This window comes from Thermocrispum municipale DSM 44069, assembly GCF_000427825.1.
Classification (GTDB): domain Bacteria; phylum Actinomycetota; class Actinomycetes; order Mycobacteriales; family Pseudonocardiaceae; genus Thermocrispum; species Thermocrispum municipale.
This window is the reverse complement of sequence record NZ_ATYT01000007.1, coordinates 172,082-228,768: the sequence shown is the minus strand read 5'-3', so window position 1 is coordinate 228,768 and position 56,687 is coordinate 172,082. Positions and strand designations below refer to the sequence as shown.

The 56,687-nt window shown below is 68.5% G+C and carries 57 protein-coding genes (2 of these 57 running past the window's edge); 36 read left to right on the top strand and 21 right to left on the bottom strand.

What is annotated here, in order from left to right; all coding sequences use genetic code 11:
* Together YWM_RS0109515 and YWM_RS0109510 are read left to right on the top strand one after the other, a co-directional pair.
* On the top strand, positions 1-169 hold the 3' portion of the coding sequence (locus YWM_RS0109515; RefSeq protein ID WP_028850537.1) for a ferredoxin. 26 nt of this gene lie to the left of the window's left edge; the window shows 169 of its 195 coding nt (coding positions 27-195); its start codon lies beyond the left edge, outside the window; its stop codon occupies positions 167-169.
* 1 nt (position 170) lies between these two features.
* Entirely contained in the window at positions 171-1,391 is a 1,221-nt protein-coding gene (locus tag YWM_RS0109510) for an NAD(P)/FAD-dependent oxidoreductase (RefSeq protein WP_028850536.1), read from the top strand.
* A 517-nt stretch (positions 1,392-1,908) separates the two neighbouring features.
* Here YWM_RS0109510 and YWM_RS22890 read toward each other — a convergent pair.
* From YWM_RS22890 to mftR, 5 genes are all read right to left on the bottom strand, one after another.
* Positions 1,909-3,171: an alpha/beta hydrolase gene (locus YWM_RS22890; RefSeq protein WP_052344718.1), complete on the bottom strand. Its 1,263-nt coding sequence runs from the start codon at positions 3,169-3,171 to the stop codon at positions 1,909-1,911.
* 374 nt (positions 3,172-3,545) lie between these two features.
* A complete protein-coding gene (locus YWM_RS22885; protein WP_084612293.1) occupies positions 3,546-4,250 on the bottom strand; it encodes a TetR/AcrR family transcriptional regulator in 705 nt (234 codons plus the stop codon).
* 255 nt (positions 4,251-4,505) lie between these two features.
* Positions 4,506-4,691 carry a hypothetical protein gene (locus tag YWM_RS26825; RefSeq protein ID WP_245565989.1) on the bottom strand — a complete coding sequence of 62 codons (186 nt, stop codon included), beginning with the start codon at positions 4,689-4,691 and terminating at the stop codon, positions 4,506-4,508.
* Positions 4,692-5,295: 604 nt separating this feature from the next.
* Positions 5,296-5,832 carry a hypothetical protein gene (locus YWM_RS26815; protein ID WP_245565985.1) on the bottom strand — a complete coding sequence of 179 codons (537 nt, stop codon included), beginning with the start codon at positions 5,830-5,832 and terminating at the stop codon, positions 5,296-5,298.
* A 148-nt stretch (positions 5,833-5,980) separates the two neighbouring features.
* The gene (gene mftR, locus YWM_RS0109480; protein WP_043660302.1) at positions 5,981-6,589 is read right to left on the bottom strand and encodes a mycofactocin system transcriptional regulator; all 609 of its coding nucleotides are present in this window, start codon (positions 6,587-6,589) and stop codon (positions 5,981-5,983) included.
* 64 nt (positions 6,590-6,653) lie between these two features.
* Here mftR and YWM_RS0109475 point away from each other — a divergent pair, with 64 nt between their 5' ends.
* Both YWM_RS0109475 and mftE read left to right on the top strand, forming a co-directional pair.
* Complete coding sequence (locus YWM_RS0109475) at positions 6,654-7,457, top strand: mycofactocin-coupled SDR family oxidoreductase (RefSeq protein ID WP_028850533.1); 804 nt, start codon at positions 6,654-6,656, stop codon at positions 7,455-7,457.
* Positions 7,454-8,134 carry a mycofactocin biosynthesis peptidyl-dipeptidase MftE gene (gene mftE, locus YWM_RS0109470; protein ID WP_028850532.1) on the top strand — a complete coding sequence of 227 codons (681 nt, stop codon included), beginning with the start codon at positions 7,454-7,456 and terminating at the stop codon, positions 8,132-8,134. The genes YWM_RS0109475 and mftE overlap by 4 nt, the downstream gene beginning before the upstream one ends.
* On the opposite strand, the gene mftF is transcribed toward mftE, so the two are convergent.
* The 6 genes from mftF to YWM_RS0109440 form a co-directional block, all read right to left on the bottom strand.
* Positions 8,131-9,459 carry a mycofactocin biosynthesis glycosyltransferase MftF gene (gene mftF, locus YWM_RS0109465; RefSeq protein WP_052344733.1) on the bottom strand — a complete coding sequence of 443 codons (1,329 nt, stop codon included), beginning with the start codon at positions 9,457-9,459 and terminating at the stop codon, positions 8,131-8,133. The two genes, mftE and mftF, sit on opposite strands and share 4 nt — an antisense overlap.
* Positions 9,460-9,464: 5 nt before the next feature.
* Positions 9,465-10,637, bottom strand: a complete 1,173-nt coding sequence (gene mftD, locus YWM_RS0109460) for a pre-mycofactocin synthase MftD (RefSeq protein ID WP_028850530.1) — start codon at positions 10,635-10,637, stop codon at positions 9,465-9,467.
* Positions 10,637-11,854, bottom strand: coding sequence for a mycofactocin radical SAM maturase (mftC, locus tag YWM_RS0109455; protein ID WP_028850529.1), 1,218 nt, complete (start codon positions 11,852-11,854; stop codon positions 10,637-10,639). The genes mftD and mftC overlap by 1 nt, the downstream gene beginning before the upstream one ends.
* On the bottom strand, positions 11,851-12,144 hold the full coding sequence (gene mftB, locus YWM_RS0109450) for a mycofactocin biosynthesis chaperone MftB (RefSeq protein WP_028850528.1): 294 nt from the start codon (positions 12,142-12,144) through the stop codon (positions 11,851-11,853). Before mftB ends, mftC begins: the two co-directional genes overlap by 4 nt.
* Positions 12,134-12,241 carry a mycofactocin precursor MftA gene (gene mftA / locus YWM_RS25660; RefSeq protein ID WP_028850527.1) on the bottom strand — a complete coding sequence of 36 codons (108 nt, stop codon included), beginning with the start codon at positions 12,239-12,241 and terminating at the stop codon, positions 12,134-12,136. The genes mftB and mftA overlap by 11 nt, the downstream gene beginning before the upstream one ends.
* A gap of 255 nt (positions 12,242-12,496) precedes the next feature.
* Complete coding sequence (locus tag YWM_RS0109440; RefSeq protein WP_028850526.1) at positions 12,497-13,063, bottom strand: TetR/AcrR family transcriptional regulator; 567 nt, start codon at positions 13,061-13,063, stop codon at positions 12,497-12,499.
* A 53-nt stretch (positions 13,064-13,116) separates the two neighbouring features.
* Here YWM_RS0109440 and YWM_RS0109435 point away from each other — a divergent pair, with 53 nt between their 5' ends.
* Positions 13,117-13,599, top strand: a complete 483-nt coding sequence (locus tag YWM_RS0109435) for a GNAT family N-acetyltransferase (RefSeq protein ID WP_028850525.1) — start codon at positions 13,117-13,119, stop codon at positions 13,597-13,599.
* 11 nt (positions 13,600-13,610) lie between these two features.
* The gene (locus tag YWM_RS0109430; protein WP_028850524.1) at positions 13,611-14,750 is read left to right on the top strand and encodes a macrolide family glycosyltransferase; all 1,140 of its coding nucleotides are present in this window, start codon (positions 13,611-13,613) and stop codon (positions 14,748-14,750) included.
* A gap of 117 nt (positions 14,751-14,867) precedes the next feature.
* Here YWM_RS0109430 and YWM_RS22875 read toward each other — a convergent pair whose 3' ends face one another.
* On the bottom strand, positions 14,868-15,587 hold the full coding sequence (locus YWM_RS22875; RefSeq protein ID WP_084612290.1) for a TetR/AcrR family transcriptional regulator: 720 nt from the start codon (positions 15,585-15,587) through the stop codon (positions 14,868-14,870).
* 73 nt (positions 15,588-15,660) lie between these two features.
* Here YWM_RS22875 and YWM_RS26610 point away from each other — a divergent pair, with 73 nt between their 5' ends.
* Positions 15,661-17,838 carry an alpha/beta fold hydrolase gene (locus YWM_RS26610; protein WP_211232470.1) on the top strand — a complete coding sequence of 726 codons (2,178 nt, stop codon included), beginning with the start codon at positions 15,661-15,663 and terminating at the stop codon, positions 17,836-17,838.
* A gap of 3 nt (positions 17,839-17,841) precedes the next feature.
* Here the strand turns inward: YWM_RS26610 and fdxA are convergent, their stop codons facing one another.
* From fdxA to YWM_RS22865, 3 genes are read right to left on the bottom strand one after another with little or no spacing between them, the layout of a single operon-like run.
* Positions 17,842-18,165 (bottom strand): ferredoxin, encoded by a 324-nt coding sequence (gene fdxA / locus YWM_RS0109410; RefSeq protein ID WP_028850522.1) that lies wholly within the window; start codon positions 18,163-18,165, stop codon positions 17,842-17,844.
* Positions 18,162-19,256 (bottom strand): 2-oxoacid:ferredoxin oxidoreductase subunit beta, encoded by a 1,095-nt coding sequence (locus YWM_RS0109405; RefSeq protein ID WP_028850521.1) that lies wholly within the window; start codon positions 19,254-19,256, stop codon positions 18,162-18,164. The genes fdxA and YWM_RS0109405 overlap by 4 nt, the downstream gene beginning before the upstream one ends.
* The gene (locus YWM_RS22865; protein WP_043660299.1) at positions 19,253-21,187 is read right to left on the bottom strand and encodes a 2-oxoacid:acceptor oxidoreductase subunit alpha; all 1,935 of its coding nucleotides are present in this window, start codon (positions 21,185-21,187) and stop codon (positions 19,253-19,255) included. Before YWM_RS22865 ends, YWM_RS0109405 begins: the two co-directional genes overlap by 4 nt.
* Positions 21,188-21,384: 197 nt before the next feature.
* Between YWM_RS22865 and YWM_RS0109395 the strand changes: the two genes are divergently transcribed.
* From YWM_RS0109395 to YWM_RS0109385, 3 genes are read left to right on the top strand one after another with little or no spacing between them, the layout of a single operon-like run.
* A complete protein-coding gene (locus YWM_RS0109395) occupies positions 21,385-22,884 on the top strand; it encodes an aldehyde dehydrogenase family protein (RefSeq protein WP_028850520.1) in 1,500 nt (499 codons plus the stop codon).
* Between the two features lie 36 nt (positions 22,885-22,920).
* Positions 22,921-23,748 carry a mycofactocin-coupled SDR family oxidoreductase gene (locus YWM_RS0109390; protein WP_028850519.1) on the top strand — a complete coding sequence of 276 codons (828 nt, stop codon included), beginning with the start codon at positions 22,921-22,923 and terminating at the stop codon, positions 23,746-23,748.
* A gap of 58 nt (positions 23,749-23,806) precedes the next feature.
* The gene (locus YWM_RS0109385) at positions 23,807-24,850 is read left to right on the top strand and encodes an LLM class flavin-dependent oxidoreductase (RefSeq protein ID WP_028850518.1); all 1,044 of its coding nucleotides are present in this window, start codon (positions 23,807-23,809) and stop codon (positions 24,848-24,850) included.
* A 70-nt stretch (positions 24,851-24,920) separates the two neighbouring features.
* Here YWM_RS0109385 and YWM_RS0109380 read toward each other — a convergent pair whose 3' ends face one another.
* The 4 genes from YWM_RS0109380 to YWM_RS0109365 form a co-directional block, all read right to left on the bottom strand.
* The gene (locus YWM_RS0109380; protein WP_028850517.1) at positions 24,921-25,385 is read right to left on the bottom strand and encodes a MaoC family dehydratase; all 465 of its coding nucleotides are present in this window, start codon (positions 25,383-25,385) and stop codon (positions 24,921-24,923) included.
* A 61-nt stretch (positions 25,386-25,446) separates the two neighbouring features.
* The gene (locus YWM_RS0109375) at positions 25,447-26,691 is read right to left on the bottom strand and encodes an MFS transporter (RefSeq protein WP_156914718.1); all 1,245 of its coding nucleotides are present in this window, start codon (positions 26,689-26,691) and stop codon (positions 25,447-25,449) included.
* Positions 26,692-26,717: 26 nt separating this feature from the next.
* Positions 26,718-27,890: an NAD(P)/FAD-dependent oxidoreductase gene (locus YWM_RS22860; protein ID WP_211232469.1), complete on the bottom strand. Its 1,173-nt coding sequence runs from the start codon at positions 27,888-27,890 to the stop codon at positions 26,718-26,720.
* Entirely contained in the window at positions 27,887-29,161 is a 1,275-nt protein-coding gene (locus tag YWM_RS0109365) for a cytochrome P450 (RefSeq protein WP_028850515.1), read from the bottom strand. Before YWM_RS0109365 ends, YWM_RS22860 begins: the two co-directional genes overlap by 4 nt.
* 155 nt (positions 29,162-29,316) lie before the next feature.
* Between YWM_RS0109365 and YWM_RS25655 the strand changes: the two genes are divergently transcribed.
* From YWM_RS25655 to YWM_RS0109235, 26 genes are all read left to right on the top strand, one after another.
* Positions 29,317-29,514: a ferredoxin gene (locus YWM_RS25655; RefSeq protein ID WP_084612289.1), complete on the top strand. Its 198-nt coding sequence runs from the start codon at positions 29,317-29,319 to the stop codon at positions 29,512-29,514.
* A gap of 136 nt (positions 29,515-29,650) precedes the next feature.
* Positions 29,651-30,805 carry an MFS transporter gene (locus YWM_RS0109355; RefSeq protein WP_028850514.1) on the top strand — a complete coding sequence of 385 codons (1,155 nt, stop codon included), beginning with the start codon at positions 29,651-29,653 and terminating at the stop codon, positions 30,803-30,805.
* A gap of 61 nt (positions 30,806-30,866) precedes the next feature.
* Entirely contained in the window at positions 30,867-32,027 is a 1,161-nt protein-coding gene (locus YWM_RS0109350; RefSeq protein ID WP_028850513.1) for an acyl-CoA dehydrogenase family protein, read from the top strand.
* A 10-nt stretch (positions 32,028-32,037) separates the two neighbouring features.
* A complete protein-coding gene (locus tag YWM_RS22855) occupies positions 32,038-32,511 on the top strand; it encodes a nuclear transport factor 2 family protein (RefSeq protein ID WP_052344716.1) in 474 nt (157 codons plus the stop codon).
* Between the two features lie 31 nt (positions 32,512-32,542).
* Positions 32,543-33,115: a nuclear transport factor 2 family protein gene (locus YWM_RS0109340; RefSeq protein WP_028850512.1), complete on the top strand. Its 573-nt coding sequence runs from the start codon at positions 32,543-32,545 to the stop codon at positions 33,113-33,115.
* A 376-nt stretch (positions 33,116-33,491) separates the two neighbouring features.
* Positions 33,492-35,258 carry a flavin-containing monooxygenase gene (locus YWM_RS0109335; protein ID WP_211232468.1) on the top strand — a complete coding sequence of 589 codons (1,767 nt, stop codon included), beginning with the start codon at positions 33,492-33,494 and terminating at the stop codon, positions 35,256-35,258.
* Between the two features lie 2 nt (positions 35,259-35,260).
* On the top strand, positions 35,261-36,112 hold the full coding sequence (locus YWM_RS0109330) for a mycofactocin-coupled SDR family oxidoreductase (RefSeq protein WP_043660297.1): 852 nt from the start codon (positions 35,261-35,263) through the stop codon (positions 36,110-36,112).
* 105 nt (positions 36,113-36,217) lie between these two features.
* The gene (locus tag YWM_RS0109325) at positions 36,218-36,622 is read left to right on the top strand and encodes a nuclear transport factor 2 family protein (protein ID WP_028850509.1); all 405 of its coding nucleotides are present in this window, start codon (positions 36,218-36,220) and stop codon (positions 36,620-36,622) included.
* A gap of 36 nt (positions 36,623-36,658) precedes the next feature.
* The gene (locus YWM_RS0109320; protein ID WP_028850508.1) at positions 36,659-38,212 is read left to right on the top strand and encodes an AMP-binding protein; all 1,554 of its coding nucleotides are present in this window, start codon (positions 36,659-36,661) and stop codon (positions 38,210-38,212) included.
* Complete coding sequence (locus YWM_RS0109315; RefSeq protein WP_028850507.1) at positions 38,205-38,639, top strand: hypothetical protein; 435 nt, start codon at positions 38,205-38,207, stop codon at positions 38,637-38,639. The genes YWM_RS0109320 and YWM_RS0109315 overlap by 8 nt, the downstream gene beginning before the upstream one ends.
* Positions 38,636-39,076 carry a MaoC family dehydratase gene (locus YWM_RS0109310; protein WP_052344714.1) on the top strand — a complete coding sequence of 147 codons (441 nt, stop codon included), beginning with the start codon at positions 38,636-38,638 and terminating at the stop codon, positions 39,074-39,076. Before YWM_RS0109315 ends, YWM_RS0109310 begins: the two co-directional genes overlap by 4 nt.
* Before the next feature lie 2 nt (positions 39,077-39,078).
* Positions 39,079-39,525 (top strand): acyl-CoA thioesterase, encoded by a 447-nt coding sequence (locus YWM_RS0109305; RefSeq protein WP_052344713.1) that lies wholly within the window; start codon positions 39,079-39,081, stop codon positions 39,523-39,525.
* Between the two features lie 3 nt (positions 39,526-39,528).
* Entirely contained in the window at positions 39,529-40,044 is a 516-nt protein-coding gene (locus tag YWM_RS22850) for a nuclear transport factor 2 family protein (RefSeq protein WP_052344712.1), read from the top strand.
* Between the two features lie 44 nt (positions 40,045-40,088).
* Positions 40,089-41,549, top strand: a complete 1,461-nt coding sequence (locus YWM_RS0109295) for an aldehyde dehydrogenase (RefSeq protein WP_028850504.1) — start codon at positions 40,089-40,091, stop codon at positions 41,547-41,549.
* 213 nt (positions 41,550-41,762) lie between these two features.
* Positions 41,763-43,499, top strand: a complete 1,737-nt coding sequence (locus YWM_RS0109290; protein WP_084612286.1) for an FAD-dependent oxidoreductase — start codon at positions 41,763-41,765, stop codon at positions 43,497-43,499.
* A gap of 54 nt (positions 43,500-43,553) precedes the next feature.
* Entirely contained in the window at positions 43,554-44,717 is a 1,164-nt protein-coding gene (locus YWM_RS0109285; RefSeq protein ID WP_043660293.1) for an ABC transporter substrate-binding protein, read from the top strand.
* A 76-nt stretch (positions 44,718-44,793) separates the two neighbouring features.
* Entirely contained in the window at positions 44,794-45,678 is an 885-nt protein-coding gene (locus YWM_RS0109280; protein WP_028850501.1) for a branched-chain amino acid ABC transporter permease, read from the top strand.
* Complete coding sequence (locus tag YWM_RS22845; RefSeq protein ID WP_052344711.1) at positions 45,675-46,559, top strand: branched-chain amino acid ABC transporter permease; 885 nt, start codon at positions 45,675-45,677, stop codon at positions 46,557-46,559. Before YWM_RS0109280 ends, YWM_RS22845 begins: the two co-directional genes overlap by 4 nt.
* 3 nt (positions 46,560-46,562) lie before the next feature.
* Positions 46,563-47,321, top strand: coding sequence for an ABC transporter ATP-binding protein (locus YWM_RS0109270; RefSeq protein WP_028850500.1), 759 nt, complete (start codon positions 46,563-46,565; stop codon positions 47,319-47,321).
* Positions 47,314-48,033, top strand: a complete 720-nt coding sequence (locus YWM_RS0109265) for an ABC transporter ATP-binding protein (protein WP_028850499.1) — start codon at positions 47,314-47,316, stop codon at positions 48,031-48,033. Before YWM_RS0109270 ends, YWM_RS0109265 begins: the two co-directional genes overlap by 8 nt.
* Positions 48,023-48,547: a pyridoxamine 5'-phosphate oxidase family protein gene (locus YWM_RS0109260; RefSeq protein WP_043660291.1), complete on the top strand. Its 525-nt coding sequence runs from the start codon at positions 48,023-48,025 to the stop codon at positions 48,545-48,547. Before YWM_RS0109265 ends, YWM_RS0109260 begins: the two co-directional genes overlap by 11 nt.
* A gap of 23 nt (positions 48,548-48,570) precedes the next feature.
* Positions 48,571-50,181, top strand: a complete 1,611-nt coding sequence (locus tag YWM_RS0109255) for an AMP-binding protein (protein WP_028850497.1) — start codon at positions 48,571-48,573, stop codon at positions 50,179-50,181.
* Positions 50,178-50,963, top strand: a complete 786-nt coding sequence (locus tag YWM_RS22840) for an enoyl-CoA hydratase/isomerase family protein (RefSeq protein WP_156914717.1) — start codon at positions 50,178-50,180, stop codon at positions 50,961-50,963. The genes YWM_RS0109255 and YWM_RS22840 overlap by 4 nt, the downstream gene beginning before the upstream one ends.
* A 121-nt stretch (positions 50,964-51,084) precedes the next feature.
* Positions 51,085-51,876, top strand: coding sequence for an enoyl-CoA hydratase/isomerase family protein (locus YWM_RS0109245; RefSeq protein WP_052344708.1), 792 nt, complete (start codon positions 51,085-51,087; stop codon positions 51,874-51,876).
* Complete coding sequence (locus YWM_RS0109240; protein ID WP_028850495.1) at positions 51,873-53,528, top strand: AMP-binding protein; 1,656 nt, start codon at positions 51,873-51,875, stop codon at positions 53,526-53,528. Before YWM_RS0109245 ends, YWM_RS0109240 begins: the two co-directional genes overlap by 4 nt.
* Positions 53,529-53,537: 9 nt before the next feature.
* Positions 53,538-54,425: an HpcH/HpaI aldolase/citrate lyase family protein gene (locus YWM_RS0109235; protein ID WP_028850494.1), complete on the top strand. Its 888-nt coding sequence runs from the start codon at positions 53,538-53,540 to the stop codon at positions 54,423-54,425.
* 110 nt (positions 54,426-54,535) lie between these two features.
* On the opposite strand, the gene YWM_RS0109230 is transcribed toward YWM_RS0109235, so the two are convergent.
* On the bottom strand, positions 54,536-55,657 hold the full coding sequence (locus YWM_RS0109230) for an NDMA-dependent alcohol dehydrogenase (RefSeq protein WP_028850493.1): 1,122 nt from the start codon (positions 55,655-55,657) through the stop codon (positions 54,536-54,538).
* A 255-nt stretch (positions 55,658-55,912) separates the two neighbouring features.
* Positions 55,913-56,687 carry the 3' portion of an alpha/beta hydrolase gene (locus tag YWM_RS0109225; RefSeq protein ID WP_028850492.1) on the bottom strand. Its footprint extends 143 nt past the window's final position, so the window shows 775 of its 918 coding nt (coding positions 144-918); the start codon falls outside the window, past its right edge; its stop codon occupies positions 55,913-55,915.

Genomic DNA, 56,687 nt, shown 5'->3' with positions numbered 1-56,687 from the left:
GTGCACCGGGTTGGGCATCTGCGAGTCGCTGGCCCCCGACGTGTTCGAAATCGACGACGACGGCGACCTGGTGCTCAAGACCGACGAAGTTCCGCCGGGACAGCTTGCCGACATCGAAGCGGCCGTGGACGGCTGCCCGACCGAAGCGCTCCGGCTGCACCAGGACTGACATGTCACCGCAGAACCTCGTCGTGATCGGCGCATCGCTGGCCGGGCTGCGTGCCGCGGAAGCCGCTCGAAAGGCTGGTTTCTCCGGCACGATCACGATGGTCGGGGCCGAGCACCATCTGCCGTACGACCGGCCGCCGCTGTCGAAGGCCTACCTCGACGGCGTGGAGCCGAAGGCGCCGTACTTCCGTACGGAGGAGAAGCTACGCGACGACCTGGGCGTCGAGCTGCTGCTGGGAGCCTCCGCCACGGGGTTGGACACCGCGAACAAGCAGGTTCTCCTCGGCGAGAGCCGTCTCGACTACGACGCGCTGGTGATCGCGACGGGTGCCACGGCTCGACGGCTGCCCGGAGTGGCGGGGCTGGCCGGTGTCCACACTCTCCGCACCCTGGATGACGCGATGGCTGTGCGCGGGGCCCTCGACGCGGGCGCCAGAACGGTGGTCGTCGGCTGCGGGTTCATCGGCTCGGAGGTGGCGTCCGGCGCGCGCAAACGCGGACTCGAGGTGACCGTGGTCGAGGCCCAGCCGACTCCACTGGCCCGGGCGGTCGGCGACGAGATGGGGCGTGTCTGCGCAAAGCTGCACCACCGGCACGGCACCGATCTGCGCTGCGGTGTGGGCGTCGAACGGATCGAGGGGGAGGGGCGCGTCGAACGAGTCGTGCTGTCCGACGGCACGGCGATCGATGCGGACCTGGTCGTCGTGGGAATCGGTGCGGAGCCGAACACCGAGTGGCTGGCCGGTTCGGGGCTGGCTCTGGACGACGGCGTGGTCTGTGACGAATACCTGTGCGCCGGGGACGGCATCTACGCCGCAGGCGACGTCGCCCGTTGGCACAACCCGCTGTTCGATCGCGCGATGCGGTTGGAGCACTGGACCAGCGCGGCCGAACAGGCGGCGGTGGCCGCCCGCAACGCGGTACACCCGGCGGAGGCGAAGCCGTATCGGACGGTCCCGTACTTCTGGTCGGACTGGTACGACAGCCGCATTCAGTTCGTCGGCATTCCGGCGGCCGAGGAAGTGCGCATCGTCGAGGGCGATCCGGCCCGTGATCGTCGCGTCGTGGCGCTGTACCGGGAGGGCGACCGGCTGGTCGGGGCGCTGACGATCAACGGGCAGAACGTCATCATGAAGTTCCGCGGGCTGATCATGAAGGGTGCAAGCTGGGCGGACGCTGTGGCCTTCGCCGAGCAGCGGCGAGCCGTCGCGGCATCCGCCTGACCGGGACAGCGGGGACGACGACCAGCTGCCTCGTCGACCGTCCGCACGACGCGGCTCCGCGTGGCGCCGCCAGATCTGCGCAAGCGCCGCCGGTCCGCTGTCGGTCGCCGGCTGATGTCCCACGCGACGCCGGTCCGCTACCAGCCGCGCCGTTCGATCGGAGCATGCGGCGCCGGTCGCTGGTCGGCCGGGATGGCTGGTGTCCGCGCGCAGCGCCTTGGCCGCTACCAGCCGCGCCGCTTGACGTCCGCACGCGCCGACAGCCTGCTACCAGCCGTGTCGGATGACCGAGCAGGCGGGCACCAGCCCGCTACCAGTCGCGCCGGCTGACCTGAGCACGCGGGCATTAGTCCGTCATCAGCCGCGGCGTCAGTGGGCCACACATTCCGCAGCGTCCGCCGCGAGCCCACTCGCCATCACCTCGGTTCGCGTCGCGAACCCTGCTCGACCCCACACAAGGCTTCGGCGCCGGCGGCAGAGGAGCCACCGGCGCCGAAGCTTTTTCCAGGGAGCGCGGTTACGGTGCGCCAATCAACTCGGCGGGTAGGGTGCCGAGAATCTTGTGGGCGTTGTTCGCCACCGTGGCCAACAGCTTGTCCGCGCCGGGGACCGGGTTCGACGTGTCACCCAGGCCAGGCACGTTCTTCACCGCTTCCACGTAGGCGTTCGCCACCGGCAGGACCGCCTTCTCGAACGCAGTCGCCGCCACCGCCGCGACCGGCGACGGCTTGGTCGGCGGCGGGCTCGGAATCTCCGGCCGCTTGCCAGGTGCCGCGCCGGTGACACCGGTGCCATGGCCGACGTGCCGTTCGACGAAGTCGATCATGCGTGCGGCCGACTGCGGAGCCGTCTTCTCCAGCGCGGTGTTGTGCCCGGTGTTGCGGGGCACGTACGCCTCGATGGTGGCGTCCGGGCCGTACCACTCGCGCTCGTGCTCGATCAGGTTCTTCGCCGAGCTGCAGTCGACGGACGCGAGCCCGCAGAACAGCCGGTCCTTGTCTCCGGTGACCACCATGACCGGGATGTTCAGGTCACGGTCGACGTTGACCAGGTTGAAGCCCGCGCCGGTGGCGAAGTCCACCAGGCTCGCCGTGCCCTTCAGGCGTTCGTCCGCCTCGATCACCGCCGGGTCGGTGTTCGGCTCGTAGAAGAACGTGTGCCGGGTGCCGGGGATGTTGGTCATGTAGAGCGGATCCTTGACCACTCCGGCGAACTTCGGGTCGCCCATCGCGAAGTGATCCCTGCCCAACACCTCGGCGATCACGTTGACGTAGTTGATGGTGTGGACGAACCCGGTCGTGATGATGGCATCGACGTCCTTGAACTGGCCGGCTTCCTGGGCCACGGTCAGCGAGCCGAGGCTGTGGCCCACCGTGACGACCTTGTCGTACTTCTTGCCCAGCGAGCCGTCCCGCACGGCGGTGACCACCTCGTGCAGCGCCTCGGCGTTGTTGTTGAACGTGGTGAACAAGCTCGGCGGCCGCATCGACGCACCCGCACCGAGGCGGTCGATCGCCAACGTGGCGTAACCGGCCTCGTTGGCCTTACGCGCGTACGAATACGTTTCCGGCTTGACCGGCCAGTCGAAATAGTGCTGGTCGTACGTCCAGCCGTGCACAAGAATCTGAATCGTGTTCGCGCCGGGTGGGGTGCACAGCGTCCCGGCAATGGGGCCGGTTTGACCGGCAACGGTGAACGGAACTTCCACCGCGCGGCATTTCGTGGGCTCCGCCGACGCATCGGCCGGAATGGCGAAGAACACGCCTAACAGCGCGGCCACGCCGAGAAGAATGCCACCACGTCGTCGGGGTATTTTCCTCATTGGCTTCCTCGGGTCGGATGGACTTTCACTGGCAAAGAGCGCAGGCGTGCCCGCCCCTCGGGTGCGCTGTGGTCGTCGCCGTCGCTTCGCTCGCCCGCCGGCGCGGCACCTCGTCGAGGGCCTGCTGCATCCCTGCGTTGTCGGCGGAGCCTATAATATAGACTAAATTAAATTCCAGATCCTCACACGATCGAGTGATCAGCGTGTGGTGGCGCGGCCGAGGTGCCGTCGGAGGCTCGGTTCGCGTACGAAAGCCGTGGACTCGGCGTGATGGAGCGATCCAGGATGCTGGAGCTCAGGGCGCGGTCGGGCGTGTCACGCCCGGTCGCTGGTCAGCTCGCGGCCTTCGCGGACTTCTTGGCTCGGCCGCGGGATCGCTGCGTCGGGGGCTCCGGGGTGTCCGCCTCGTCCGCGGAGCTCAGGCCGGCCCGGATGAGTGACTTCGCGGTGCGAATGACCTGGTCGAGCGTGCCGCGGCGGGGGTTCCACCACTCGGCGGCCCAGTTCAGCGCGCCGAGCACGAGCATGCGGGCGGCGCGCAGGTCGAGTTCCGGACGGATGGAGCCTTCGCGCTTGGCCTCTTGGAAGAGCTTGCGCCAGATGTCGCCGTACCGGTTCGCCTCGGTGCTGAACCGGGCTCTGATGTTCTCCGGTACCTGGCCGGAGTTGCGGATCGACGCCGTGGTGTAGTCGGAAATCTCCAGCTGATAGCGCAGATGCGCCTCGACGGCGACCTCGATGCGGTCCAGCGCCGGGGTGTCGTCGGGCAGTGCGTCCAGCTGCTGCTGCACATGGTCGATCATGTGTGCGATGCCCGACCACATGACCTCTTCGATGAGGTCTTCCCTGGAGGGGAAGTAGTAGTAGATCGCAGGAGCCTGCAGCTCGGCGACCTCGGCGACGTCGGTCAGGCGCGTGCCCGCGAACCCCTTGCGGCTGAGCACGTGCGCCGCGGCATCCAGGATCCGCTGGCGGGTACGCGCGGACTTGGTGCCGGAGGTCTCGGCGTGCTCACGGCTCGGGGTTTTTCTAGGCACGAATCGATCTTAGCTGGTGAGGTTACCGTCCGTGGCGCACCGTGGGATGTTGCCCGAACAGGCACCCCTCGGTGGCCGCGGTGCCGTCGATCGCGGCTGGTTTCGATTTGCCGGTGTTCCCGTCGTGCCGGACCCGCAAAGCATTGCGGCGAAAATTAAAGTGTATTAGAAATCGAGAATAAACCGTCCGTGCGGTCAATAGCTGGGCCGGCTGGTCGGTCGGGCGTAGCGATATTGCGCACGGTTTCGCCGGGCTTATTCGTGGCCGACGAGCTCGTCGCTTTCCAGTGCCGTGTTCAGATCATCGATCGTCAGCGTGCACAAATCATCCCTGGTCGGCCGGCGATTCAGTGTGCGCAGCCGCGACGCCTGACACTTCCGTACCCGTTCCAGCGGTTTCCGGGCTTCCCGTGTGTGGCCGAAGTTCTGATCCCGGTCGATACGGCTGAACCTATCGAGTAGCCCGCCTTTGGCACCCTCGTCCAGCCGGTAATTCGCCGCGTCGGCGATGCGCTTGCTGATGGCGACAAGTGCTCGGGGGTGTAGTTCTCGAATTCCAGCGTGCGGGCGAAACGAGAGGTCAGGCCAAGATTGTTGTCCAGGAACTGCCGCATCTCAGCGGTGTAACCGGGCACGATGACCGCCACTTCGGCGCGGTGGTCCTCCATGGGCTCGACCAGCGTGTCGATCGCTTTTTGCCCGAAGTCGGCGTTCGTGCCTCCGGTTCGAGTCAGGGGGTAGGCCTCCTCGATGAACAGCACGCCGCCGTGAGCCCCCTCGAAGACGGTCGCGGTGCGCCCGATGTATGGGCCTACTAGATCGCGTCGGGCGACTACCTCGAGTTTTCCGTTCGGCAGGACGCCCAGTGCCTTGAGGAGACGACCGTAGAGCCTGGCCACCGCGGCGACGTCGGATTCTCGCGCTCGCGTCGGTCGTCGCCGCCACGGATCTGCGCAGGCAACGGGGATGCCGACCGTGATGTCGGTCGGCTGTCGCTGGGTCGCGTGAAGGGGCGGGCGCCGGTTCGACGTCAGGACGTCTGCGACTACGCGTCGTCGTCGACCTTGTCGGGCGCCGGTTCGGAGCGTGACCACCAGCGGAGCAGCAGGAAACCGGCGGCGAGCATGAGCAACGGGACCCAGACGTCCCCATGCTGAATGAGCCGCTCCGCTGCGTTCCAATCGCCCTGTCCGGCCTGCGGCCAGTCGCCGGCGAGCCAGAAGAATCCCACGGCGGCCGCAGGGAACGCGATGCCGAGCGTGAACGAGATCGCGTTCGGGTCCCCGATGCGCCGCCGGGACGCGACGGTGGCCGCGTAAGCGATCATCCAAGTGATGAACCCGGCGATGGCCATGACGAGGAGGGTGTCGCGATCCAGGCCGCGTGGCATGGGGTCGCCGGAGGCGTCGGTCAGCTCACCGAGATGTCCGAGCTCATAGGCCAGCGACATGTCCACGATGCTGACCCGGATCGCGTCGTATGCGGCGGCACCCCACATGCCGCCGACGACGCTGCACGCGACCAGCAACGCGGCGGCGACGACCACGCCTGGCGGGTGAGCACGGACGGTCGGATTACGCACCAGTGGATCTTTGCAGACGGGTGCCCGTGACGCTGCCGTCCGACGGGTGAAGCCGCACATGGCAACAGCCGTCGGAAGACGCCGGCCGTGCCCGGGTGCGCTGTCGATTGCTGATCGGGCGCCACTGGCGAGGCAAGCAGGTAGAGCGTCACACCCGCGCGCCGAAGCCGGAGGCCAGCTCGGTGAGCATCCGGTGCAGGACGTCACCCAATTCGGCTTCCGGATGGATGAGCCAGTGCTCGTAGGCGGCGATGCAGACGCCGAGCGTGGCGTGCGAGATCGCCCGGGGTTCCAGGGCGTCGGAGTCCACCCCGAGCCGCCGGGCGACGAACTCCGCCACGACCGTCCGCCAATCCGCATAACGCAGCGTCGAATGCGCCTGCAGGGCGGGGACGCGCAGGATCAGCTCCATGCGCCTGCGGTGCCACGGCACGACCGCGGGGTCGAAGCGGTTGAAGTCCACCACGACGTCGCGGATGGCTTCCATCAGCGGCTGCTCGGGCGGGCACTCGGCGAAGCGGCTGCGCATCGACTCCAACTGCTCGGTGAAATTGCCCCACACGACGTCGTTCTTCGAGTCGAAGTAGCGGAAGAACGTCCGGCGGCCGATGTTCGCGGCGGCGGCGATGTCGTCGATGGTTGTCGCGTCGAAGCCCCGCGTCGAGAACAGGTCGAACGCGACCCGCTCCAGCTCAGCGCGACTGGTGGCTGGGCGACGGCCACGCCGCGCGCCGTTTCCGGACGGTTGTCGACCCATGCTTCTTTCCCGTGGCATTCGGTGTCACGATCATCGTATTCCCGAGGGGTCAAGGGGCAGCGACGTGACCGACGAGCCAGCGAGCGCACAGCGACGGGTCGCCGTCGTGACGGGTGCTGCGCGGGGCATCGGAGCCGCAACGGTCCGACGCCTGGTTGGCAACGGATGGCGGGTGGTCGCGGTCGACCGCTGCGCGGACGACCCTCGGGTGCCGTATCCGCTGGCGACGCGAGCGGACCTCGAATCGCTCGCGGCCGGACACCCGGATGCGGTGCTCGATTTCGTCGCTGACGTGCAAGACGTCGATGCGCTACGAGAAGCCGTCGCCCTCGCGGAACAACGCTTCGGCGGTCTCGATGCGGCCGTGGCCGCCGCCGGTGTCATCGCGGGCGGTAAGCCGCTGTGGGAGGCGCCCGCGACCGAGTGGGAAGCCCTCTTCGGTGTCTGCGTGACCGGGGTGGCGAACCTGGCCAGGGCCGCCATCCCCGCCCTGCTGCGCCAGGAAGAACCACGGAGCGGCCGATTCGTGGCGGTAGCCTCCAGCGCGGCGCACCGCGGCCTGCTCCATCTAGCCGGGTACAACGCCGCGAAGCACGCCGTCGTCGGCCTGGTCAAAGGACTCGCCCACGATCTGGCAGGCACCGGCATCTGCGTCACGGCCGTGTCACCGGGCTCCACCCGTACGGCCATGCTCGAGGCATCCGCCCAGCTCTACGACCTGCCCTCGGCCGACGAATTCGCCACCCATCAGCTCACCGGCCTCCTTGACCCCGACGAAGTGGCCGCGGCGGTGAGCTGGCTCTGCTCGCCGGATTCCTCGGCGCTCACCGGGACCGTGCTGCACGCGGACGGAGGTTTCACGGCGTGAACCTCGGCGAACTTCGCTCACCGCAACTGACCGACCGCGCCGCGCGCACGCTGCTGGCCGTCCCATTGGGCGCTACCGAGCAGCATGGTCCCCACCTGCCGCTGAGCACCGACACCGTGATCGCCACACAGCTGTGCCGACGGCTCGCCGATCGCATCCCGGACGTGGTGGTGGCGCCGCCAATTCCGTACGGGTCGAGCGGAGAGCACGCGGGGTTTGCCGGGACACTGTCGATCGGCCAGGCCATGCTGACCGGGCTGGTCGTCGAACTGGTCCGGTCGGCTGACGACTTCGCCGGGGTGGTCCTGGTCAACGGGCACGGCGGCAACGCCCAGCCGCTGCGCGAAGCCGTCCGGACACTGCGGGCCGAAGGTCGCACCGTGATGGCCTGGGCCCCGGCCGGCCGTGCGGACGACACCCACGCAGGCCACACCGAGACCTCGGTGTTGTTGAGCCTCGAGCATCCCGGAGTCGCACTCGACGCGGCCGAGCCCGGCGTGACGGCACCGTTGCCGGACATCATCGACGACCTTCGCCGGGGCGGCGTGGCCGCGGTCAGCCCGAACGGAGTCCTTGGCGATCCCACGCGCGCCAGTGCCGACGACGGCGCCGCCGTGCTCGAGCGCTGGACGGACTCGTTGGTCGATGCTGTCGCCACATGGATGGCTGAGAGTTAGGAGCGAATCCGCTGCGCCAGGAGTGGCTTGGCCGTGCGTTCCCGCGCACAACCGACCCAGACGCCAATGCCGTAGGCGATGTCGTCGGCTATCCGTAAAGCGGCCCAGCCCGGCGTCTTGCGCTGCCTGACGGCCTCGACCAGGCACGGCAGCAGGCTGGCCAGCAGCACGCGCCTGCCGCGACGGGACAGCAGAGTCAGCGGCCACCACCCCCGTCGGACGGCCGCGGCGAGCATCCCTGCGGTAGCGGCCGATGCATCGAGCACCAATTTCACCGATTCGTCGCCGGGAATTCCGCGACGGCGCAGCCGCCGGATCATGCGAGTGGCGCCGGCAGCGGCGGCCACTACCGCTGCCCTCGGCAAACCACCCACGGTCAGGCCCCATTCGAGTGCACTGGACGCGGACAATCGCGCGCAGGCGAGCCGGTCCGGGTGACGGCGCGCCAAGGGGGCGGCGGACGTGCCGTAGTCGAAGCGCTGGCGTAGCCAGGACCGCACATCTGGTCGCGGTACATGCCACACGGTCGACTCCGGCTCGTAGCGGACGTCGTAACCGGCATCGATCAGGCGCCAGACGAAGTCGACGTCTTCTCCGTAGCGGAGCGCTTCGTCGAACCCGTCGACCGTGACCAGCGCGGACCGCCGGACGACCAGCGCCGCGGTCGGGACATAACCGATGCGACTCAACGGCAGCACCCGACCGGGATCGGCACCCATGTCCAAGCTGGAGCGATCTGCTTCGTACTCAGCGAGGGCGCCTTGGCCTGGAACGCTGCGTACTCGCGGTGCGACGGCGGCGACCTGGGGGTCCTCGAAGTGCGGTAGCACGGCCTCGAGCCAATCCGGTTCAGGACGTGTATCCGCGTCCAGGAACGCCACGAGGTCGGAGTTCGCCAGCCGCCAGCCGGAGTTGCGGGCGGCCGCAGGTCCTCGTGGGCGGTCGTGGCGGACCGCGGCATCCGGCAGGGGAGCAGCTGATCCATCGTCGACGACGACCCTGTTCAACCCTTCGCTCGCCGTACCCACCGCCGCAGCACCCGAAGCGTCGTCCTTGACCGGCACGACGAGCGTGACGTCGCGCGCGGAGTAGTGCCCGCCGCTGGGCCGTGGGTGCATGAGCCCGGCGGCGACCAGCCTCTCCGCCAGCCGCCGCTCACCGGAGCGGTCTCCGACGGGCTGGCCGGCCACCCAGTCCCGCAGGTAGCCTGCGCCCGTCGAGCTGAGGCGGATCAGGCGTAACGGCGAACCGCCGAGCAGGACCCGGTCCCCGCGAAAGCGGCGCGCGTTGGCATCCAGGGTGAGCCTGGTGCCCGCCTGAACCACCGGCACTACATGCCCCGGGTGAACCCGTCCGGGATCAGCACGTCGTCCGGCGTCAGGTCGTGCACCGACGCCTTGCCGAGGCCGTACAGCGTGGAGTCGATGCCCTGGCGCAGGATTTCCAGCACGTTGTGCACGCCGCGCTCCCCGTTGGCCGCCATGCCCCACAGGTACGCCCTGCCGATCATCACCGCGCGGGCGCCCAGTGCGAGTGCCTTGACCACGTCGCTGCCGCGCCGGATGCCGCCGTCCAGCAAGACCTCGATCTGCCCGTCCACGGCCTTGACCACACCGGGCAGCGCTCGGATCGACGCGGGCGTGCTGTCCAGGTTGTTACCGCCGTGGTTGGACACCGAGATCGCCGTAGCGCCGATGTCGATCGCTCGCCGCGCGTCGTCGGGCCGGTGCACGCCCTTGATCATGAACGGGCCGTCCCACTGCTCCCGCAGCCACTGCAGGTCGGACCAGCTCGGCGGCGGGGTCTGCATCCACTCGCCGTAGGCGCCGAAGAACGTCGGGCCCTTCTGTCCCCGCTCGGCCAGGTTCGGCGTGGTGAGATCCGGCAGCCTGCGAGCCCGCAGATAGCGCAGCAGCCAGCCCGGCCGCACCGACACCTGCGGGGCGAACGACAGCATCGTCTTGAAGTCGAGCTTCTCCGGCAGTGGCGGGCTGCCCCAGTCGCGCTGGGTGGCGAACACCCAGTCCAATGTCACGATCAGCCCGACCGCTCCCGCCTTCTTGGCCCGGTCCAGCCGCCGCAGCATGTCATCGCGGTCGCCCTGCCAGTAGATCTGGAAGAACGTCTTCGGGTTCGCCGCGACGACTTCCTCGACCGGCTTCGACGCGAACGACGACAGGCCGATGGCCGTGCCGGACGTGGCGGCCGCGCGGGCAACGGCGACCTCGCCCGCCGGGTCGACCGCCTGCACGCCGGTGGGGGAGCAGATCACCGGCAGCGAGATCTCCTGGCCGAGCACCGTGGTCGACAGCTCGCGCTTGGCGGGCTGGTCGGCGATGTGCGGCCGCAGCCCGAGCTCGGCGAACGCGGCGGTGTTGTCCGACAGCGTCACGCCCGCTTCCGACCCGGCGAGCAGGGCAAGGTACACCGACTTGGGTAGCCGCTTCTTGGCCCGCTGCTGGGCCTCGGCGACGGTTTCGAACCAGTGTCTGGTGCTGGCCATCAGGTCCTCCGGGGTTCGGGTAGTGAGAAGCCGGCGAGCGGGCTGGTGTCACACGCACGATCGGGAATCCGATCGTCGGGAGGCCCCCAGCCGATGGACACCGGGACCGCGGAGCGTCGGCGTGGCGCGGTGCGGCGCGAGTGGTCTTTGTCCGGCTTCGGTGCGGCACCTGCGCCGGCCAACTCGAGCGCCTGCTCGGCGTTGCCTTTGACGCACTCCGGGTCCGGGCCGTCGAGCGGCAATCCGGTGAAGAACTTCGCCGCCATGCACCCGCCCCGGCAGGAGTCGTAGGCCGAACACGACGTGCACGCGCCACCGGTCTGCGGTTGCCGCAACTGCTCGAACAACGCCGATGTCCGCCACACCTCGGTGAAGCCACCGGGGCCGCGCACGTTGCCGGCCAGGAACTCGTCGTGGATGGCGAACGGGCAGGCGTAGACGTCGCCGATCGGGTCGATCAAGCACACAACGCGGCCCGCACCGCACAAATTCAGCCCGGGAAGCGGGGCCGAGCCCAGCGCGTTGAGGTGGAAGAACGAGTCGCCGGTCAGCACGTTCTCACCGTTGCCCAACAGCCACTCGTACAGCTGTCGCTGCTGCTCCTGGGTCGGGTGCAGCTCGTCCCAGACGTCCGCGCCACGTCCGGACGGCCGCAGCCGGGTGATGCGCAGCTGGGCATCGAAGTGGTCGGCGATGCGTTTGAACTGGTCGAGCTGGTCGACGTTGTGCCGGGTCATCACCACGCTGATCTTGAAGCCGGTGAATCCGGCCTCGGCGAGGTTCTCCATGGCACGCCACGCGGTGTCGAACGATCCGGGACCGCGCACCGCGTCGTTGACCTCGGGCGTGGCGCCGTCCAGCGACACCTGGATGTCCACGTAGTCCATGGCGGCCAGCTGCCGTGCGCGCTCCTGGCTGATGCGCACGCCGTTGGTGGAGAACTTCACCCCGACCTGGTGGTCGATGGCGTATTCCAGCAGCTCCCAGAAGTCCGAGCGCACGGTCGGTTCACCGCCGCCGATGTTGACGTAGAAGACCTGCATGCGCTGCAGCTCGTCGATGACGCGTTTGCACTCTTCGGTGGACAGTTCGCGCGGGTCGCGTCGTCCCGACGACGACAGGCAGTGCGTGCACGCCAGGTTGCAGGCGTAGGTCAGCTCCCACGTCAGGCAGATCGGCGCATCGAGTCCGTGCTGGAAGTGGTCGACCAGTTTCATGGGGGTCCTTCGTCCGGGGGCAGCGGGTGGATCGTGCCCGCCGCGAGCAACCGGTCCAGCGCCTTCAGGTACTGGTCGTGCTCGCCGGCGGGCACACCTGCGGCGGCCATCGCGGTGTCGACGTCCGGATACTGGTCCAGGTCACGCACGATCTGCGTCAACGTCGGTGTCTTCAAGAAAGACAACCGGCGCGTGGCGAAGTCGTAGACCAGCGCACCGAACGGTTCCGGGCGCAGGGAGACCGTCGGGCTGAGCCGATAGGGCCGCCGGGGATCCAGATCAGTAGACACCGCACATACCGTCGATCGACACGTCCTCGACCAGGACGTCTTCCTCGACCTCGGCGGTGTTTTCGACAGCGACGGTCTGCACGTCCTCGTTGCTCATGGCGTCCTCCTCGACGTCGGTCACGTGCATCCGAGAATATTGGCACTTGGTGTCAAATGGAAGACCGAATCGAGCCTTCGGGGTGTGAGCGGGCTGCGCGCCCGGGGATCTCCCCTGCTCGAGGTGGGTTCGGTGAATGCAGGTCGCCACGGTCGTGGGTCATTGCCGATCGGCTCGCCCTGCGCCTCGAGCCACCGTCGCCGTCGAGCGCTCAAGCGAACGGTCCGAGGCTTGTCTGGTGGCTGACGCGAGCGGCTACTGGGCCATCCACGCCCGGATGGTCGCGGTGGTGCGCTCGCGGTCGCCGGTCGCCAGTAGATCGAGCAAGGCTCCGCGCAGGAGCGCGAGGGCTTCCGTGCGCTGCGCCAAGGCCTGATCGGTGTCGTGCTGGTGCTCGGCGAGCAGCGCGAGCCAGTCGTCGACCGTGGCCTTGGCGAAGCCCGCCCACGGGCCGTCCGGGTCGATCAGCGAGTGCGCGTAACCCTCGACCCACAGCGACAGCAGTCCGCGCCGTTCCTCTGCCGCCAGCCACTCCCAGATCCGCGCGACGACGTCCTTCAGATCCGATCCTGGGTTGCTGCGCAATTCTTCGAGTAGTGCCAGCTCTTCCGCTCGCGCCCTGGCCAGCAGCGCTCGCACGAGACCGTCCTTGCTGCCGAACAGATACAGCAGGACGCGCGGGCTCGACCCGATCGCGGAAGCCAACGGGCGCAGCGACAGGTTCGCGACACCATGCTCCAGCGCGTACCGATACGCGCGCTCGAGCAGCTCGGCCTTGCGCGGAGATCCGTCGACGAAATCGGTGGCTGTCGCATCGGTCATGGGTTTAGCATGGCACAAGTGAAACAGTCGTTTCAGTAACGGAGTGTAGTGATATGGACAGGATCCGCCGGCTGGGCGAACCGGGCGACCTCGGCTGGATCGTTCTGGCGAATGGCGAGCTCTACGCCAAGGAGTACGGCTGGGACATCTCCTACGAGGGGCTGGTGGCCCGGATCGTCGCCGACTTCGCCAACAGTTACGACCCGGAACGAGAGGCGGCGTGGATCGCGGAGGTCGACGGCCGACGCGTGGGTTCCATCGCGTGTGTCGCTGCCGAGGAAGAAGGAACGGCGAAGCTGCGGTTGCTGATCGTCGATCCGGCTGCGCGCGGTCGGGGAATCGGCGGCCGACTCGTCGACACCTGCATCGAGTTCGCCCGGGAGGTCGGTTACCGCCGCATGAAGCTGTGGACGGTCTCGGTGTTGACATCAGCGCGCAAGATCTACCAGTCGCGCGGCTTTCAGCTGGTCGGGGAGGAAGCGGGACACATGTTCGGGCATGATCTTGTCGGTCAGGACTGGGCCCTCGACCTGTGAGAAGGAACCCCATGCATCTCGTCATGGCAGGTGTGACCGCGCCGAGCCACGTCTATCCGGGACTCCCGGTCATCGCCGAACTCGTCGCACGCGGCCACCGGGTGACCTACGTCGTGGGGGAGCGGCTGCGCGATCTGGTAGCGGCGACCGGCGCCGAAGTTCTCGGACTCGACTCGATCATGCCGGACGCCGACGAACACTGGCCGGAGGACACCGGCGCCGCGATGCAGATCTTCCTGGACGACGCGGTGGCCGCCCTGGAGCCCATGCTGCAGGGCATCGACCGGCCGGATGCGGTGCTCTACGACATCGGTGGCCATGCCGGCCGGGTTGCTGCCCACCACTGGGGAGTGCCTGCCGTGCAGCTGTCGACGGCATACGTCGCGTGGGAGGGCATGGAGGAGGAGCTTGCCGAGCACACCCGGCAGCTGAAGGCCTCGCCAACGGGGCAGCGCTACTACGCCACGTTGCGGTCGTGGCTGGCCGACAGCGGCATGACCATCGACCCCGACGACTTCCTCGGCAAGCCCGATTCGTGCGTCGTGCTCATCCCCAGGGTCCTGCAACCGAATCGCGACAAGGTGGCCGACCGCTACGTGTTCGCGGGCCCGTGCCCGGACCCGGCACGGCGCACGGGCTGGCAGCCGGAACCGGGGGACGACCGGCCGCTGGTCTATCTGGCGCTGGGCACCAGCTACACCGAGCGGCCGGACATCTATCAGGCATGCATCGAGGGATTGTCGGGCGACTACCGGGTGGTGCTGGCCACCGGGAAGGTCGACCCGGAATCGCTCGGCCCGCTGCCCGGCGGCGTCACGGCGGCGCGCACCCAACCGCAGCTGGACGTCCTCGAGCACGCGTCGGTGTTCATCACACACGCGGGCATGGCCAGTGCGGGGGAGTCGCTGTGGTTCGGTGTGCCCACCGTCGTCCTGCCGCAGGCGGTCGACCAGTTCTTGAACGCATCCACTCTGGTCGAGATCGGTGCCGGGACGAAACCGGAGGAGCCGTTGACCGCGGACAGTCTCCGTGCAGCCGTCGTGACCGCACTGGGCAAGGCCGACCGCGTCGCCGAGCTACGCGACGAGGTCCGACGCGCCGGTGGCGCGAAGCGCGCGGCCGACGCCGTGGAGCGTCTTTGCGGCGGATGAGCGGCTCTGGTGGTGAAACGCCTCGGCGGCGCGTAAGCCGCCACCGGTGCAGCCCGTCCGCGGCCGGTGAGCCGGCCTCACCATGCATGACGCGGTGCGCTCATTCGATCGCTCAAGTCACTCCCGCCGCGGACGGCGGCCGCGGCGCACGCTCATCGTGGGCTGGATAGTCGGAGTCTGCTCGCGCGACGCCAGCCAGTCGTACCCCTTCTGCGCCGACTTCTCCAACTTTGCCGGGTCGTCGCCGAGCCCGAGCAACACGTTGGACGCCAACGGCGCGAGGACCGCGGGGACGCCTTCTCCGCGCGTGCCGAAGAACCCGGTCATCTCCAGCAACACGAATCCGTGAATCATGCTCCAGAACTGACCGGCGATCGGCACCGGGTCGTCGCCGCGGATCCGGCCGGCCTCCAGCGCGCGCCGCACCGCCTCGACCAGGTGATCGAACGTCGCCGACATCTCCGGCATGCCGCTCGGCGAGCCTTCGTTCGTCAGGTCCTGCGCCACCGCGGCCCCGCTTCCCGGCGCGGTCACGCCGAACATGAAGCGGAAGCGCTGCGGGCTGGCCAGCGCGAACTCGCGGTAGGTCAGCCCGAGCACGAAGACGTCGGCCACCGGGTCGTCCGACGGCTTCACCTCGGCCAACGCGTCGCCGAACTGCAGGAACGCCCGCCGGATCAGCGCGTCGTACAGGCCCGCCATGCCGCCGAAGTGGGTGTACACGGTCATGGTGGAGGCGCCGATGGCCGCGGCGAGCTTGCGGGCGTTCAGCGCCTCGGGGCCCTCCGCCTCGAGCATCCGCAGGCCCGCCTCGATCAGCCGTTCCTTCGTCGTCATCGTGGCCAACCCTAGCGTAACTATGTTATACAGGCGTGGTGTAACAAAGTTATGTGCGGCTAGGAGGCCCGACATGACAGGCCGGAACCACGCGATCGTCCTCGGCGCCGGGATGGGCGGGTTGCTCGCCGCCCGCGTGCTCGCCGACCACTACGCGGCCGTGACCGTGCTGGACCGCGACGAGCTGGTGGACGAAGCTCGCCCGCGACGGGGCGTGCCGCAAGGCGGACACGGCCACACGCTGTTGCCACGTGGCGGGCAAATTCTCGGCCGGTTCTTTCCCGGACTGCTGGAAGATCTCGTCGCGCGTGGCGTCCCGGTTGCTCGTGACGACCCGGACGAGATTCATTTCGAACCGCTCGGACACCACTTCAAGGGCGTGGCGCCGGGGCCTCGCCTGGAGTTCTACGTACCCAGTCGTCCGATGCTCGAGCTGTGCACACGCGAGCATCTGCGCCGTCTGCCCAATGTGACGATCAACGACCGCTGTGTGGTCAACGGCCTACGGTTCGTCGCCGGCCGGGTCACCAGCGTGCGGCTCACCACGGACGAAGGACCGCAGGAGCTCGAAGCCGACCTCGTCGTCGACGCTCTCGGTCGTGGGTCCCGCACGCCGGCCTGGCTGGAGGAGTCGGGTTATCCGCGGCCGGAAGAGACGACCATCAAGGTCAGGGGCGCCTACTCGAGTCTGCAGATGTGGATCGACCCGTGCGCGCTGACCGAGAAGATGGTGTTGATCAGCGCGACGCCCACGCGGCCGAAGGGCATGGCACTGTTCCGGCACGAGGACGACATGTGGGACGTGTCGATCTTCGGCGTGGGAGGCGTCAAGCCGCCTGCGGAGCTGGACGGCATGCTCGAGTTCATCGCGGACTTCGCGCCACCGCACGTCCTCGATGCGCTGCGTTCCGCCAAGCCGCTGACCGACCCGGAGGCGAGGACGTTCCCCGCGAGCCGGTGGCGGCGCTACGACAAGATGCGCGAGTTCCCGGAAGGCCTGGTCGTGCTCGGCGACAGCGTGTGCAGTCTGAACCCGACCTACGGCCAGGGCATGACGGTCGCCGCCATGCAGGCATCCGCGCTTGCCGCCACACTGCGTGAGGGAACGCACGACCTGGCACACCGGTTCTTCCGAGCCGCCGCGAAACCGATCAAGGCGACGTGGAACTTTGCGGCCGTGGCGGACAGCTCCATCATTGGTCCGCGGGCCGAGGGCGTGCCGCTGCCCATCCGGGCGGTGGGGCGGCTCGGTCCGGCGTTCTTCGGCGCGGTAGCCGGCGACGCCGTGCTCAGCGATCGCTTCCTGGAGGTGTTCACGTTGGCGAAGAAGCCGGCTTCGCTGCTCTCGCCCACGGTTGGTGCGCGCCTTCTTCGCCGCTCGGGGACCCGTCGCACGAAGCCGTCGGTCCCAAAGATCCCGGGAGTGCATCGCCGCTCGGTGGTGGCCAGGGGAGTGCGTTTCCACGTCACCGAAGCGGGATCCGGCACGCCGGTGATCGCGCTGCACGGTTGGCCGCAGCATCACTACGTCTACCGCGACCTGCTCACTGACCCTCCCGACGGTATGCGCATCATCGCGCCTGACCTGCCCGGGTACGGCTGGTCCGGTCCGGCCCCGCACCGCTGGTCGAAGGACGATGTCGCCCGCGATGTGCTGGCGCTGCTCGACGAGCTCGGTATCGGCCGGGCTGTGGTCGTCGGACACGACTGGGGCGGGTGGATCGGTTACCTGCTCGCGTTACGCGCACCGCAACGCGTGGCGGGTTTGCTCGCGCTGAACATCGCCCACCCGTGGCAGCGGCCGACCGCGGTGTTGCCACACCTCTGGCGGTTCGCCTACCAGCCGGTGGTCGGCCTGGCCGGTGTGCCGCTGCACCGCCACACCGATGTGGTCCACCGGATGCTGGTGAAGGCCGGGGTCCCCGCCGGCGAAGCGCGGATCTTCGCAGACTCCTACCGGCAGCCGGTGACGGCCAGAGCGGCGCGGGACACCTACCGGACCTTCGTGCTGAAGGAGTTCCCGGCATTGGCCCGGCGTCCGGAGCGCCGACGGGCGAAGGTCCCGATCCGTGCGCTGTTCGGGGTCGACGACCCGGCGATCCATCCGTCGCTCGCGGCCGCGGAGACTGCCCGTGCGGACGACTACACGCTCGAGCGGGTCGCCGACTGCGGCCACTTCATCGTCGACGAGCGTCCGGATCTGGTGCGGGACAGGCTGGTCCAATTCGCCGCCGAGGTGGGGGCCCGCTAGCGGTCAGTCGTGCTCCTGTGGCGGCAGGTCCTTGATCCACTGCGGGTCGTCGGCCACCTTGCCGACCTTCCCCGCGCCGCCCGGCGAGCCCAGCTTGGCGAAGAAGTCCGCATTCGCCTGGGTGTAGTCCGCCCACTCGTCGGGCACGTCGTCTTCGAAGAAGATCGCCTCCGCAGGGCAGACCGGCTCGCAAGCACCGCAGTCGACGCACTCGTCAGGCTGGATGTAGAGCATCCGTTCGCCCTCGTAGATGCAGTCCACCGGGCACTCGTCGACGCAGGTGCGGTCCTTGAGATCCACGCAGGGCTGCGCGATCACGTAGGTCATCGGTCTTCCTCCACGGTCCACACGTCGCCGCCGTCGATCAGGGCCTGCAGGTCGTCCAGCCCTCGCCGCGGGCCGGCCTGCTCCCGCACCTGGTCGTCGTAGGTCGGGCGGACCACCTGGCGGAAGATCCCGATGGGCGACTGATTGAGATAGCCGGTGTCGGTGAGCCGGCTGATGGCGAACGCCGTCGACGGGTCGGGGTTGTGCGCGTCGTGGACGAGGATCGCCTCGTCCGGCACATCGGCGGCGAAAGCGGCCCGTACCCCGCCGGTCACCTCGTCGCGGACCAACGCCTTGCTGCCGCGCCCGTCCTCGCCCGGCGGGCCGAACCGGATCTGCTCGCCGTGCTCCAGCGGGATGATCGCGTCCGCCTTGCGGTCCCTGTCTTTGATCGCGTCGAACGCTCCGTCATTGAAGATCGGACAGTTCTGGTAGATCTCCACCAGCGCGGTGCCCCGGTGGGCCGCGGCGGCGGACAGCACGCTGGTGAGGTGCTTGCGGTCGGAGTCGATGGTGCGAGCGACGAACGTCGCCTCTGCGCCCAGCGCGAGCGAGACCGGATTCAGCGGCTGGTCCACCGAACCCATCGGCGTGGACTTGGTGACCTTGCCTGCCTCCGAGGTGGGGGAGTACTGGCCCTTGGTGAGCCCGTAGATACGGTTGTTGAACAGCAGGATCGTCATGTTGACGTTGCGCCGCAGCGCGTGGATCAGGTGGTTGCCCCCGATCGACAACGCGTCACCGTCACCGGTGACGACCCACACGGACAGGTCTTCGCGTGCCGTGGCGATGCCGGTGGCGATGGCGGGCGCGCGGCCGTGGATGGAGTGCATCCCGTACGTGTCGAGGTAGTACGGGAACCGGCTGGAACACCCGATGCCGCTGACGAAGACGATGTTCTCCCGGCGTAGTCCGAGCTGGGGCAGGAAGCCCTGTACGGCCTTGAGCACGGCATAGTCGCCGCAACCGGGACACCAGCGGACCTCCTGGTCGCTGGTGAAGTCCTTACCGGTCAGCTGCTGGCCCTCGGCAAGGGTGGGGACACCGGCCGTGCCCGGCGTCGGCAGCCCCAGGTCGATCGGGGTGGTCATCGCAGTGCCTCCTCGGCGACGCGGGCGTCGATCGGGTTGTCGGACGCATCGGCGATGCCGAGGTCGGTGAGCGCAGCCAGCAGGATGCCCTCCATCTCCTCGGCGCCGAACGGTGTGCCGCGAACGTTCGTGCGCGACTCGGCGTCGATGAGGTACTTCGCGCGCAACAGCAACGCGAGCTGTCCGAGGTTCATCTCGGGCACGACGACCTTGTCGTAGCGGGCGAGGATCTCACCCAGGTTCCGCGGGAACGGGTTGAGGTGCCGCAGGTGCACCTGGGCGACGTCGAATCCGCGCTGGCGCACCCGGCGGACCCCGGCACCGATCGGGCCGTACGTCGAGCCCCAGCCGATCACCAGCAGCCGGGCGCGCCCGGACGGGTCGTCGACCTGAAGGTCGGGCACGGTCTCGGCCACGCGGTCCACCTTCGCCTGGCGGACGCGGACCATGTGCTCGTGGTTGGCGGGGTCGTAAGAGATGTTGCCGGTGCCGTCGCTCTTCTCCAGGCCGCCGATCCGGTGCTCCAGGCCCGCCTTACCGGGCGGCGCCCACGGTCTCGCCAGGGTTTCGGCGTCGCGTAAGTACGGCAAGAAATCCTCGTCCCCGTCGTCCAGCTTGTGGTTCGGCCCGGTGGCGAAGCCCGGCTCGATGCGCGGGAGCGACGTGACGTCGGGTAGCCGCCACGGCTCGGAGCCATTGGCCAGGTAGCCGTCGGAGAGCAGCACGACCGGGGTGCGGAACGTGACGGCGATCCGCACCGCCTCGAGGGCGGCGTCGAAGCAGTCGGCGGGGGACTGCGGTGCGATCACCGGCAGCGGCGCTTCCCCGTTCCGGCCGAACATCGCCTGAAGCAGATCGGCCTGCTCGGTCTTGGTCGGCAACCCGGTCGACGGCCCGCCGCGCTGCACGTCGACGACCACGAGCGGCAGCTCGAGCATCACCGCGAGACCCACCGCCTCGGACTTCAGCGACATCCCCGGACCCGAGGTGCTGGTGATACCGAGGTGTCCCGCGTACGACGCACCGAGGGCCGCACCGATCGCGGCGATCTCGTCCTCGGCCTGGAATGTCGTGACGCCGAAGTCCTTGTGCTTGCTCAGCTCGTGGAGGATGTCCGACGCGGGCGTGATCGGGTAGGCGCCGAGGAACACCGGCAGATCCGCCAGCCGGCCGGCGGCGACGATGCCGTAGGACAGGGCCAGGTTGCCGGTGATGTTCCGGTAGCGGCCCTTGGGCACCGGAGCCGGCTTCACTTCGTAGGAGACCGCGAACACCTCGGCCGTCTCGCCGAAGTTGACCCCCGCCTTGAACGCCGCGATGTTGGCGTCGCGCACATTCGGCTTGCCCGCGAACTTCCTGGTGAGGTGGTCGATCGTCGGCTCGACCGGCCTGCCGTACAGCCACGACACCAGGCCGAGCGCGAACATGTTCTTCGACCTGGTGGCCTCTTTGCGAGTGAGGCTGAAATCCTTGACCGCCTCGATCGTCATCCCCGTAAGGTCGACCGGGTGCACCTGGAAGTCGGCCAGCGAGTCGTCCTCGAGGGGGTTGTGGTCATAGCCGGCCTTGGTCAGGTTGCGGGCGGTGAACTCGTGGGTGTCCGCGATGATCACCGCGCCCGCGCGCAGGTCGGACACATTCGCCTTGAGGGCGGCCGGGTTCATCGCGACCAGCACGTCCGGGTGGTCGCCGGGGGTGAGGATGTCGCGGCTGGCGAAATGCACCTGAAACGACGACACCCCGGGGATCGTCCCCTGCGGCGAGCGGATCTCGGCCGGGAAGCTGGGGAACGTCGCGAGGTCGTTGCCGAAGATCGCGGTCTGCTGCGTGAACCGGTCCCCGGTGAGTTGCATGCCGTCCCCGGAGTCCCCGGCGAACCGGATGATCACGCGCTCGACCTGCTTGATCGGCTTCTCGGGAGTGAGGGTCATGGCGCTCCGATGCTTGGTGGGAAGTCCCCGGCACCCCTACGGTGCTATTAGTGATAATCAATCCTACGAAAGGTTGCGAGATCGTCAAGCTGAGGGGCGCCGCAAGAACCTTCTCAACTATGAACATCATTGCTATGGTCAGGGGTGGCGCACAGCGTGCTCCCCCGGGCAGCGCGAGAAGGCGAGGAATCCGCACTATGGCAGTGGAGAAGCGGGCTGCGAGCACCTACATCGACGGAGCATGGGTCGACGGTGCTTCCGGCGAGTCGTACGTGTCCGTGAGCCCTTCGAGCGAGCAGGTGCTTGGCGAGACGGTGACCAGCTCGACCGAGCAGGTCGACCAGGCCGTCGCCGCGGCCGGCAAGGCTTTCGCGGAGTCGTCGGAATGGCGCTCGTGGACGCCGCAGATGAGGGCCGATGCCCTCAACCGCTTCGCCGACATCCTCGAGCGTGAGCGGGAGCCGCTGTCGCGGTTGATCGCCTCGGAGGTCGGCACGCCTGTGGCCGCGAGCCGCGCGATGCAGGTCGGCGGGCCCATCGAGGTGCTGCGCTGGTACGCCGGCATGGCGATCAAGGGTCCGCGTGGCGGCTACGAGCAGGCGCTTCCGCATTACGACAACCCGGTGGCCTCGGGTAGCCTGCTGCACTACGAACCGGTCGGCGTCGTCGCCTGTTTGCCCGCCTACAACTACCCACTGAACTTGCTGGTGTGGAAGCTCGGCGGTGCCATCGCGGCCGGGTGCACCACCGTGGTCCTGCCGTCTCCGCAAGGCGCGTGGACCACGCTGCGGATCTTCGAACTGCTCGACGAGGTCGGCTTGCCGCCGGGCGTGGTGAACCTGGTGGTGGGCGGCCCGGAGATCGGCATCCATCTGACCAGTCACCCGGATGTCGACATGGTGTCGTTCACCGGCTCCGACGCGGTCGGCGCCCAGGTGATGTCCCAAGGCGCGCTCGGCTCGGTCAGCAAGGCCGTGCTCGAGCTCGGCGGCAAGAGCCCCAACATCATCCTGCCCAGCGCGGACCTGCAGGCAACGGTCGGCGCCTCGATCCTGCGGTTCGCCCGCAACGCCGGGCAGGGATGCGCGGCGTGGAGCCGGATCCTCGTTCCGGAGGACAAGGTCGACGAGTTCTGCCAGCTGGCCGATGAGTTCATCAAGACCGTCAAAGTGGGTGACCCGCTCGAAGAAGACACGATCGTGGGACCGGTCATCTCCGCGGCGCACCGCGCCAAGGTCGAGGGCTGGGTCGACGAGCTGCTCGGCCGTGGCGCTCGCTGGGGCGCGGGCGGTGGCCGGCCGGAGGGACTGACCACCGGGCACTACCTGCGGCCTGGGTTGCTGCGCGATGTCGACCCGGACGACCCGCTGGCGGACACCGAATTCTTCGCGCCGATCGGGATGATCTTCGGCTACCGCGACGTCGACCACGCGGTCGAGCTCGCCAACAACACGCGCTACGGCCTGGCGGGCAACGTCTTCGGCCCGCTCGACGAGGCGATCGCGGTCGCCCGCCGGATTCGTGCGGGCACGGTCACCGTCAACGGCGGGTCGGGTATGCGTCCCGACGCCCCGTGGGGCGGTCCCGGCCGCAGCGGCGTCGGCCGCGAGCTGGGCGAGGACGGTTTCGCCGAGTTCTTCGAGGTCAAGCACATCCAGTACGCCCTTGCCGGCATCACCCGTCCACCCGGGACCTGAGCCACGCGAGGAGCACCAGCACAAGTGGGAGAAGCCATGCGACGTTTCGAGGGCAAGACGGCCATCATCACCGGCGGCGCCAGGGGGCAGGGCCGGTCGCACGCGCTACGCCTGGCCAAAGAGGGCGCAAACGTCGCGATCCTCGACATCGCCGACCAGATCGACACCGTCGTCTACCCGATGTCCACGCCCGAAGATCTGGCCAAGACCGAGCAGGAGCTCAAAGAGCTCGGCGCCGAGGTGCTGGCGATCCAATGCGACGTCCGGGATCAGGCGGCCGTCGAGGCTGCGGTCGCCGCGACCGAGGAACGCTTCGGCGGTATCGACATCGTGCTCGCCAACGCCGGGATCATGGCCAGCTACGGCGAGCGCAAGCACGACATCCAGGCATGGCACGACTCGGTCGCCACGATGCTCAACGGCGTCTACTACCTGCTGCGCGCGGTCACCCCGGGGCTGATCGAGCGCGGTCGCGGCGGCGCCATCTGCATCACCGGATCGACGTCCAGCTTCCGCGGCGTCGCCTACAAGACGGAGATGCTCAACCCCGGCCAGATGGGCTACGGCGCGGCCAAGCACGGCATTCTCGCGCTGATGCGCAACTTCGCGATGGTGCTGGGCAAGCACGGCGTCCGGGTCAACACCGTCATCCCGGCGGGGGTGCGCACGAAGATGATCGACAACGAGTTCTTCGGCGCCGATCTCTCCGACGACGCCCCCGGCGGCTGGATGGCCAACGTCATGGACCACGGGCCCGTCGAGCCCGAGGAGATCACCAACGCGGTGACCTGGCTGTGCTCCGACGAGGCGCGGTTCGTGACCGGGCAGACGCTCGCGGTGGACATGGGAACGCTGCTGGTCTGAGGCCGCGAGATCAGGCCGCTCCGCCCGGCGCGGGTGGTCCGGCCGGAAAGAGACGACAATGGAATTCGGCATCCTGATGGGGGACCAGCCGGTCGCCACGCCGCCGGAGGAGCACCTCGATCTGATGCTCCGCAAGGTGGAGGCCGCGCAGAAGGCGGGCTTCACCTACCTGACCATCGGCCAGCACTATCTCTACGACGGGTTCCGCTGGTTCCAGCCGGTGCCGTTGCTGGCGCGGCTGGCGGCCGAGCTCGACGACGGCGTGAAGCTCGGCACCACGGTGCTGATCGGGCCGCTGCATCATCCGGTCCAGCTCGCCGAGGATCTGGCCACCCTGGACGTGGTGACCCGGGGCAAGCTCGTGGTCGGCATCGGCACCGGTTACCTCGCGCACGAGTACGAGGTGTTCGACAAGCCGTTCAAGCGGCGCTACTCGCTGCTGGAAGAGCTCATCGAAGTAATGACGAAGGTCTGGACTTCCGACCGCGTCACCCACCACGGCACGTTCTTCCACATCGACGACCGGCCGACCCATCTGCATCCGATCCAGAAGCCACGTCCGCCGATCTGGCTGGGTGCGATGAAGGAGACGGGAGTGCGGCGGGCGGCCCGGCACGGCGACGTCTGGACGATCACCCCGCAGCAGACCATCGAGCAGGTCGAGGACCTGGTCGGCGCGTACCTCGACGAGCGAGCGAAGTACAACCTGCCGCTGACCAAGTTCCCGCTCCGTCGCGAGCTGCAGCTCGGCGCCGACCCCGAGGACGCGCTGCACAAGTTCGCCGAGGTGGCCCGGGTCAAGTACGTCTCGTACGCGGGCCAAGGCATGCAGCTGCTCGACAAGGAGCGAGTCGAGCGGGACTTTTTGGAGAACGTCAAGGAGCACGTTCTGCTGGGCAACGGCGAGCAGGTCCGCGAACAGATCAGGGACATCGCCAGCCGGCTGCCGATCGGGCCGCTGCTGGTCCGCCCGCACTGGCCGGGGATGGACGCCGAGCAGACTGCGGCTTACCTCGAACAGGTCGGCCGCGAGGTGGTCGAACCGCTGAAGGACCTGGAGAGCATCGGCTTCGACGAGCTGGCGCAGAAGCAGCCTGCCTGACCGGCCTCGCTTCCCGTCGTGGTCAGGCAATCAGCGAGGGGCCGCCGAGACCCGGCGGCCCCTCGCCGTGTCAGGACTCGGCGTCGGCGGGGCGTTTGAGCATCAGTCCCGCTCGGTGTGCGATGTGCACGAGCTCGTCGCGCTGGTTGTAGCCACGGTGCTCGAAGTAGACGATGCCGGAGTCGGTGCGGCTCTTCGACTCGCGCTTGCCCAGGATGGTGGTCTCGGCGCGCAACGTGTCGCCGTGGAAGACCGGATTGGGGAAGTCGAACTTGGTGTAGCCGAGGTTGCCCAGCGTCGTGCCCATGGTCAGGTCGTAGACGATCATGCCGCCGATCAGGCCCGCGGTGAACAAGCTGTTCACCAGCCGTTGGCCGTGTGGCTGGGTCGCCATGTACTCGGCGTCGAGGTGGATCGGCGCAGGGTTCATCGTCAGCGACGTGAACAGGATGTTGTCCATCTCCGTGACGGTGCGGCGCCAGGGGTGCTTGAACTCCTGGCCCTCCTCGAACTCTTCGAACCACATGCCGGGCATGGGTGCTCCTCTCGTACCTGTCGAAGACAGGCCAAGTCTAGGACAATCATGAACATTAATTCTAGGAAGTGGAAGGGGACGACGGCACCCGGTGGCCGGCCGGGTGCATGCCGATGAGCAGCAGCATCCCGCCTGCGCTGACCACGAAGCACAGCCAGAAGCTCCACGTGAGCGTGCCGGTCAGGTCGGCCAGTGCGCCCATCAGGAACGGCCCCACCGCCCCCGCGGTGAACGACAACAGCATGGACATCGCGCTGAGCCGGGTCGCGTCCTGCGGTGAAGTCGCCTCGTCCTGCACCTTCACCAGGGCCAGACTGCTCGCGCCGCCGATGCCGAAGCCGGCCAGTAGTGCGCCGGGCACGGCCAGGCCGTGGGGCTCCATGCTGAGCAGCAGCAGCCCGAGCGTGGCGGTGACCATCACCGTGGCGAAGACACCGCGGCGACCGGGGATGCGGTCGGTGAGCGGAGTGAGCGTCAGCATCGACACCAGCTGGATGCTCTGGAACAGCACGAGGTAGAAGGCCGCGCGGCCGGGTGAGATGCCGTTCTCGATGAAGTGGCTGGGCAGCCAGGCGATCACGCCGAACCCGAGGAACATCGGTACGCAGTAGACGGCGGAGACGAACCAGGCGCGCTTTTCCCGAAGGGGGAGCGAGACCCGGTGGTGCCCGCCGGCCGCGCGCGGCATCCCCCTGCCCGAGGCCCGCACCGCGCCCAGCGCGAGCACCAGGGCGAAGGCCGCCACCCCCCACAGCCCCAGCGCGACCCGCCAGCCACCGAGATGGTCGGTCACTGGCTGCGCGGTCCCGGCGGCCAGTCCGACACCAAGCGCCATCGAGGTGGAGTAGACGCCGGTGGCCAGGCCGCGCAGCCGGGGCAAGTAGTGCGCGATGAAAGCCGGGACGAGCGTGGAGATCGCGCCCAGCGACCCGCCGATGAGCCCGGCGGAGACGATCAGCGGAACCGCGGCATCCATCATCAGCCGGGACAGCTCGGCGATGCCGAGGAAAGCAAGCAGCACGATCATCGCGCGATCCGTCCCGAGCCGTGACGTGAGCGCGTGCCCGAGGGGAGCGCAGATCGCCATGGCGAGGATCGGCACCGAGGTCAGCAGGCTCGCCGCGGTGGCGCTGAGCGAGAGTTCGTCGCTGATCACCGGCACCAGTGGCGGCGTCACCCCGAAGATCGCGCGCAGGTTCACGCCGGTGGCGATGACCAGGGTCAGCGCCAGCCAGGTGGACAAAGCGCGTGGTCGCGGTCGAACGGGCTCGGCTGTGGTGTCGGCGACAGCGGGCTCGGTCGTCATGCCGTGGTCCGGCCCGCCCACGGCGCTCACGCCAACGCGGACACGGGCCCGCCCACCGCGGTGCGGGCTTTCACCAAGTCTTTGCTGAGGTCGACGCCGAGCCAGGCGGTGAGGGCTCCGTCCCGGCTCCAGATCGCCCTCCGCAGGGTGCCGTCGTCCGCCGTCTCGACGGTCAGCTCGTCGCCGGGTGCGTGGACGCCGACGTACTGCAGCTTGCGCCCGAACTGGTCGGACCAGAAATAGGGGACTGGGTCGTGTTCGGGCCCCTGCTCCCAGTCGAGCAGGCTCGCCACGGCGGCGGTCGCGGCCGTGCTCGCCTCGTCCCAGTGCTCCACCAACCGGTGCGAACCGGTGTGGGCGGTCCAACGCTGCGCTACGTCGCCGATCGCGACCACGCCGGGGACGTTGGTGCGGCACCGAGTGTCGGTCAGGATCCCGCGGTCAGTGGCGATGCCCGAGTCAGCGAGCCACTCCACAGCGGGTCGCACGCCGATGCCGGACACCACGACATCCGCCGCCAGGACGGTGCCGTCGGCCAGGTGCACGCCGTCGGCCTCCACGGACTTCACCGCGGTGGACGTGCGCAGGTCGATGCCCTCCCACCACGGACGGGTGGCTGCGCCGACCTTCTCCCCGAGCGCTCCACACAGCGGCTGTGCGCCGAGCTCGAGACAGGTCACGTCGCTGCCTGCTGCCTTCGCGGCGGTGGCCACTTCGGCGCCGATCCAGCTGGCGCCGACGATCACCACGCGGGCACCGGGCAGCAGCTCCTTCCGTAGCGCCAGCGCGTCGTCCAGGGTGCGCAGAGTTCGCTGCGGTCCCGCGCCAGGCAACCGCACCGGAGTGGCGCCGGTCGCGATCACCAGAGCGTCGTACCGCACGTCGCCTGAGTCGGTTCGGACCGTGCGCGCAGCGGGGTCCAATCCGAGCGCACGGGTGCCCAGGCGCAGGTCGACCTCCAGCCTCTCCGCGTTGAACGGCAGCGGGGAGTCGTCGCGCTCGCCGGTCAGCACCGCCTTGGACAGCGGTGGTCGGTCATACGGCGGGACGTTCTCGGCGCTGAGCACGGTGATGCGGCCGGTGAACTTCTTGCGGCGCAGGACGGCGCAGAACCGGGCGGTGGCCAGCCCGCCGCCAACCACCACGACGTGCCCTCGTTCGAGATCGAGCACCGTCGAGCCGCTTGCGCCGGCCGTCACTTGCCGGACCTGGTGTAGTGGTCGGGGAACAGCGGCGTGTCGCCGAGCAGCCGCTCGCCGGGCGTGAACGTCACCGGGATGCTGTGGTACCCCGCGTTGGTGCCCTGGTCGGGATAGGTCACCACGTTGTCCATGTCGACGACGTAGTCGCCCATGCGGGCCAGCACCTGGCGGATCATCTCGCGCGCCATCGCCTTGCCCAGGTGGGAACCGGCGCAGCGGTGGATACCGAGACCGAACGCGACATGCCGGTTCGGCCACCGGGTGATGTCGACCTTGTCGGGGTTGTCGAACTGTGTGGCGTCCCGGTTCGCCGACGCCCAGGACAGCAGGGCACGGTCACCCTTGCGCAGCGGGCAGCCGTGGAACTCGGTGTCCTTCATGACGGTACGGGCCAGTGCCTGGGTGGGGGAGAAGACGCGCAGGAACTCCTCGACCGCGATGTCGACCATCGACGGGTCGTCGATCAAGCGCTGCCGCTCGTCGGGGTTCTGGTACAGCCACACCAGCGACTGCGTCACCAGCGATGCCGTGGTGCCGACGCCGCCCGAGATGACCAGCTCGAGGATCGAGTAGATCTCGTCGTCGGTCATCTTGCGACCGTTGACCTCGGCGTTGATGAAGTGCGTGGTGGCGTCGTCGGCGGGGTGCAGGCGTCGGTAGGCGATGTGCTCGCGGACCGTCTTGCTCACCCACGGGACCGCTACTTCGGCGGCGTGCTGGTACTCGGGCGAACCCGGGGCCGCCGAGACCAGCGTGTGCATCGCGTCGACGTACTGCTGGTACTGCGCGGGGTCCAGGCCCAGCCAGTCGATCGTCACCGCGGCGGGCACCCCGGCCACCACGGCCAGGTCCGCCTCACCCTTCTCGATGATCGTGTCGATGAACCCCGTGACGTAGTGCTTGATGGTCTCGTCGAGCTTCTCCACCGCGGCGGGGGACGTGACCTGGTTGACCGCTTTGCGGTAGGGCCGGAACTCCGGCGGGTCGAGCTCGATCGGGATGTGGAACGCGGTCGGCGCCTTGGGAATGGTCACCGACAGGCCAGGGCCGCCGTATTCGTCGTGCCGCCCGGACGAGAACGTGTCGTCGTCACGGGACGCCTCGAACACCGCCTGATAACTGGAGAGAACCCAGTAGCCGCCATGGGACTCGGTCCAGGCGACCGGGGCCTCCTCGCGGAGCTTACGGTAGATGGTCACGTAGTCCTTGGCATGCTCGGCCGAGTGGTGGTCGAAGTGGATTACGGGACAACGCTGCTGGTCGGACATCGAATCCATCCTTCTCGAGGCCAAGGGGTTCCCTAGGACGGGAACTACCATGATAATGGTTATACGCAGCCCGGAGTCAAGAAAGAGTGACGGCGAGACGTTGCTCCCGGGGCGAGAGACCGGCACCGTGGTGTGACGAGTCAGGAGGGTCATTGATGAGAGTTATCGCCGACCTCGACAAATGCCAGGGGCACGGCCTGTGCCGGATGTCGGCGCCGGAGGTCTACGACGTCACCGAGGACGAGGGCCAGGTCATCGTCAAGTACGAGGGCGACATTCCCGAAGACCTCGAGGACAAGGCCGCGCTCGGCGTCGAGTCGTGCCCGGAGATCGCGCTGCGCATCGAGGACTGACGGCGTCGGTCGTTTTGTCGACATGACTCCCGAGGCCTCCCGGGCCCGTTGCCCGGGAGGCTCCTCAGTTCCCCGCTCGGCCCCGCGTCCGGCTCGCGAGTCCCGTGGGTGGAAGGCGGGATCGCTCGCTTTCCTGGTGCTGGCCACCGCGATCGCGCTCCCCACGTGCCTTGGTGTGCTGGCCGTCGACATCACGGCCGAGCTGACCATGACCGATGCCGACCTCGGCCTGGTCGTTTCCGGGTTCTGGGCGGTGACCGCTCTGGCCGCGCCGGTGGCCGGGCGGTGGATCGACCGGGCGGGGTGGCCGATCGGCGCGCGGCTGGGCTCGGTCGTGGTGGCGGCCTGTCTCGCGGCGTGCGCGCTGTTCGTCGATTCCTGGCCCGCACTGTTGCTGGTGGTTGCCGTCAGCGGGATCGGGTACGGCCTCTGCTCGCCGACCAGCAATCTCCTCGTCATGGCGCTCGTTCCGCCCGCGCGTCATGCGTCGATGCTCGGCATGAAGCAAACGGCCCCGCCGCTGCTGATGGCGGCCGCCGGTGCGACCCTCCCCGGGCTGGCTCACCTGCTTGACTGGCGCGCGACCATGGCGATCGTCGGAGCGCTGCCGATGGCCGTGCTGCTGCTGATCGGCATCCGCTCGTATCGCCCTGGTTCGAACGGGGTGCCTCGTGACCGGCCGGCCCCGGCTGCTCGCCGGGCGGAGCGCCGGGCGCTGGCGCCGCTGGTCATCGCTTCCGGGCTGGGCACCTTCTCCGTTGCGACCATTACTGGATTCGCGGTACTCACCTTGGTTTCCGCCGGGCTTTCGCCGGTCGTGGCGGCGGGTGTGGTGTCTGGCGGAAGTTTGCTTGCCGTCCTGATCCGGGTGGCCGGTGGGCGTTATCTCGACGCGCGGCCCGCCGCTGACGTGAAGCCGCTGCTCGTGATGATGCTGCTTGCGAGCGTCACGCTGACCCTCGTGGCTGCTGGGGTTGTCGGCCTGGATGCTGCGGACGGTGCCGGGGTGTTCTGGCGAGTGATGGTGGTGGTGGGCGTGGTGCTCGCGCTGGTCGCCGCTTGGACTTGGCCCGCCCTGCTGCTCATCACGGTGGTGCGCAGCGTTTCGGCTCCGGGGTCGGCCAGCGGCACGATCCAGCTGGGCAGCGGCCTCGGCTCGGCGGTGGGGCCGAGCGTGTTCGGTGTCCTCTCCGACGCCGGTGGTCGCGGCTGGGCGTGGGCGGCGATGGCGGTGGCCACCGTGGCCGCGATGGCCTTGGTGCGGTTCGCGCGGAGTCTCGCTGAGGGGTGACTCGCCGACCTCTTAGTGATAATAGTGATAAGAGAATTTGCCGCGAGAGCAGGAGACGCCCATGGACTTCGGTGTGGACGAGACCCACGAGTCCATCCGGGAGGCCGTGCGAGCCATGTGCGCTCGCTTCGGTGACGACTACTGGATGGAGAAGGACGAGAAGCACGAATTCCCGTGGGAGTTCTACCGGGCGGTGGCGGACGCCGGCTGGCTCGGCCTGACCATTCCCGAAGAGTACGGCGGGGGAGGGCTGGGCGTCAGCGAAGCCGCGATCGTCGAGCGGGAGATCTCCGCTTCCGGGGCGGGCATGGCCGGATGCTCCGCGGTGCACATCGGCATCTTCGGGTTCGAACCGCTGATCCGGCACGGCAGTGAAGACCTCAAGAAGCGCTTCCTGCCGCGCGCCGCGGCGGGCGACCTGCATGTCTCGTTCGCCGTGACCGAGCCGGACGCCGGTACGGACACGCTGAACCTCACCACCCAGGCCCGCAAGGTCGACGGCGGCTGGCTGGTCTCGGGCAAGAAGGTGTGGATCACCAAAGCGCAAGAGGCGGAGCGGATGTTCCTGCTGGTCCGTACTTCGCCGCGGGAGGGTAAGGCGCATCGCGGTCTCACCCTGATGTTCGCCACGTTGGACCCCGAGCACGTCACCATCCGCGAGATCCCCAAGCTGGGCAGGCACGCGGTGGACACCAACGAGCTGTTCATCGACGACCTGTTCGTCGCCGACGAGGACGTCATCGGCGAAGTGGGCGAGGGGTTCAAGGTGATCCTGGGCGGCCTGAACGCCGAGCGGGTCATCTCCGCCAACGCCGCGCTCGGCCTGGGCGAAGCGGCGCTGCGCAGGGCGGTGAACTATGCCAACGAGCGGGTCGTCTTCGGCCGTCCGATCGGCAAGAACCAGCTGATTTCCGGTCAGCTCGCCGAGGCCCGGATCCGGCTGGACGCCGCGACCGCGATCTGTGACAAGGCCGCGTGGATGATCGACAACGACATCCCGTGCGGCCGCGAGGCCAATGAGGCCAAGTTCCTGGCCAGCGAAGCCGGTTTTCATGCGGCCGACGTGGCCATCAACGTGCACGGCGGTTACGGCTACGCCCGCGAGTATCACGTCGAGCGCTACTTCCGCGAAGCGCGGCTGAACCGCATCGCTCCGATCAGCCAGGAGATGGTGCTCAACTACATCGCCGAGCACGTGCTCGGCCTGCCGCGAAGCTACTGAGGCCGCCGCCATGAACGAGGAGCTGCTGCACCGGCTCGAAGTCGACTCCGCCGCGGCCGACCTGATGCATCGCTATCAGGCGCTGGTCGACGCCAAGGATGTGGACGGTCTCGCTGCCCTGGTCACCGACGATGTCGAGTTGGTCAGGGTCCAGGGCAATCGGAAGGGCCGGGAGGCTTTTCTCGATCTCTATCGCGACTTCGCGGCATCCGACGTCGAGCTCGCTCAGCACATGCTCACCAACCTGCGGGTCTCGCCGCTCGAAGGTGGCCGCTACCAGGTGGACGCGTGCTTCTGGGTGATCACCACGCATCGCACCGGAGAGGCTCGCCAGGTGTGGGGCCGTTACCGCAACGACATCGTGCGGGTCGATGGCCGGTGGCGCTTCGCGGCGAAACGGATCTCCGTCGGCGGGATCGCCGTGGTGCCCCCGGACGCGCTGCTGCCCGCCGACGTCACCTCGTTCGGCCCGCTGCCTCGATGACGCCACCCGAACACGGAGAGGACGGACGCCGATGAGCGAGGACTTCGAGCGGAGACTGCGCCGGATCGAGGACCGGCTGGCCATTGGGGATCTCGCGCACCTGTACGGGTTCGTGATGGACGAGCGCGACCTGGACGGCCTGGACAGCTTGTTCACCGAGGACGCGCACCTGGGCTCGGCCGACGGCGTGTTCAACGCCAATGGGCTGGAGGAGATCACGCGCACCTACCAGGCCAGGTTCGACGCCCTCGGGGCCACGCACCACTTCGTCCACTCGGTGATCCCGCGCTTCGACGACCACGACCCCGACGTCGCCTGGGGGCTGGTCAGTGGTCACGCCGAGTTGGTTCGCAATGGGGAAACGATGGTGGTAGCGCTGCGCTACCACGACGTTTACCGGCGGACCGGCCGCGGCTGGCGGATCGCCGAGCGGGTCATGAGCTACATGTACTACCTGCCCGTCGCGGCGTATGCCGAGGCATTGAAGACGGAGAACCGGAGCCTCCTCTACGGGGATCCGCGGCCGGCCGATTGGCCCTCGGTCCTGCACGGACATGACCTCGATTGGCTCCGGGCCTTCTATGCAGGCGAGCGCCGGGGTTGATCGTGCCGACGACGGGCGTGTGTGGGCGCTGAGCGTTCCTGGCCTGGGGTGGGCCTGGGGTTGACCGTGTCGATCGGCGTGCGCGGGGGTTGACCGTGTCTGGTGGGCGTGCTTCTGGGCTGGTGACCGGTGTGCATCGGCTCGGATCATGGCGACCGGGTGTGCACCGTGGTTGAGTGCGCCCAACGGCGTGTGCTGGGGCTGATCGTGCCGGCTGGCGTGCGTCCGTGCTGATCATCGCGACCCCGCTGGTCAGCGGCCGTTGCTGTGGCGTCGCGGCTGGCTGAGCGTCCAAACGGAGTCTTGCAGCGCCGGTCGTGATCTGCTTCACTGCCGACCATAATCATGATTACCGATATCAGGATTGGGGCCGGTGGTGACGATCGACGAAAAGGTCCTGCCGGACCTGGACGCCGCAGCGAAGACGTGGCTCGACCGGTTGCAGAGCGCCCTTGGTGACGGTGCTGCCGACGCGACGGCCGAGCTGTTCCATCCGGACGCGTGGTGGCGCGACCTGCTCGCGTTCACCTGGGATCTGCGTACCGCGCATGGGCACGACGCGCTCGCCGCCCGGATCGCCGGAGCGTCCAGTGCCGGTTCTGTTTCCTTCTCCCTGACCGACCGCCCGGTGCTCGTCGAGGCGGGTGCCGAACCGTGGGTGCAAGCCGTCTTCGAGCTGCGCACCGCGGTCGCCCGGGGCCGCGGCGTCCTGCGGCTCGTGGAGCGCGACGGGGTGTGGCGGGCGTGGACGCTGCTCACCGCGATGGACGAGCTGATCGGGCACGAAGAGCTCGTCGGTGCGCGGCGCCCGTTCAACAGTCTCGAGGGGCCGGGGCGCACTTGGCCCGAGGTCAGGGAGCGGCAACGCGAGTTCGCTGACGGCGAGCCCGCGGTGCTGATCGTCGGGGCGGGCCATTCGGGCCTTGGCCTCGCGGCGCGGCTTGGCCGCCTCGGTGTGCCGACCCTGGTGGTGGACCGCAACGAGCGCATCGGTGACGGGTGGCGTAACCGCTACGACTCGCTCGTCCTGCACGACCCGGTGTGGTACGACCATCTGCCTTACCTGCCGTTCCCGCCGAACTGGCCGGTCTACACCCCCAAGGACAAACTCGCCGACTGGCTGGAGTTCTACGCGCACGCGATGGAACTCAATGTCTGGACCGGATCCGAGCTCGCCGAGACAAAGCGGGACGGAGACGGTTGGGCCGTCACGGTGCGGCGTGCCGACGGCAGCCTTCGCACCGTCCGCCCGCGCCACCTGGTCCTGGCCACCGGAGTCAGCGGAACCGAGCCGAACATGCCCGACGTGCCGGGGATAGACGATTTCCGCGGGCTGGCCTGCCACTCGCGGGATTTCCCGCGTGGGGTCGATTTCGCGGGGCAGAAGGCGGTCGTCATCGGCAGCTGCAACAGCGGGCACGACCTCGCCCAGGAGCTGTACGAGAAGGGCGCCCAGGTGACCATGATCCAGCGCTCGCCCACCTACGTGGTCAGCCTCGCCGGTTCCGCCATCGCGATGACCGGCATGTACGACGGGTCCGGTCCGCCCACCGATGTCGCCGACCTGCTCAGCGCCTCGTTCCCGTTCAAGTGCGCCCCGGAGATGCACCAGGCCACGACGGCCGCGATGGCCGAGCACGACAAAGAGCTGCTGGCCGGCTTGGAGAAAGCGGGCTTCTTGCTGTCGTCCGGGATCAACGGCACCGGCGCGCTGCAGCTGTTCTTGCAGCGAGGCGGTGGCTACTACATCAACGTGGGCTGCTCGGAGCTGATCGCGGAAGAAAAGATCGGCTTGCGCTCCGGGGTCGAGCCCGCCCGGTTCACGCCGACCGGGCTGGAGCTGTCCGACGGCAGCACGCTGGACGCCGATGTCGTCGTCTTCGCCACCGGCTACCGGGGCATGGTCGAGACCGCCCGCCGCTTGCTCGGTGACGAGATCGCGGACCGGTGCGGGCCTGTGTGGGGACTGGACGACGAGGGCGAGCTGCAAGGCGTCTGGCGCCGTTCGGGACAGGACGGCCTGTGGTTCATGGGCGGGAACCTCGCGATGGCCCGCTTCTACGGCAAGTTCTTGGCGCTGCAGATCAAGGCGCACGAGGTGGGGCTGCTCGAGCCCCGGACGACTTCGAAAGGCGGGGAGTGACCATGAGCGCACCGGCGGCACCGCTGGCAGGGAAGGTTGCATTGATCACCGGGGCGGCCCGTGCGCAAGGCCGTAGTCACGCACTGCGGCTCGCCCGGGACGGCGCGGCGATCATCGCCGTGGACATCTGCGCGCACATCGGCAGCCTGGACGGTTTCTACGACCTGGCGACACCGGAGGATCTGGCCGAGACGGTGCGCTTGGTGGAGGAAGCCGGCGGCCGGATCCACGCCGCCCAGGCCGACGTGCGGGACATCGACGCCTTGACCGACGCGGTCAATGCGGGTGTCGACAAGTTCGGCAGGTTGGACATCGTGGTGGCCAACGCGGGCATCTTCACGTTCGGGGAAGCCACTCACGAGGTCAGCGAGGACGCCTGGCGGGAGCTGATGGACGTCAACGTGACAGGCGTGTGGCACACCTACAAGGCCGCGGCCCCGCACCTGCTGGCCGCCGGGGCCGGCGGCTCGGTGATCATCATCGCTTCGCTGGCCGGATTCAAGGGGCTGGCCAACGTGGCCGCGTACACCACCACGAAACACGCGATCGTCGGCCTGATGAAGGTGCTCGCCAACGAGCTGGGCCCGCACGGCATCCGGGTGAACACCATCCACCCCAACTCGATCGACACCCCGATGGTGAAGAACACCCGCACCTACCGGCTGTTCCGTCCGGACCTGGAGGAGCCGAAGGCCGAGGACGCCGAAGCGGCCTTCGCCGGCCTGAACCCGATGGGCAAGGCGTGGATCGAGCCCGAGCACGTCTCGAACGCCGTGGCCTGGCTCGCCGGGCCGGAGTCCTACTACGTCTCCGGCGGCCAGATCCCGGTGGACGGGGGCGCGTCGATCCAGTGAACTGGGCAAGAACCGGACAATTCGGTTAAATCTTGCCTTGCTCGGTGACCAAAACCATATGTATAGTTCTCAGCATTATCCCCGTTGTGGCTGTGAGGAGACATCATGCCCGACCGCGCCGCCATCGAGAACCTGCTCAACCGTTACTCCCTGGCCTACGACCTGCCCGACCTGGAAATGATGGAGTCGGTGTTCACCAAGGACGCGGTCTTCAGCCTGGTGGTCGCCGGCGGCGACCCGGTGACGTTCGAAGGACGCGACGCGATCATGAAGCTGATGCGCGACTCGCTGTCGCAGCAGACCGATCAACGTCGGCACAACAACAGCAACTTGATCGTCGACGACTCCGATCCCGACGTCATCCGCACCACGCACTACCTCACCCTCCTCGCGACCGAGAACGGCGAGATCTCGCTGCTGTCGGCCGGGGTCTACCGCAACGAGATCGTCGAGGAGGAAGGCGAACTCAAGCTGCGGAAGCTGCACCTCGAGCTCGACAAGTCCTACTGACCAGGCGCACGCCGCGGCAGAATCCGGAGACCAGCGATGAACCAAGGACTCATTCCTGCCAAGTGGGCCCGTCTGACGCCGGCTCGCCAGGCGATCTACGACGCCCCGAACGACCGTCGCGTCACGTGGCGCGAGCTGGACGAACTCGTGCGTCGCATGGCCAACGGGCTCATCGACCTCGGGCTCACCAAAGGCGACAAGGTAGCGATGCTCTCCCGCAACTGCGTGGAGTTCCAGGCACTGTATTTCGCCGCGGGCCGGGTCGGCCTGGTCACCCAGCCGCTGAACTGGCGGCTGGCCACCCCGGAGCTGATCAAGGTGGTCACCGACGCCGCGCCCAAGGTGCTGATCACGCAGGACGAGTTCGTGCCGGTGGCCAAAGAGATCGAGCGGGAGGTGGACCTGACCGCGTCCCTGTCGTTCGGGCCGGGGTCCGACGGCAGCCTCGACGACCTGATCGCCCGCTCGTCCGACGACGAACCGGAGCAGAGCGCGCACGTGGCGGAGGACGATCCGTTCTTCCTGCTCTACACCGGTGGCACGACGGGTGAGTCGAAAGGTGCGCTGCACACCCACCGCAGCGCCGCGGCCGGGATGCTGAACCAGACCGTCGCGGAACGGATCGTGCCGACGGACGTGTACATGCTGACCGGGCAGATGTACCACATCCCGATCGTGCTGGCGATGAACTACCTCAAGCACGGCTGCCCGCTCGTGCTGATGAACTTCGCCCCCAAGCTGGCGCTCGAGCTGATCGAGAGCGAGAAGGTCTCCGCGTTCCTCGGCGTGACGACCATGCTGAACTGGATGATGGCCGAACCGGACTTCGCCAGCTACGACCTGTCCAGCCTGCGCAACATCCAGTACGGCGGCGGCCCGATGCCTTCGCACATCGTGCGGCAAGCGCTGGATTCGTTCCCGTGCACGCTGATCCAGGGCTACGGGCAGACCGAGGGCACGACGATGACGTTCCTGTCGCAGGAGGATCATCTCGACGCCGTGCGCGGGATCCACCCGGAGCGGCTGCGCTCGTGCGGTCGCGAGGGCTTCGTCACCAGCGTCCGGGTGGTCGACCCTGAGGGTAGGGACGTGCCCAAGGACGGCAAGACACCCGGCGAGATCATCGTCAAGAGCCCGGCCAACATGATCGGGTATCTCAATCGCCCCGACCTCACCGCGAAGACGCTGCGGGACGGGTGGATGTGGACCGGCGACGTGGCCACATGGGACGAGGACAGCTACGTGTTCATCGTCGACCGGGCCAAGGACATGATCATCTCTGGCGGCGAGAACATCTACTCGGTGCAGGTCGAAGAGGCCATCGCCACCCACCCGGCGGTGCTGGAATGCGCCGTGATCGGCGTGCCGGACGACGAGTGGGGCGAGAGCGTGAAGGGCTTCGTGGTGCTCAAGCCCGGCCAGCAGGCCACCGAGCAGGAGATCATCGACCAGGCCAAGAAGCACCTGGCCAGCTACCAGAAGCCACGCTCGGTGGAGTTCGTCGCGGAGTTGCCGAAGGCGCCGACCGGGAAGATCCTCAAGCGCGAACTGCGAGCCCCGTACTGGGAGGACCGCGACCGGAATGTCTGAGCCGGACGGCTACGCGCATCTCATCGGGCGCGAGTTCCCGGGAGGCGAGTACACCGTCGCTCCGTGGCGCGCCTGGTTGACCGCGGACACTCTGCTGGACGACCCGTACGACGAGGTGCCCCACCCCGTCCTCGCCTGGATGGCAGGCGTCGCGGGGTGGGGGATGACGTGGGACGAGTTCTTCGGCTGGTTCGACGCCACCGCCGACGACGGTCCGATGTTCGGCGAGCACCGCACCACGATGTACCGCCCGCTGCGAATGGGCGCGACCTACCGCGTCTCCGGGCGGGTGGTCTCGGCGGAGCGCAAGGTGGGCCGCCGGGCCGGAACCATGGACATCGTCGGCTACGAGCTCGACCTGCACCTCGGGGAGGACCACGTGGCCCGCTGCTTCAACTCGATCGTCTTCCCACGGAGGCCGGCATGAGCTCGGCGGAAGCACGCGCGGTGCCCCGGGACGTTCGGGTCGGCACGGAGATCGAGCCCCTGGAGCTGACGGTCGACCCGGAGAAGATGAAGGTGATGGCGGCCCTGCTCGCCGACCCGAATCCGATCCACTTCGACCCCCGCTCGCTCGCCGCGCTCGGCATGCAGGAGCGCACGGTCAACCAGGGCCCGCTGAACATGGGCTACCTGCAGACGATGCTCGCCCGGTGGGCGGGCGGCCGGGACCGGCTGCTGTCGTTCCAGGTCCGCTTCCGGGGCAACGTCCTCGCGGGCGACCGGGTGCGTGCGCAGGGAGTCGTCACCGCGATCACCGACACCGAGCGCGGACGAGTAGCCACTTGTGACATCAGCCTGCGGGTGCTGGGCGGCGCGGAAGTGCTCACCGGCACCGCCGACGTGATCATCGAGGAGCACTGAGCATGGCCCTGGTCCACGAGCCCAGCGAGGGACGGTTGGCGTTTCAGCTGGCCTACGGCGACACCGACACCGTGGGCATCGCCTACTTCGACATCTACTACCGGTGGATGGAGCGGTGCTACTCGACGTGGCTGTACTCGAAGGGCATCCGCAGCGGCCAGATGGCCGACGACCTGGGGATCGTCACCGTGGGGCTCAGCTCCGGGTGCCGCTACCTGGACACCGTGAAGGTCTTCGACGAGATCGTCTGCCAGGCGGTGGCCGAGCACATCGGCAACAGCTCGTATGCCGTCGGCTTCGAGTTCACCAGGGGCGAGACGCTGGTGACCAAGGGACAGATGGTCTTCGCCTCGCGTAATCCCGACGACTTCAGCAAGGCACCCATCCCGGACCGGTTGCTGAAGGCGCTGCACTCGCTTCCCGAGCCGCGGTTCGACGTGCAGGTGTAGACGGTGGCCGACCCGGTGCGCCAGCTGCTGGACCGCGAGGCGCTACGTGATCTCACGGCCCGGTACGCGCTGGCCGTGGACGACCACGACCTCGGCGCTCTGGAGACGATGTTCCATCCCGGCGCCGTCTTCGATCGCGACGGCGACACCGCGCGCGGATGGCCGGAGATCGCCGAGATGCTGGGCGCGTCGATGCGCGGTTTCCGCCGCATGATCCACACCCCGCACGCCGTGGTCGTCGACCTGGTCGGTGCCGACGAGGCGACAGGCCGGTCGAGCGGGCACGCTGAGCTGGTCACCTCCCGCGGGGTCCTGCTGGCCGCCTACCGCTACTTCGACCGGTACGCGCGCCATGAAGGACGGTGGGTTTTCACCCGTCGCGAGGTTCGTTTTCTCTACGCCACCTCGGCCACCGAGTATGCCGCGACCTTGCCGGACGTCGACCGGGTGCGGTTTCCCGGCGAGCCGCCGCGCGCCAGTGCCGTGACGCCGTTGGCGGACAGCGGCGCGACTTCTTGACCTCGCATGCAGCAGCAGTCAGCACGACGCAGGGAAGGGAACTCATGACCGTCACCAGCGCGCCCGCCGCATACGAACTCCGCAGCTACGACAAGCTCTTCATCGGGGGCAAGTGGGTGGAGCCCTCCTCGGACGAGGTCATCGAGGTGGTCTCGCCGATCGACGGCGCCGTCGTCGCCACCGTCCCCGAGGCTCGACAAGCCGATGTCGACAAGGCGGTCGCGGCCGCCCGGGAAGCCTTCGACCACGGACCGTGGCCACGGATGTCACCCGCCGAGCGAGCGAAGTACCTGGCCCGCATCGGCGAGGAAGTGGTGAAACGCATCCCCGAGATGGCAGCCGCCTTCACCCGCGAGATCGGTGCCCCGGCGGCCGTGTCGCAGGCCTTCCACGACAACGCCAGGAAGATGTGGGGCGACTCATCGACGCTGCACGAGCGGTTCGTCTTCGAGGAGGATCGCACGTGGGAGGGCGGCGAGGGCCGTTTGGTGCGGGAGCCCGTGGGGGTCGCGGCGATCATCATCCCCTGGAACGGGCCGGTCGCCACGGCGTCGCTGAAGCTTGGTCCCGCGCTGGCGGCCGGGTGCACGGTGGTGTTCAAGCCGGCGCCGGAAGGGCCGGTCAGCGTGATGATGCTGGCCGAGGCGATCGAGGCCGCCGGGCTTCCCGAAGGCGTCGTCAGCGTGCTGCCCGCTGGGCGAGAGGTCGGCCAGTACCTGGTCGAGCATCGTGACGTGGACAAGGTGTCGTTCACCGGCTCGACCGCGGCGGGCCGCAAGATCATGGCCGCCGTCGCCGACCGCATCGGCCGGGTCAGCCTCGAGCTGGGCGGTAAGTCGGCCGCGATCATCACCGACGACGTCCCGCTGGAGAACGTGCTGCCGACACTGGTCTTCGCCGGGGTGGCCAACTCCGGTCAGGTGTGCGCCGCGCTCACCCGCATCCTCGTTCCCCGCTCACGGCAGGACGAGGTCACCGAAGCCCTCGCGGAGGCGTATCGCGGCTTGGTGGTCGGTGATCCGCGCGAGGAAGGCACCACGATCGGCCCGCTGGCGGCGAAACGGCAGCAGGAGCGGGTGCTCGAGTACATCCGGATCGGCAAGGAGGAAGGCGCCCGGCTGGTGATCGGTGGCGGGGTGCCTGAGGGCCTGGAGGACGGTTGCTACGTCGAGCCGACGATCTTCGCCGACGTCACGCCCGACATGCGGATCGCCCAGGAGGAGATCTTCGGCCCGGTTGTTGTGGTGATGCCCTACGACGACATCGAGGAAGCCATCGAGATCGCGAACTCGACCGAGTACGGACTGTCCGGCGCGGTCTACGCGGCGGACAACCAGACTGCCGAGCAGATCGCCCGCCGGATCCGGACCGGACAGATCGGTGTGAACACGTGGGACATGTGTGTCACCCAGCCGTTCGGCGGCTACAAGCAGTCCGGACTCGGGCGTGAGGGCAATGTGGAAGGACTCGGCGCCTTCCTCGAGACCAAGCTCATCATGCGCTGATTCGCCGGGCCGCGCGGCGATTGGTGATGTCGCGCGCCTGCCGTCGAGTAGTGCCGCAGCGAGCGCGCAGGGCCCGGAGGCCGCCTCCGGGCCCTCGTGCTGTCAGGCAACGGCACGAATGATGCGCAGAGATATTGACACAACGCTGATCATCATATTCACTCTTCATTCGACAGTGTGATGTGGACCATGGGCCCTCAAGGGAGAGTGAGCATGGCGGACAAGCCCCTCGAGCACGGTGGCACCACCTCGGGTGGGGACGCGGCGGACTGGCCGCCGGTCCTGGTCGTCGGTGCTGGGCTGTCCGGCCTCTCCACCGCCTTGACGTGCGCACTCAACGCGCGGCGCGCCATCGTCCTGGAGGCCGCCGAGCTGGTCGGGGGCGCCGCGGCGTACTCCGGGGGCCAGGTGTGGTGCGGGGCCAACCACGTCGCCGTCCGCGAGGGGATCACCGGTGACTCCAAGGAACTGACCGAGACCTACATCCGGGACGTCGCCTCGCACCTGGCACCGGAGGTCCTCGACGAAGACGCGCTGCTGCGCTGGATCGACACCTCGCCGCGGGCGATGAAGTACTTCGAGGACAACGGTGCCGTCCGCTGGACGGTGATCCCCGGCCTGGCCGACTACCACAACGAGGCCAAAGGAGCCCTGCCAGAAGGCCGCTACCTGACCAATGAAGTCATCGACGGCTCGGTGCTCGGTCCGTGGCGGGCCAAGCTCCGCTACAGCCCCTACTTCCCGGTGGGCAAGACCTACCGTGAACTGCTGGAGAAGGGACGCCGGGCCACTTACGTCGACGACTCGGGCGAGGAGAAGTCCGCGACCAAGCAGTCGCACGCCGGCCTGCCTGCGTTCGGCCTGACCGACGGCACCGAGTTCGAGCGGGGCTCGGACGACGACCCGCTCACCTACGGCACCGGTGTGGTGGCCGGCTTCCTCGGCCGCGCCGCCGGTCACGAGCTGATCGACATTCGCACCGAGCACCGGGTTACCGAACTGATCCAGGACAACGGCGAAGTCGTCGGTCTCAAGGCGCAGACCCCGGACGGTGTGGTCGAACTGCGGGGTCCGGTGGTGCTCGCCACCAGTACGTACGACTGGGACCCCGAGCTGGTGCACGAAGTGCTCGGGCTCAGCGAGGACGACTGGGGCTCGGTGGCTCCCGAGTCACTGCGGGGTGACGGCATCAAACTGGCCAGGCAGGTCGGCGGCCAGCTGGCCCGGATCCCGGCGAACGCCACGCCGATCCTGCCCGGCTGGCGCTCGCAGGTGGGCACCGGCTTCGGCTACGGGCCCGAGTACGCGATGCCGCACTCGATGATCGTCGACCGGCACGGCAGGCGGTACTGCAACGACTCGTACTGGGTCGACATCTGCCGCCGCACGCTCGACCCGGACGACAAGCACTTGCCGTTCTTCCTGATCTGGGACGACCAGCACCGCAGGAAGTACGGTCTGGCAGCCACCCCGCCGGGCGGCGAGTACCCCGAGGGCTGGGTGGAGTCGGCGGACACCCTCGAAGAGCTCGGCGCGCGGCTCGGCATCGACGGCGAGCAGCTGGCCCGCACGGCCGAACGGTTCAGCCACTTCGCGGCGCGTGGTGAGGACCCCGATTTCGGCCGCGGCACGGTGGACTACGTCAACAAGTTCGCCGGCGACCCGGAGAACAAGCCCAGCCCGGTGCTGGGGCCGATCGTCCAGCCTCCGTTCCACGGCATCCGGCTGCGGTTCGTCGGCACCGGCATCGGCACGTCCGGTGTCCGCATCGACGGCGACGGGCGCGTGCTCGACGGGGCGGGCCGTCCGATTCCCGGCCTCTACGCCGCGGGCTCGGTGGCGGCACTGACCACCACCGGCACCGCCTACAACTCGGGTATCGCGCTCGGTCGCGGACTCACGCTGGCCTACCTCATCGGCCATGAGCTCGCCGGCCAACCCGTTTCTTGACCCGTCCACCGCTCGAAGCGGCTGGACCTGCACAAACGAACAACTGGAGGAGCTATGGGTGGTGCAGCGCGCAAGCGCAGGACGCTGCTGGCAGGGCTGGCCGTCTCCGCGGTCCTGGCGACCGTGGCCTGCGGCGGTGGCGCCGCGGGGGACAGCGGGGGCGGTGGCATCGAGAAGACCATCAAGATCGCCCAGGTGCAGGACCAGACCGGCCCCATCGCCTACGCGGGTCTCGGCGCGTCGGAAGGTGCCGAGCTGGCGATCGAGGAGATCGAGAAACAGGGCTTCCTCGGTGACGGCGTCAAGATCGAGCTGCAGAAGCTGGACACCGCGGGGGAGATCGAGCGCGCGTCGAGCGAGATGAACAAGGCGATGGGCGACCGGGACGTCGACGCCATCATCGGCCCGGCCGCCACACAGCAGGCGGCGACCGTCGCCCCGCTGGTGGGCAGGCAGAAGGTGCCGACCGTGTTCACCCAGGCAGGCGGGGAAGGCGTGGTGATCAACGACTACACGTTCCGCGTCACCCCGCCGATGGAGTCCTACTACGAGCAGGTGCTGGAGTACCTGAAGGACAAGGGCGCCAAGACCATCTCGGTGCTGTACAACGCCACGTTCCCGACCTTCTCGCTGCTCGGGGAGAAGGGCGTGCCGAAGATGGCCAAGGAGCGGGGCATCGACATCGTGCAGTCGCTGCCGGTGCAGATGACCACGCAGGACTTCGCCGGGCAGTCGCAGCAGATCGCGAAGAAGAACCCGGACGCGCTGGTCATGCTGCTCATCGCGCCGCAGTCGGTGACCGCGTTGCGTCAGCTCAAGGAAGCCGGCTACGACAACCAGATCGTGGCCACGTCGGTCCAGGCGGCGGGCAACATCGAGGCCGCGGGCGCCAACGCCAACGGGCTGGTCTACCCGGTGCCGTTCTCCACCGCGATGGACGGCGAGTCGTCGCAGGCGTTCACCAAGGCGTTCCGCGCGAAGTTCGACAAGGACCCGGACCCGTACGCCGCCGACGGCTACGACGCGATGTGGTTCATCGCGCGCGCCATCAAGGCCTCCGGTGACTCGTCCCGGGAAGGCATTCGCAAGGGCCTGGCCCAAGTGGCGAAGGAAGGCTTCACCGGTGCCATGGGCGGCCTGACCTTCGAGGGCAACGACGCCCGCGTCGACGGCGCACTGGTCCAGTGGCAGGACGGCAAGGAGACGTTGGCTCAGTGAGCCGGATCGAGGGGCGTGGCCGCGATCGGACCGCGCCCCTCGGGCCGGTTTCTCGGCTCAACCGAGAGGAACCCACGTGCAAGACCTGCTGAACGTCGCCTCGCTCGGCTCGATCTACTTGCTGTTCGCGCTGGGTATGGCCCTGGTCTGGGGGACAATCGGCATCCTCAACTTCGCGCACGGCGCCACGTTCATGTTCTCGGCGTTCGTCGGCCACCTCGTCACCAGCGAGACCGAGCTGCCGTTTCTCGCCGTCGTGCTCGTCGCCGTGCTCGTCGGGGCGGCCATCGCTGCTCTGACCCAGCTGCTGGCGTTCCAGCCGATCCTCAAGCGGTCGAAGAACCAGCACGCCGCGGAGATGCGCATCCTGATCGGCGGCATCGGGGTCGCCGCCATCCCGCTCGCCATCGCCCAGCACCAGACCCGGTCCAGCCCGTTCGGCTTCCGCTCCAGCTACGAGGCCGAGGTCCTGGAAATCTTCGGCCTGCGGCTGTCCACCACGTCGGCCGTCGTCATCGTGGCCGGCCTGGCTATCGGGATCGGGCTCACGGTCTGGGTGCGCCGGTCCCGCCGGGGCCTCGCCCTCCGGGCCATCGGGGTCGACGCGGAGACAGCTGCCGGGATGGGGGTCAATCGCACCCTGCTGGCGTTCGGCACCATGGCCACGGCCGGGGCCCTCGCGGGCCTGGCGGGTGCCCTGCTGACCTTCCAGCTCGGCGCCATCGCCCCCGAGACCGGGGACCAGCTGCTCATCAAGGCGTTCGCGATCATCGTGCTGGGCGGCCTCGGTTCGATGGCAGGCACCGTCATCGGCGCGTATGTGCTGGCCGGCGCGGAGACCCTGGTGTTGAACCTCAACTACGGGACTTGGGTGGACGCCGTGTCGTTCGGTCTCATCTTCCTGATCCTGCTCGCCCGGCCGCAGGGCCTGCTGGGCCGCAAGGAGGTGCGCCGCACATGAGCGACTGGTACTCGATGAACGTCGTGCTGATCCAGACGACGCTCACCACGCTGCTGCTGGCCTTGAGCATCCAGGTGCCGATCCGCTTCGGGGTCTTCTCGTTCGCCGGTGTCGGGGCGTTCGGCATCGGTGGCTACACCGCCGCCATCGCGATGGTGCACCTGGGCTGGACCACGTGGCCGTCGGTCGCGCTCGGCGCGGTGATCTCCGGCATCGTGGTCTTCGCGCTCGGCCTGCTGGTGCAACGGCTCACCGGCCTGTACATGGGCATGGCCACGATCGCGTTCACGCTGATCATCTCGGTGCTGGCGGTCAACGGTGGCGAGCTCACCGGTGGCGCGGGTGGCCTGTACGGCGCGCTCGGCGAGATCGACACCGGCCACATCCTGGCGATCCTCGCCGTGGTCGTCGCCGTGCTGGTGTGGACCGAGACGAAAGGCATGGGCAGGCGCATCGACACCGTCCGGGAGGACCCGGAGCTGGCCAACTCCGTCGGCATCGACGTGGTGAAGTACCGGCTGGCGTCGTTCGCGCTCTCCGGGGTCATCGGTGGCCTGGCGGGCGGGATCACCACGCTGCTGCGCTCGACCATCACCCCGGCGGAGGTGAATTTCCACCTGGTGATCGTCGCGCTGACGGCGATCATCGTCGGTGGCGCCCGCTCGTGGCTGGGAGCGTTCATCGGCGCGGTCATCTTCGTCTGGCTGCCGACGATGATCTCGTTCGTGCAGGAGTGGGAGAAGGTCGTCTACGGATTCATCGTGGCCGTCGCCGCGATCTACCTGCCCAATGGGGTGCTCGGCGTGGTGAAGGACCTGATTCACCGTTTCCGCACCCGCCAGGAGCGCGCTCGCCTGGCCGTACTGCAGGAGAAGGGCTGACGGATGGCTGATACCGCGGTGCGCACGACAACGGCACTCCTCGCCGTCGAGGACGTGGCCGTGCACTTCGGCGGCGTCAAGGCCGTCGACGGCATCTCGCTGGAAATGCACCAGGGGAACATCTACGGCGTGCTCGGCCCGAACGGGTCGGGCAAGTCCACGTTGCTGGGCGCGATGACCCGGCTGACACCGCTGACCCGCGGCCGGTTCCTGCTGGACGGCGTCGACTACACCAAGGTTCCCGCGCGGAAGGTGCACCGCATGGGGATCTCCCGCACGTTCCAGACCGTGCGGCTGCTCGACGACCGTTCGGTGCGCGACAACATCCTGCTCGGCCAGGACACGCTGCCCAAGCAGACCCGTAAGGCAGCGGCGATGCAGGTGGACGAGGTGATGGAGCGGGTCGGCGTGCGCGAGGTCGCGCAGCTGAGGCCCGACGAGCTGTCGTACGGGATGCAACGCCGCGTGGAGTTCGCGCGCGCCATCATCGGCCGCCCTCGGCTGCTGCTGCTCGACGAACCCACCGCGGGCATGAACACCGCCGAGCGCAAGGAGATCGGCAAGCTGATGCGGCAGCTGTGCGACGAGGGAATCACCCAGTTCATCGTCGAGCACGACGTGGAAATGATGGTCGACACCTGCGACTACCTGTTCGCGATGAACGTCGGCAAGCTCATCGCCGAGGGCGATCCGCACGATGTGGTGCGGCATCCCGCCGTCCAGGAGGCCTACTTGGGGAAGGGGGCGGCGTCCGGTGCTTGAGGTCAGCGATCTGCACGTCAGCTACGGGCCGGTCCGCGCGGTGCACGGGGTGTCGTTGTCCGCGTCCGCGGGCCGGGTGACGCTCGTGCTCGGCGCGAACGGAGCAGGGAAGACGACGAGCCTGCGCGCGATCGCCGGGTTCCACAAGCCCGACTCCGGGTCGGTGCGGTTCGACGGCCGCGACATCACCGGGACGGCCGCGCACAAGGTGGTGCGGCGGGGCATGGTGCTGGTGCCGGAAGGACGGAAGATCTTCCTGCCGCTCACCGTCGAGGAGAACCTGCGGATCGGCGGGTACACCGCGCCACGGGGATCGATCGAGCACAGCATCGACGAGGTCTACGAGAAGTTCCCCATCCTGGCCGAGCGCAGGCATTCCCCGGCGGGCCTGCTCAGCGGCGGCGAACAGCAGATGCTCGCGTTCGGCCGCGCGCTGATGTCCAAGCCGAAGCTCATGCTGATGGACGAACCGTCCATGGGCCTGGCGCCGACCATGGTCGAGCGGGTGCTCTCCAGTGTCCGCACGATGGCCGACGCGGGCATCGGCATCCTCATGGTCGAGCAGAACGCCGAGGCCGGTCTGCGGATCGCGGACACCGTCGCGGTGGTCAGCCGTGGCGAGACGGTGTGGACGGGTACCGCCCTCGAGGCGCGCGACGGCAAGGCGATCGTCCACGCGATGCTCGGGGAGGCGGCGCTGGATGGCGCCTGACGAGGCCGTCGACGAGCCGCCAGGACTGCACGACATCGAGGACTTGTCCCGGGCCAGGCTCGCGCCGGACACCCGGGCCGAGTTGTTCGCCGAGCAGACCGAGTGCGTGCTGTCGTTCCTCGAGGACGGCCTGCCGACCGCGGTCGTGATGAGCTACCAGGTCGACGACCAGGGCCACTTCTGGCTCGCCACGGTGGAAGGCCGCCGGCAGGTCCGTGGCATCGACGCCGACCCACGGGTCGCGTTGGTGGTGTCCAGCACCGGCACCGAGCTTGCCGGGCGGCGCATGGTGGCCTTCCGTGGCCGCGCCCGCGTGCACCGCGATCGCGCGGTGGTGATGGACCGGGTCCGGCGGCTCGCGCCGCGGCTGGCGCCCGATGACCCCGATGCCTTCATCCGGCTGCTGGACAGCCCTGGACGCGTGGTGATCGAGGTCGTCCCGACCAAGGTGACGGCGTCGCATGACTCGACACTGCTGGCGGGCGACGGACGGGGTGGCCCTGCCCGTTCGTGACGACTGGTGACGAAGGAGCGCAGGTGGAGCAGGACACGAGCCTCGGAGAGTGGCTGGCTTCGGTGGCCGCCGACCCGGACCGCAAGGACGCCGAGGTGGTGATCGAGGGCGAGCAGGTGAGCGTGCAGGATCTGGACGCCGCCGCCTTGAGCGTGGCGACCGGCCTGGTGGATCTCGGCCTGCGGCCCGACGACCGGGTCGCGGTGCTCACCCCGGCACGAGTGGCCTCGTTACAGGCGTGGTTCGGTATCGCCCGCGCGGGCCTGGTCGAGGTGCCGCTCAACCCAGCCGCCGGACCGGTCGCCTTGGCCCACTGCCTGGTCAGGTCCCAAGTCCGCGCAGCGGTCTGCGCGCCGGAGTTGGTGCCGCTGCTGACCCAGGCGATGGAGCAGGCGCGAGCCGACGGAGACGAACTGGTGTTGCACGATCTGCTGCTGCTCGACCCGCTGCCCGGCGCCGAGACCGGCCGCACGGTGTCCACCGGCCTGACCACCGGCCTTTCCACCATGCCGTTCGCCGACCTGCTCGCGACCGAACCTCGCGACCTCCCCGCGGTCGACCCGGGCAGCACCGCGGTCGTGCTCTACACGTCCGGAACGACCGGGCCGCCCAAGGGAGTCCGGCTCAGCCACCGGGCCAACGTCAATCTCGCCCGGCACACCACCGAACTGATGGGTTACACCCGTGACGACCGCCTCTACAGCGTCTTCCCGCTCTACCACTCCAACGCCAGATACTGCTCGGTCATGGCCGGGTTCGAGGCGGGAGCGCGAGTGCTCATGCACCGCAAGTTCACCGCGTCCGGCTTCTGGGACATCTGCCGCCGCGAAGGCATCACCGCGTTCAACTACCAGGGCGCGATGATGAGCATCCTGGCCAAGCAGCCTGCCCGGGACGACGACCGGGACAACCCGGTCCGGGTGGCGTTCGGCGCGCCATGCCCCAAGGAGATCTTCACCGAGTTCGAACAGCGCTTCGGGGTGCGGCTGACCGAGATCTACGGCAGCACCGAGGTCTCGCTGGTGTGCGAGATGCCGCCCGAGCGGCGGCGGATCGGTACCGCGGGTCGACAGTCGCCGATCTACACCGTCGCGGTCGTCGACGAGCTGGACCGCCCGGTGCCCCCGGGCACGCCGGGCGAGATCGTGGCCCGCCCGAAGAAGCCCGGCTGGATGTTCGACGGCTACGAAGGCGACCCGGCAGCCACCGTCAAGGCGTGGCGCAACCTGTGGTTCCACACCGGCGACCGCGGAGTGCTTGACGAGGACGGATTCCTGACGTTCCTCGACCGGGTCAAGGACACTGTGCGTCGCCGTGGCGAGAACGTCTCCACCTGGGAAGTGGAGCGAGTCATTGCCGACCATCCGGACGTCGCGCAAGTAGCGGCATACGGCGTCGCCTCGGAGCTGTCCGAGGAGGAGGTCATGGTCGCCGTCGTGCCCGCGCCGGGTGCGGACGTCGACCCGGCCGCGCTGGAGGAGTACTGCCGGGGCCGGCTGACCGCGTTCGCGGTGCCGCGTTATGTGCGTGTGGTCGATGCGCTGCCGCTCACCCCGAGCCAGCGAGTGGAGAAGTACAAACTGCGCGCCGAGGGCGTCACCCCGGACACGTGGGACCGGGAGGCGGCCCGATGAGCGCACTGCCCGTTCACTTGCGGGGCTACGAGCGGTTCCGGCTGGAGTCACTCGACTCCGGCGTGCTGCTGGTGACGATGTGCCGCCCGGAAAAGCTCAACGCGATGGACCAGCAGTGGTTCGCCGAGCTGACCCGGCTGATGCGCACGCTCGGCAAGGACGACGACGAGCACCGCGCGGTCGTGCTGACGGGGGAGGGACGCGCGTTCTCGGCCGGTGGCGACATCGACATGTTCCACGACCTCGACGGCGACGTGAACCGCGTCCGCCCGCACCTGCTTCGGGTTTACGAGGCTTTCCACGCGGTGGAGAAGTGCGCCATCCCGGTTGTCGGCGCGGTCAACGGCATCGCTTTCGGTGGTGGCACCGAACTCACCCTGGCCTGCGACATCGCCTACGCCGCGGAGTCGGCGCGGTTCTCGTTCAAAGAGGCCTCGGTCGGCCTCATGCCCGGGTACGGGATCGTGCGCGGGCCGGACGTGATCGGGCGGCATCACACGCGTTACCTGGCGCTGAGCGGCCGCACCATCGATGCCGACGAAGCGAGGTCCATGGGCTTGGTGTCCCAGGTGCATCCCGACGACGACCTGCTCCCGGCGGCGATCGAGCTCGCCGAGGACATCGCGGCCAATCCGCCGCTCGCGGTCGCCGTGGGCAAGGCGTTCCTCAACCGGGGGACCGAGGTCGGCTACCCCGAGTCGGTGGAGGCGATCGCGCTGCTGTTCGCCACGCCGGAACACCGGGCCGCGGTGGACGCATTCCGTGCCCGCCGTTCGCGCTGAAGCCCGGTCTCGTTCCCGTTCAGAAGCGCCATCGCGTCCCATGGCGAACCATTGCCTGGTGCCGTAACCTCCAGGTAATGTTGATTATGAACAGCATCAATAGGTTCGCGTGAGGAGCGCTGTGGGCAGCATCGAGGTAGCCGAGCGTCGCAACGTCGTATGGATAACGATCAACGCGCCGGAACGGCGCAACGCCTACGACTTGGACATGGCGCGGGCCATGATCGCCGCGATCGAGGACGCCGCCGAGGCCCACGCCGTGGTGATCACCGGCGCCGGTGGCAGCTTCTGCGCCGGAGGTGCCCTCACCCAGCTCGGCGACCCGGACCCGGCGCAGCTGCGTCGCCTGTTCACCACGTCGGCTCGCCTGCTCGACACGATCCGCGCCTGTCCTAGGCCGGTGATCGCGGCGGTCGACGGTCCGGCCGCGGGTGGTGGGAACGAGCTGGTCGTCGCCTGTGACTTCGCGATCGCCACCGAGCGGTCCACGTTCGGTCAGACCGGCCCCAAGGTCGGCTCCGCGCCGGTGCTCGGCGCCACCAATCTGATGGCCGTCCAGATCGGCGAGCGGCGCGCCAAGGAGATGGCGATGCTGTGCCGCCGCTATACGGCCGCCCAGGCGCTCGAGTGGGGTCTGGTCAACGAGGTGGTTCCCGACTACGGGCTGGAAGCGGCCGTCGAGCGGTGGCTCGACGAGATCGACGCGTTGAGCCCTCGTTACCTCGAGATCGCCAAGACCAGCAGCAACCAGTGGTGGAACCAGTCGAAGGACAACATGTCTGCCAACCTCGGTTCGCTGATCCAAGCCATCGGCAGCGAAGACATGCGCGAGGGCGCTCGTGCGTTCCTGGAGAAGCGCAAGCCGGACTTCCGTGGACTCCGCCGCAACTCAGACGAAGGACGGGACCAGTGACCTTCCGCTACTACCGCGACCTGAAGCCCACGTTCACCGATCGCTCCCAGTGGGCGCTGCCGACCGTGCTGCGCCACCAGGCCGCCCAGCGGCCCGACGCCGTCTGGCTCGACGTGCCGGAAGAGGGGCTGACCTGGACCTACGCCGAGATGCTCGCTTCGGCCGAGCGGGTCGGACGTCAGTTCCTGGCCCATGGCGCGACCAAGGGCGACCGGGTCGTCATCGTCGCCGCGAACTCCTCCCGGTTCGTGCGCACGTGGGTCGGCACCGCCGTCTCCGGGCTGGTCGAGGTGCCGATCAACACCGCGTACGAGCACGACTTCCTGGCCCACCAGGTGCGCACGGTGGAAGCCAAGTTCGCCGTGATCGACGACGTGTACGCGGAGCGGTTCGTCGCGGTGCAGGAAGCCGCCAAGGACATCACCAAGTTCTGGATCATCGACACCGGTGAGCAGGACAAGGCGATCAAGGTGCTGCGCGAGGCCGGGTGGGAGGCCGCGCCGTGGGACGAGCTCGAGGCCGATCTGCCTGCGGGCAGCGACGTCGAGCTGCCGGAGGTGTACCCACACGACCTGGCGTCGGTGTTCTTCACCTCGGGGACTACGGGCCCGTCCAAGGGTGTGGCCATGCCGCACGCCCAGATGTACTTCTTCGCCGACGAGTGCGTGTCGCTGGTGCGGCTCACCGCTGACGACGCGTGGATGACGGTGACGCCGTTGTTCCACGGCAACGCCCAGTTCATGGCCGCCTATCCGACGATGGTCGCGGGCGCCCGGACGGTCATCCGCCCCCGGTTCTCCGCCAGCCGGTGGATCGACCAGATCCGCGAGAGCCGGGTGACGGTCACCAACTTCATCGGCGTGATGATGGACTTCATCTGGAAGCAGGAGCGGAGGCCCGACGACGCCGACAACCCGCTCCGGGTGGTGTTTGCCGCGCCCACCGCCGCCACGTTGGTGGAGCCGATGAAGGAGCGCTACGGCATCGAGGCGTTCGTCGAGGTCTTCGGCCTGACCGAGACATCGGCGCCGATCATCTCGCCGTACGGGGAGTCGCGGCCCGCGGGCGCGGCCGGCCTGGCCGCGGACGACTGGTTCGACGTGCGCCTGGTGGATCCGGAGACCGACGAAGAGGTGCCGGTCGGGCAGATCGGCGAGCTGGTCGTCCGGCCGAAGGTGCCGTTCATCTGCTCGATGGGCTACTACAACATGCCGGACAAGACGGTCGAGGCGTGGCGCAACCTGTGGTTCCACACCGGGGACGCGCTCAAGCGGGACGAAGAGGGCTGGTTCTACTTCGTCGACCGGTTCAAGGACGCGCTGCGCCGTCGCGGCGAGAACATCAGCTCGTACGAGATCGAGACCGCCATCCTGGCGCACCCGGCCGTACTGGAGACCGCGGTGATCGCCGTCCCGGCCTCCACGGAGGCGGGGGAGGACGAGGTCATGGCCTACGTCATCACCTCCGAGCCGGTCACGCCGGAAGAGCTGTGGGAGCACTGCGACGGCAGGATCCCGTCGTTCGCGGTGCCGCGTTACCTGCGCTTCGTCGACGAGCTGCCCAAGACGCCGTCGCAACGGGTGCAGAAGGCCAAGCTGCGCGAGCTCGGCGTCACGCCGGACACCCACGACCGGACACCGGACGGCCGCTGAGGAGCTGACGTGCACCCTTATCGCTCGATTCTGTTCGTTCCCGCCCACAAGCCCGCCTGGGCGGAGAAGGCCCTGGCTTCGGGGGCCGACTGCATCGTCGTCGACCTCGAGGACTCGGTGCCGGAGCACTTGAAGGAGTCCGCTCGCGACTCGGCCCGGCAGATCCTGGCGGACCTGCGCGGCAAGTCGTCCCGGGTCGGCCTGTTCGTTCGGCCCAATGCGCTCGACACCCAAAAGGCGGGCGCTGATCTGGAAGCCGTGGTGGGGCCCGAGTTGAACGGCCTGTTCACCCCGAAGATCCGCAATGCCACCGACGTGCTGCGCTGGGAGACCCTGATCGACTGGTTCGAGGCGCGCAACGGCGCCGACGGTCTGGAGATGATCGTCCCGGTGGAGATGGTCGACGCCATCAACAACGCCATCGAGATCGCCGGGGCCTCCCCGCGCGTCGGCGCGATGATCGGCCCGACTTCCGAGCACGCCGACATCGCCAGGGCGGTCGGGTACCGGCAGTCCCGCGAGGGCAGCGAGACCCTGTATCTGCGCAGCCGGATCCTGCTGGCCTGCCGCCAGTTCGGCCTGCACCCGTTGACCGGGTTGTGGGAGGACCTGGAGGACCTCGACGGGCTGCGTGCGTTCGCCGACTACGGGCTGCAGCTCGGCTTCCGGGGGCAGATCCTCATTCATCCCTCGCACGTGCCGGTGGTGCACGAGGTCTACACGCCCTCCGACGAGGAGGTCGCCTACCACGAAGAGCTCGTCGCGACCGTGGAGAAGGCGATCGCCGAGGGGCATGGGGCCGTCAGGTTCCGTGGCACGCACGTCGACATCGCCCACATGGAGAAGGCGAAGGACTGGCTGGCGCACGCCAGGCTGGTGCGTGGCGAGGCCGAATGATCAAGACGCCCAGCCCGCGGAGGGGGCGTCTTCCGATGAGTCTCAAGCCGTAGGACTGGCGCGACCTCGTCGACCACGGACGTGATCGCGCCAGTCCTACGGCTGGTGGCTCAGTCGTCGTAGACGATGACGCCGCGAACGTTCTTGCCGTCGCGCAAGTCCTGGAATGCCTGGTTGATGTCCTCCAGCCGGTACTCCTGGGTGATCAGCTCGTCCAGTTTGTGCACACCGCGCCGGTACAGGTCAGCGATCAGCGGGATGTCGTTCTGGGCGTTGGTGGAGCCGTACAGCGTTCCCTGCATGCGCTTGCCCGACATCGCGAACGTGTAGAGATCGAGCTGGATGTCGCGCTGGTTGACCGGGGCCGCCGACGTCACCACCAGCGTGCCGCCCCGGTGGGTCATCTCTTGCGCGGGCTGGATGAACTCCGAGGTCAGCACCCCGACGGTGATGATCACGACGTCGGCGCCCTGACCGTTGGTCAGGTTCGCCACCAGGTCCTGGGCTTCGTTCAGGCTCGCCACCGCGTGCGTGGCACCCAGCTGCTTGGCCAGGTCCCGCTTGTGGTCGGTCGGCTCCACCGCGACCAGGTTCTTCGCGCCCTTCTGTCGTGCGCCCTGGACGGCATTCATGCCGACGCCGCCGGTGCCGATGACGACCACGGTGTCGCCGAGCTGCACATTGCCCGCGTAGACCGCCGAGCCCCAGCCGGTGGGCACACCGCAGCCGATCAGCGCGGCGGACTTCAGCGGGATGTCTTTGTCGATCTTGACCAGCGCGTTGGTCGGCACGGTCACGTACGGCGCGAAAGTGCCCAGGTAGGACATCGCGCCGACGCCTTTGCCGCGGGCGTGGATCCGGTGCGTGCCGTCGGGGGAGGTCCCGCCGAGTACCCCGGCGCCGAGGTCACACATGTTGGCGCGCCCGCTCACGCACATCCGGCACCGCCCGCAGCTGGGCAGGAAGGACAGCACGACGTGGTCGCCGACCTCGAGGTGATCAACGCCCTCGCCGAGCTCGGTGACGACACCGGCGCCTTCGTGGCCACCGAGGATCGGCGCCCAGTCGAGCGGGATGTCGCCGGTGTCGAGATGGTCGTCGCTGTGACAGATGCCGGAGGCGGCGAGCTTGACGGTGGCCTCTCCGCGCTTCGGCGGGTCGAGCTCGATCTCCTCGACGGTCCACCCCGAGTTGGTGCCGGGTTCCCACAGCAGTGCGCCTGGAATCTTCATTGTGCCGTCCTGTCCCGCGTCGTTGCGATTAATCAACCGATCTATTCGATTGATGGCTATGATTTTGTAGCGCGGGAGAGTGAAAGGCAATACTCCAAACGCTTGCCATGGCTGGTCAATCGACCAATACGTATGGCACCACGCCGCGCAAAACCGCAGGTCGGGAGCATAAGAGTGCCCGGCCGCCTGCGGCTCGTGCGCCCGCGGCCGGGCCGTGATGCCTTGCTTGAGTGGAGTGGCCGGGCGGTGGCTCGCTCAGGCCGAGCGTCGAGCGAGCGCGTCGACGACGAGGTCCATGCCCTTCGCCGCTCCGGGCAGCACGTTGGGGAAAGTGAAGAAGCCGTGCATCTGGCCGGGGACCAGATGTTGCTCGACGTCTACGCCGGCCGCGCGCATCAGCTCGGCGTACGCCTCGCCTTCGGATCGCAGTACATCGTGCTCGGCGAGGATGACCAGTGCGGGCGGCACGCCACGGGCGTCGCCCAGCAGCGGGGACGCGGCCGGGTTCTTGCGGTCGTCATGATCGGGGACGTAGGCGTCCCAGAACATCATCATCGCCTCGCGCGTGAGCATGAGGGCGTTCTCCGGGTCGAGGTAGGTCTCGGTGTCGAAGTCCGCGGCCGTCACCGGGTAGATCAGCACCTGAAAGTCGATGTGTGGTTTGCCTTCGCGAGTCGCCTGCTGTGCCAGGACTGCCGCCAGGTTGCCACCGGCGGAGTCGCCGCCGAGCACGAGTTCGCCAGGTCCGGCCAGGTCCTCGCGATGCGCCACCGCCCAGTCGAGGGCCGCGCGGCTGTCCTCGAGCGCGGCGGGGAACGGGTGCTCCGGGGCCTTGCGGTACTCCGCCAGCACGACGGTCATCCCGGTCCGGCTCGCCAGCTGCCTGCACAGCGTGTCGAATCCGTCGAGTGTGCCGAGCATCCAGCCACCGCCGTGCAGGTAGACGAACACGCCCTTGGCGTTGTTCGGGCGGAACACGCGCACCGGGAACGAGCTGCCGTTCGCCTCGAGGGTGACGTCCTGGACCGAG

Bases quoted from the DNA above. Each gene is read 5' to 3' on its own strand.
- YWM_RS0109375 (WP_156914718.1), bottom strand. From the start codon at position 26,691: ATGACGACCGAGCCCGCTGTCGCCGACACCACAGCCGAGCCCGTTCGA.
- mftD (WP_028850530.1), bottom strand. From the start codon at position 10,637: ATGGCCAGCACCAGACACTGGTTCGAAACCGTCGCCGAGGCCCAGCAG.
- YWM_RS0109395 (WP_028850520.1), top strand. From the start codon at position 21,385: ATGGCAGTGGAGAAGCGGGCTGCGAGCACCTACATCGACGGAGCATGG.
- YWM_RS0109320 (WP_028850508.1), top strand. From the start codon at position 36,659: ATGAACCAAGGACTCATTCCTGCCAAGTGGGCCCGTCTGACGCCGGCT.
- YWM_RS22855 (WP_052344716.1), top strand. From the start codon at position 32,038: ATGAACGAGGAGCTGCTGCACCGGCTCGAAGTCGACTCCGCCGCGGCC.
- YWM_RS0109290 (WP_084612286.1), top strand. From the start codon at position 41,763: ATGGCGGACAAGCCCCTCGAGCACGGTGGCACCACCTCGGGTGGGGAC.
- YWM_RS0109350 (WP_028850513.1), top strand. From the start codon at position 30,867: ATGGACTTCGGTGTGGACGAGACCCACGAGTCCATCCGGGAGGCCGTG.
- fdxA (WP_028850522.1), bottom strand. From the start codon at position 18,165: ATGACCTACGTGATCGCGCAGCCCTGCGTGGATCTCAAGGACCGCACC.
- YWM_RS0109430 (WP_028850524.1), top strand. From the start codon at position 13,611: ATGCATCTCGTCATGGCAGGTGTGACCGCGCCGAGCCACGTCTATCCG.
- YWM_RS25655 (WP_084612289.1), top strand. From the start codon at position 29,317: ATGAGAGTTATCGCCGACCTCGACAAATGCCAGGGGCACGGCCTGTGC.
- YWM_RS0109305 (WP_052344713.1), top strand. From the start codon at position 39,079: ATGGCCCTGGTCCACGAGCCCAGCGAGGGACGGTTGGCGTTTCAGCTG.
- YWM_RS22840 (WP_156914717.1), top strand. From the start codon at position 50,178: ATGAGCGCACTGCCCGTTCACTTGCGGGGCTACGAGCGGTTCCGGCTG.
- YWM_RS0109440 (WP_028850526.1), bottom strand. From the start codon at position 13,063: ATGACCGATGCGACAGCCACCGATTTCGTCGACGGATCTCCGCGCAAG.
- YWM_RS0109365 (WP_028850515.1), bottom strand. From the start codon at position 29,161: ATGTCCGACCAGCAGCGTTGTCCCGTAATCCACTTCGACCACCACTCG.
- YWM_RS0109260 (WP_043660291.1), top strand. From the start codon at position 48,023: ATGGCGCCTGACGAGGCCGTCGACGAGCCGCCAGGACTGCACGACATC.
- YWM_RS0109315 (WP_028850507.1), top strand. From the start codon at position 38,205: ATGTCTGAGCCGGACGGCTACGCGCATCTCATCGGGCGCGAGTTCCCG.
- YWM_RS0109380 (WP_028850517.1), bottom strand. From the start codon at position 25,385: ATGCCCGGCATGTGGTTCGAAGAGTTCGAGGAGGGCCAGGAGTTCAAG.
- YWM_RS0109295 (WP_028850504.1), top strand. From the start codon at position 40,089: ATGACCGTCACCAGCGCGCCCGCCGCATACGAACTCCGCAGCTACGAC.
- YWM_RS0109310 (WP_052344714.1), top strand. From the start codon at position 38,636: ATGAGCTCGGCGGAAGCACGCGCGGTGCCCCGGGACGTTCGGGTCGGC.
- YWM_RS0109270 (WP_028850500.1), top strand. From the start codon at position 46,563: ATGGCTGATACCGCGGTGCGCACGACAACGGCACTCCTCGCCGTCGAG.
- YWM_RS0109230 (WP_028850493.1), bottom strand. From the start codon at position 55,657: ATGAAGATTCCAGGCGCACTGCTGTGGGAACCCGGCACCAACTCGGGG.
- mftC (WP_028850529.1), bottom strand. From the start codon at position 11,854: ATGAAACTGGTCGACCACTTCCAGCACGGACTCGATGCGCCGATCTGC.
- mftR (WP_043660302.1), bottom strand. From the start codon at position 6,589: ATGGGTCGACAACCGTCCGGAAACGGCGCGCGGCGTGGCCGTCGCCCA.
- YWM_RS0109405 (WP_028850521.1), bottom strand. From the start codon at position 19,256: ATGACCACCCCGATCGACCTGGGGCTGCCGACGCCGGGCACGGCCGGT.
- YWM_RS0109390 (WP_028850519.1), top strand. From the start codon at position 22,921: ATGCGACGTTTCGAGGGCAAGACGGCCATCATCACCGGCGGCGCCAGG.
- YWM_RS0109330 (WP_043660297.1), top strand. From the start codon at position 35,261: ATGAGCGCACCGGCGGCACCGCTGGCAGGGAAGGTTGCATTGATCACC.
- YWM_RS0109510 (WP_028850536.1), top strand. From the start codon at position 171: ATGTCACCGCAGAACCTCGTCGTGATCGGCGCATCGCTGGCCGGGCTG.
- mftA (WP_028850527.1), bottom strand. From the start codon at position 12,241: ATGAGCAACGAGGACGTGCAGACCGTCGCTGTCGAAAACACCGCCGAG.
- YWM_RS0109285 (WP_043660293.1), top strand. From the start codon at position 43,554: ATGGGTGGTGCAGCGCGCAAGCGCAGGACGCTGCTGGCAGGGCTGGCC.
- YWM_RS0109385 (WP_028850518.1), top strand. From the start codon at position 23,807: ATGGAATTCGGCATCCTGATGGGGGACCAGCCGGTCGCCACGCCGCCG.
- YWM_RS22865 (WP_043660299.1), bottom strand. From the start codon at position 21,187: ATGACCCTCACTCCCGAGAAGCCGATCAAGCAGGTCGAGCGCGTGATC.
- YWM_RS26610 (WP_211232470.1), top strand. From the start codon at position 15,661: ATGACAGGCCGGAACCACGCGATCGTCCTCGGCGCCGGGATGGGCGGG.
- YWM_RS0109340 (WP_028850512.1), top strand. From the start codon at position 32,543: ATGAGCGAGGACTTCGAGCGGAGACTGCGCCGGATCGAGGACCGGCTG.
- YWM_RS0109325 (WP_028850509.1), top strand. From the start codon at position 36,218: ATGCCCGACCGCGCCGCCATCGAGAACCTGCTCAACCGTTACTCCCTG.
- YWM_RS22875 (WP_084612290.1), bottom strand. From the start codon at position 15,587: ATGACGACGAAGGAACGGCTGATCGAGGCGGGCCTGCGGATGCTCGAG.
- YWM_RS0109435 (WP_028850525.1), top strand. From the start codon at position 13,117: ATGGACAGGATCCGCCGGCTGGGCGAACCGGGCGACCTCGGCTGGATC.
- YWM_RS22845 (WP_052344711.1), top strand. From the start codon at position 45,675: ATGAGCGACTGGTACTCGATGAACGTCGTGCTGATCCAGACGACGCTC.